At 35.9% G+C, this 57,671-nt stretch carries 58 protein-coding genes (2 of these 58 cut by a window edge); 42 read left to right on the forward strand and 16 right to left on the reverse strand.

Annotated features, from left to right (window positions below; translation table 11 throughout):
• The 5 genes in view from K5Q13_RS04765 to K5Q13_RS04785 are tightly spaced (at most 47 nt apart) and all read left to right on the forward strand, a layout consistent with a single transcriptional unit that may run on beyond the window.
• Positions 1-460 carry the 3' portion of an ECF transporter S component gene (locus K5Q13_RS04765; protein WP_220740485.1) on the forward strand. Its footprint begins 131 nt before the window's first position, so the window shows 460 of its 591 coding nt (coding positions 132-591); the start codon falls outside the window, past its left edge; its stop codon occupies positions 458-460.
• 24 nt (positions 461-484) lie between these two features.
• Complete coding sequence (locus K5Q13_RS04770) at positions 485-1,336, forward strand: energy-coupling factor transporter ATPase (RefSeq protein ID WP_220740487.1); 852 nt, start codon at positions 485-487, stop codon at positions 1,334-1,336.
• A complete protein-coding gene (locus K5Q13_RS04775) occupies positions 1,333-2,196 on the forward strand; it encodes an ATP-binding cassette domain-containing protein (protein ID WP_220740489.1) in 864 nt (287 codons plus the stop codon). The genes K5Q13_RS04770 and K5Q13_RS04775 overlap by 4 nt, the downstream gene beginning before the upstream one ends.
• Positions 2,193-2,984 carry an energy-coupling factor transporter transmembrane component T family protein gene (locus tag K5Q13_RS04780; RefSeq protein ID WP_220740491.1) on the forward strand — a complete coding sequence of 264 codons (792 nt, stop codon included), beginning with the start codon at positions 2,193-2,195 and terminating at the stop codon, positions 2,982-2,984. The genes K5Q13_RS04775 and K5Q13_RS04780 overlap by 4 nt, the downstream gene beginning before the upstream one ends.
• 47 nt (positions 2,985-3,031) lie before the next feature.
• Positions 3,032-3,664: a histidine phosphatase family protein gene (locus K5Q13_RS04785; RefSeq protein ID WP_281420512.1), complete on the forward strand. Its 633-nt coding sequence runs from the start codon at positions 3,032-3,034 to the stop codon at positions 3,662-3,664.
• 177 nt (positions 3,665-3,841) lie between these two features.
• On the opposite strand, the gene K5Q13_RS04790 is transcribed toward K5Q13_RS04785, so the two are convergent.
• Genes K5Q13_RS04790 through ilvD form a run of 3 tightly spaced genes read right to left on the reverse strand, consistent with a single transcriptional unit; the run spans position 3,842 to position 6,930 of the window.
• Entirely contained in the window at positions 3,842-4,804 is a 963-nt protein-coding gene (locus K5Q13_RS04790) for a bile acid:sodium symporter family protein (RefSeq protein ID WP_220740681.1), read from the reverse strand.
• Positions 4,805-4,835: 31 nt separating this feature from the next.
• On the reverse strand, positions 4,836-5,156 hold the full coding sequence (locus K5Q13_RS04795) for a metal-sulfur cluster assembly factor (protein WP_220740495.1): 321 nt from the start codon (positions 5,154-5,156) through the stop codon (positions 4,836-4,838).
• Between the two features lie 31 nt (positions 5,157-5,187).
• Positions 5,188-6,930 carry a dihydroxy-acid dehydratase gene (ilvD, locus tag K5Q13_RS04800; protein ID WP_220740497.1) on the reverse strand — a complete coding sequence of 581 codons (1,743 nt, stop codon included), beginning with the start codon at positions 6,928-6,930 and terminating at the stop codon, positions 5,188-5,190.
• Positions 6,931-7,665: 735 nt separating this feature from the next.
• Here ilvD and K5Q13_RS04805 point away from each other — a divergent pair.
• Together K5Q13_RS04805 and K5Q13_RS04810 are read left to right on the forward strand one after the other, a co-directional pair.
• Complete coding sequence (locus K5Q13_RS04805) at positions 7,666-8,697, forward strand: HoxN/HupN/NixA family nickel/cobalt transporter (RefSeq protein WP_220740499.1); 1,032 nt, start codon at positions 7,666-7,668, stop codon at positions 8,695-8,697.
• Between the two features lie 430 nt (positions 8,698-9,127).
• A complete protein-coding gene (locus K5Q13_RS04810; protein WP_220740501.1) occupies positions 9,128-9,430 on the forward strand; it encodes a bacteriocin immunity family protein in 303 nt (100 codons plus the stop codon).
• Between the two features lie 169 nt (positions 9,431-9,599).
• Here K5Q13_RS04810 and K5Q13_RS04815 read toward each other — a convergent pair whose 3' ends face one another.
• Positions 9,600-10,895: a pectate lyase family protein gene (locus K5Q13_RS04815; protein ID WP_220740503.1), complete on the reverse strand. Its 1,296-nt coding sequence runs from the start codon at positions 10,893-10,895 to the stop codon at positions 9,600-9,602.
• 372 nt (positions 10,896-11,267) lie between these two features.
• On the opposite strand from K5Q13_RS04815, the gene K5Q13_RS04820 reads away from it, so the two are divergent.
• From K5Q13_RS04820 to K5Q13_RS04835, 4 genes are all read left to right on the forward strand, one after another.
• Entirely contained in the window at positions 11,268-11,669 is a 402-nt protein-coding gene (locus K5Q13_RS04820) for a GtrA family protein (protein WP_220740505.1), read from the forward strand.
• 126 nt (positions 11,670-11,795) lie between these two features.
• A complete protein-coding gene (locus K5Q13_RS04825) occupies positions 11,796-12,677 on the forward strand; it encodes an XRE family transcriptional regulator (protein ID WP_220740507.1) in 882 nt (293 codons plus the stop codon).
• A 14-nt stretch (positions 12,678-12,691) separates the two neighbouring features.
• The gene (locus K5Q13_RS04830) at positions 12,692-13,453 is read left to right on the forward strand and encodes a multidrug ABC transporter permease (RefSeq protein ID WP_220740509.1); all 762 of its coding nucleotides are present in this window, start codon (positions 12,692-12,694) and stop codon (positions 13,451-13,453) included.
• Positions 13,450-13,725, forward strand: a complete 276-nt coding sequence (locus K5Q13_RS04835) for a hypothetical protein (RefSeq protein ID WP_220740510.1) — start codon at positions 13,450-13,452, stop codon at positions 13,723-13,725. The genes K5Q13_RS04830 and K5Q13_RS04835 overlap by 4 nt, the downstream gene beginning before the upstream one ends.
• A gap of 116 nt (positions 13,726-13,841) precedes the next feature.
• Here K5Q13_RS04835 and K5Q13_RS04840 read toward each other — a convergent pair whose 3' ends face one another.
• The 3 genes from K5Q13_RS04840 to K5Q13_RS04850 all read right to left on the reverse strand — a co-directional run bounded on the left by K5Q13_RS04840 (position 13,842) and on the right by K5Q13_RS04850 (position 16,517).
• Positions 13,842-14,600: a DUF975 family protein gene (locus tag K5Q13_RS04840; protein WP_220740512.1), complete on the reverse strand. Its 759-nt coding sequence runs from the start codon at positions 14,598-14,600 to the stop codon at positions 13,842-13,844.
• Between the two features lie 80 nt (positions 14,601-14,680).
• Positions 14,681-15,619, reverse strand: coding sequence for a multidrug resistance efflux transporter family protein (locus tag K5Q13_RS04845; RefSeq protein ID WP_220740514.1), 939 nt, complete (start codon positions 15,617-15,619; stop codon positions 14,681-14,683).
• 85 nt (positions 15,620-15,704) lie between these two features.
• Positions 15,705-16,517: a helix-turn-helix domain-containing protein gene (locus K5Q13_RS04850; protein ID WP_246574175.1), complete on the reverse strand. Its 813-nt coding sequence runs from the start codon at positions 16,515-16,517 to the stop codon at positions 15,705-15,707.
• A 257-nt stretch (positions 16,518-16,774) separates the two neighbouring features.
• On the opposite strand from K5Q13_RS04850, the gene K5Q13_RS04855 reads away from it, so the two are divergent.
• The 4 genes from K5Q13_RS04855 (at position 16,775) to tyrS (ending at position 20,084) form a co-directional block, all read left to right on the forward strand.
• Entirely contained in the window at positions 16,775-17,275 is a 501-nt protein-coding gene (locus tag K5Q13_RS04855; RefSeq protein ID WP_246574178.1) for a hypothetical protein, read from the forward strand.
• Between the two features lie 49 nt (positions 17,276-17,324).
• A complete protein-coding gene (locus K5Q13_RS04860; protein WP_246574180.1) occupies positions 17,325-17,834 on the forward strand; it encodes an ATP-binding cassette domain-containing protein in 510 nt (169 codons plus the stop codon).
• Positions 17,827-18,519 carry a hypothetical protein gene (locus K5Q13_RS04865; protein ID WP_220740516.1) on the forward strand — a complete coding sequence of 231 codons (693 nt, stop codon included), beginning with the start codon at positions 17,827-17,829 and terminating at the stop codon, positions 18,517-18,519. Before K5Q13_RS04860 ends, K5Q13_RS04865 begins: the two co-directional genes overlap by 8 nt.
• A gap of 314 nt (positions 18,520-18,833) precedes the next feature.
• Positions 18,834-20,084 carry a tyrosine--tRNA ligase gene (gene tyrS / locus K5Q13_RS04870; protein WP_220740518.1) on the forward strand — a complete coding sequence of 417 codons (1,251 nt, stop codon included), beginning with the start codon at positions 18,834-18,836 and terminating at the stop codon, positions 20,082-20,084.
• A gap of 429 nt (positions 20,085-20,513) precedes the next feature.
• Here the strand turns inward: tyrS and K5Q13_RS04875 are convergent, their stop codons facing one another.
• Positions 20,514-21,383 (reverse strand): Rgg/GadR/MutR family transcriptional regulator, encoded by an 870-nt coding sequence (locus tag K5Q13_RS04875; RefSeq protein ID WP_220740520.1) that lies wholly within the window; start codon positions 21,381-21,383, stop codon positions 20,514-20,516.
• 92 nt (positions 21,384-21,475) lie between these two features.
• On the opposite strand from K5Q13_RS04875, the gene K5Q13_RS04880 reads away from it, so the two are divergent.
• The 4 genes from K5Q13_RS04880 (at position 21,476) to K5Q13_RS04895 (ending at position 25,023) form a co-directional block, all read left to right on the forward strand.
• A complete protein-coding gene (locus K5Q13_RS04880) occupies positions 21,476-21,775 on the forward strand; it encodes a hypothetical protein (protein ID WP_220740523.1) in 300 nt (99 codons plus the stop codon).
• Entirely contained in the window at positions 21,768-22,994 is a 1,227-nt protein-coding gene (locus tag K5Q13_RS04885; protein ID WP_220740525.1) for an MFS transporter, read from the forward strand. The genes K5Q13_RS04880 and K5Q13_RS04885 overlap by 8 nt, the downstream gene beginning before the upstream one ends.
• A gap of 172 nt (positions 22,995-23,166) precedes the next feature.
• On the forward strand, positions 23,167-24,156 hold the full coding sequence (locus K5Q13_RS04890) for a D-2-hydroxyacid dehydrogenase (protein WP_220740527.1): 990 nt from the start codon (positions 23,167-23,169) through the stop codon (positions 24,154-24,156).
• 3 nt (positions 24,157-24,159) lie between these two features.
• The gene (locus K5Q13_RS04895) at positions 24,160-25,023 is read left to right on the forward strand and encodes an NAD(P)-dependent oxidoreductase (RefSeq protein ID WP_220740529.1); all 864 of its coding nucleotides are present in this window, start codon (positions 24,160-24,162) and stop codon (positions 25,021-25,023) included.
• A 122-nt stretch (positions 25,024-25,145) separates the two neighbouring features.
• Here the strand turns inward: K5Q13_RS04895 and K5Q13_RS04900 are convergent, their stop codons facing one another.
• Positions 25,146-26,150: an NAD(P)H-dependent flavin oxidoreductase gene (locus K5Q13_RS04900; RefSeq protein WP_220740532.1), complete on the reverse strand. Its 1,005-nt coding sequence runs from the start codon at positions 26,148-26,150 to the stop codon at positions 25,146-25,148.
• A gap of 128 nt (positions 26,151-26,278) precedes the next feature.
• Here K5Q13_RS04900 and K5Q13_RS04905 point away from each other — a divergent pair, with 128 nt between their 5' ends.
• Positions 26,279-26,866, forward strand: a complete 588-nt coding sequence (locus tag K5Q13_RS04905) for a TetR/AcrR family transcriptional regulator (RefSeq protein WP_220740534.1) — start codon at positions 26,279-26,281, stop codon at positions 26,864-26,866.
• Positions 26,867-27,152: 286 nt separating this feature from the next.
• Here K5Q13_RS04905 and K5Q13_RS04910 read toward each other — a convergent pair whose 3' ends face one another.
• Positions 27,153-27,788: an NAD(P)-dependent oxidoreductase gene (locus K5Q13_RS04910; RefSeq protein ID WP_220740536.1), complete on the reverse strand. Its 636-nt coding sequence runs from the start codon at positions 27,786-27,788 to the stop codon at positions 27,153-27,155.
• Positions 27,789-28,035: 247 nt separating this feature from the next.
• Between K5Q13_RS04910 and K5Q13_RS04915 the strand changes: the two genes are divergently transcribed.
• From K5Q13_RS04915 to K5Q13_RS04925, 3 genes are all read left to right on the forward strand, one after another.
• Positions 28,036-28,590 carry a TetR/AcrR family transcriptional regulator gene (locus K5Q13_RS04915; protein WP_220740538.1) on the forward strand — a complete coding sequence of 185 codons (555 nt, stop codon included), beginning with the start codon at positions 28,036-28,038 and terminating at the stop codon, positions 28,588-28,590.
• Positions 28,591-28,638: 48 nt separating this feature from the next.
• Positions 28,639-29,454: an SDR family NAD(P)-dependent oxidoreductase gene (locus tag K5Q13_RS04920; protein WP_220740540.1), complete on the forward strand. Its 816-nt coding sequence runs from the start codon at positions 28,639-28,641 to the stop codon at positions 29,452-29,454.
• A 111-nt stretch (positions 29,455-29,565) separates the two neighbouring features.
• The gene (locus tag K5Q13_RS04925; RefSeq protein WP_220740542.1) at positions 29,566-30,393 is read left to right on the forward strand and encodes a CHAP domain-containing protein; all 828 of its coding nucleotides are present in this window, start codon (positions 29,566-29,568) and stop codon (positions 30,391-30,393) included.
• A 49-nt stretch (positions 30,394-30,442) separates the two neighbouring features.
• Here K5Q13_RS04925 and K5Q13_RS04930 read toward each other — a convergent pair whose 3' ends face one another.
• The gene (locus K5Q13_RS04930) at positions 30,443-31,900 is read right to left on the reverse strand and encodes a glutamate--cysteine ligase (RefSeq protein ID WP_220740544.1); all 1,458 of its coding nucleotides are present in this window, start codon (positions 31,898-31,900) and stop codon (positions 30,443-30,445) included.
• Positions 31,901-32,165: 265 nt separating this feature from the next.
• Here K5Q13_RS04930 and K5Q13_RS04935 point away from each other — a divergent pair, with 265 nt between their 5' ends.
• From K5Q13_RS04935 to K5Q13_RS04950, 4 genes are all read left to right on the forward strand, one after another.
• Positions 32,166-33,482, forward strand: a complete 1,317-nt coding sequence (locus tag K5Q13_RS04935; protein WP_246574184.1) for a sensor histidine kinase — start codon at positions 32,166-32,168, stop codon at positions 33,480-33,482.
• Entirely contained in the window at positions 33,483-34,202 is a 720-nt protein-coding gene (locus K5Q13_RS04940) for a LytR/AlgR family response regulator transcription factor (RefSeq protein WP_220740546.1), read from the forward strand.
• 102 nt (positions 34,203-34,304) lie between these two features.
• Complete coding sequence (locus K5Q13_RS04945) at positions 34,305-36,161, forward strand: FAD/NAD(P)-binding protein (RefSeq protein ID WP_220740548.1); 1,857 nt, start codon at positions 34,305-34,307, stop codon at positions 36,159-36,161.
• 86 nt (positions 36,162-36,247) lie between these two features.
• Positions 36,248-37,051 carry a Cof-type HAD-IIB family hydrolase gene (locus tag K5Q13_RS04950; RefSeq protein WP_220740550.1) on the forward strand — a complete coding sequence of 268 codons (804 nt, stop codon included), beginning with the start codon at positions 36,248-36,250 and terminating at the stop codon, positions 37,049-37,051.
• A 52-nt stretch (positions 37,052-37,103) separates the two neighbouring features.
• On the opposite strand, the gene K5Q13_RS04955 is transcribed toward K5Q13_RS04950, so the two are convergent.
• A complete protein-coding gene (locus K5Q13_RS04955; protein WP_220740552.1) occupies positions 37,104-38,003 on the reverse strand; it encodes an alpha/beta hydrolase in 900 nt (299 codons plus the stop codon).
• A 226-nt stretch (positions 38,004-38,229) separates the two neighbouring features.
• Here K5Q13_RS04955 and licT point away from each other — a divergent pair, with 226 nt between their 5' ends.
• The 3 genes from licT to K5Q13_RS04970 all read left to right on the forward strand — a co-directional run bounded on the left by licT (position 38,230) and on the right by K5Q13_RS04970 (position 42,540).
• Positions 38,230-39,087 carry a BglG family transcription antiterminator LicT gene (gene licT / locus K5Q13_RS04960; protein ID WP_220740554.1) on the forward strand — a complete coding sequence of 286 codons (858 nt, stop codon included), beginning with the start codon at positions 38,230-38,232 and terminating at the stop codon, positions 39,085-39,087.
• 107 nt (positions 39,088-39,194) lie between these two features.
• Positions 39,195-41,090: a beta-glucoside-specific PTS transporter subunit IIABC gene (locus K5Q13_RS04965; protein WP_220740557.1), complete on the forward strand. Its 1,896-nt coding sequence runs from the start codon at positions 39,195-39,197 to the stop codon at positions 41,088-41,090.
• Positions 41,083-42,540: a glycoside hydrolase family 1 protein gene (locus K5Q13_RS04970; RefSeq protein ID WP_220740559.1), complete on the forward strand. Its 1,458-nt coding sequence runs from the start codon at positions 41,083-41,085 to the stop codon at positions 42,538-42,540. Before K5Q13_RS04965 ends, K5Q13_RS04970 begins: the two co-directional genes overlap by 8 nt.
• A 314-nt stretch (positions 42,541-42,854) precedes the next feature.
• Here K5Q13_RS04970 and K5Q13_RS04975 read toward each other — a convergent pair whose 3' ends face one another.
• Positions 42,855-43,394 (reverse strand): YagU family protein, encoded by a 540-nt coding sequence (locus K5Q13_RS04975; protein WP_220740561.1) that lies wholly within the window; start codon positions 43,392-43,394, stop codon positions 42,855-42,857.
• A 783-nt stretch (positions 43,395-44,177) separates the two neighbouring features.
• Here K5Q13_RS04975 and K5Q13_RS04980 point away from each other — a divergent pair.
• The 5 genes from K5Q13_RS04980 to K5Q13_RS05000 are packed head-to-tail and all read left to right on the forward strand — an operon-like array spanning position 44,178 to position 48,024.
• Positions 44,178-44,579 (forward strand): GntR family transcriptional regulator, encoded by a 402-nt coding sequence (locus tag K5Q13_RS04980; RefSeq protein ID WP_220740563.1) that lies wholly within the window; start codon positions 44,178-44,180, stop codon positions 44,577-44,579.
• Positions 44,563-45,468: an ATP-binding cassette domain-containing protein gene (locus K5Q13_RS04985; protein WP_220740565.1), complete on the forward strand. Its 906-nt coding sequence runs from the start codon at positions 44,563-44,565 to the stop codon at positions 45,466-45,468. Before K5Q13_RS04980 ends, K5Q13_RS04985 begins: the two co-directional genes overlap by 17 nt.
• The gene (locus tag K5Q13_RS04990) at positions 45,465-46,301 is read left to right on the forward strand and encodes a permease (RefSeq protein WP_220740567.1); all 837 of its coding nucleotides are present in this window, start codon (positions 45,465-45,467) and stop codon (positions 46,299-46,301) included. The genes K5Q13_RS04985 and K5Q13_RS04990 overlap by 4 nt, the downstream gene beginning before the upstream one ends.
• Positions 46,302-46,347: 46 nt before the next feature.
• On the forward strand, positions 46,348-47,253 hold the full coding sequence (locus tag K5Q13_RS04995; protein WP_220740569.1) for an ABC transporter ATP-binding protein: 906 nt from the start codon (positions 46,348-46,350) through the stop codon (positions 47,251-47,253).
• 3 nt (positions 47,254-47,256) lie between these two features.
• Complete coding sequence (locus K5Q13_RS05000) at positions 47,257-48,024, forward strand: ABC transporter permease (protein ID WP_220740571.1); 768 nt, start codon at positions 47,257-47,259, stop codon at positions 48,022-48,024.
• A gap of 56 nt (positions 48,025-48,080) precedes the next feature.
• On the opposite strand, the gene K5Q13_RS05005 is transcribed toward K5Q13_RS05000, so the two are convergent.
• From K5Q13_RS05005 to K5Q13_RS05015, 3 genes are all read right to left on the reverse strand, one after another.
• A complete protein-coding gene (locus K5Q13_RS05005) occupies positions 48,081-48,941 on the reverse strand; it encodes an aldo/keto reductase (RefSeq protein WP_220740573.1) in 861 nt (286 codons plus the stop codon).
• 280 nt (positions 48,942-49,221) lie between these two features.
• The gene (locus K5Q13_RS05010; RefSeq protein ID WP_220740575.1) at positions 49,222-50,103 is read right to left on the reverse strand and encodes a metal ABC transporter solute-binding protein; all 882 of its coding nucleotides are present in this window, start codon (positions 50,101-50,103) and stop codon (positions 49,222-49,224) included.
• Positions 50,100-50,540 (reverse strand): MarR family winged helix-turn-helix transcriptional regulator, encoded by a 441-nt coding sequence (locus K5Q13_RS05015; RefSeq protein ID WP_220740577.1) that lies wholly within the window; start codon positions 50,538-50,540, stop codon positions 50,100-50,102. Before K5Q13_RS05015 ends, K5Q13_RS05010 begins: the two co-directional genes overlap by 4 nt.
• 186 nt (positions 50,541-50,726) lie before the next feature.
• Here K5Q13_RS05015 and K5Q13_RS05020 point away from each other — a divergent pair, with 186 nt between their 5' ends.
• The 7 genes from K5Q13_RS05020 to K5Q13_RS05050 all read left to right on the forward strand — a co-directional run.
• Positions 50,727-51,479, forward strand: a complete 753-nt coding sequence (locus K5Q13_RS05020) for an ABC transporter ATP-binding protein (protein ID WP_220740579.1) — start codon at positions 50,727-50,729, stop codon at positions 51,477-51,479.
• A 1-nt stretch (position 51,480) separates the two neighbouring features.
• Positions 51,481-53,469 carry an FtsX-like permease family protein gene (locus tag K5Q13_RS05025; RefSeq protein WP_220740581.1) on the forward strand — a complete coding sequence of 663 codons (1,989 nt, stop codon included), beginning with the start codon at positions 51,481-51,483 and terminating at the stop codon, positions 53,467-53,469.
• 7 nt (positions 53,470-53,476) lie between these two features.
• The gene (locus K5Q13_RS05030; protein WP_220740583.1) at positions 53,477-54,130 is read left to right on the forward strand and encodes a response regulator transcription factor; all 654 of its coding nucleotides are present in this window, start codon (positions 53,477-53,479) and stop codon (positions 54,128-54,130) included.
• On the forward strand, positions 54,117-54,983 hold the full coding sequence (locus tag K5Q13_RS05035) for a sensor histidine kinase (protein WP_220740585.1): 867 nt from the start codon (positions 54,117-54,119) through the stop codon (positions 54,981-54,983). The genes K5Q13_RS05030 and K5Q13_RS05035 overlap by 14 nt, the downstream gene beginning before the upstream one ends.
• A 99-nt stretch (positions 54,984-55,082) precedes the next feature.
• Complete coding sequence (locus tag K5Q13_RS05040) at positions 55,083-55,838, forward strand: hypothetical protein (protein ID WP_220740587.1); 756 nt, start codon at positions 55,083-55,085, stop codon at positions 55,836-55,838.
• Positions 55,839-55,853: 15 nt separating this feature from the next.
• Positions 55,854-56,444, forward strand: a complete 591-nt coding sequence (locus tag K5Q13_RS05045; protein ID WP_220740589.1) for an ATP-binding cassette domain-containing protein — start codon at positions 55,854-55,856, stop codon at positions 56,442-56,444.
• A gap of 228 nt (positions 56,445-56,672) precedes the next feature.
• On the forward strand, positions 56,673-57,671 hold the 5' portion of the coding sequence (locus tag K5Q13_RS05050; RefSeq protein ID WP_220740592.1) for an ABC transporter ATP-binding protein. The gene runs 15 nt beyond the window's last position; the window shows 999 of its 1,014 coding nt (coding positions 1-999); its start codon is at positions 56,673-56,675; its stop codon lies beyond the right edge, outside the window.

Genomic DNA, 57,671 nt, shown 5'->3' on the forward strand with positions numbered 1-57,671 from the left:
TGTGGGCGCACCATTTATTCATTTTGGAAATTCTTTGGTTGTGTTGTCTGTGCTATTTTTAGGTTTCTATAAGGGTGCAATTGCAGGATCAATAGGTTTAGGTATATTTGATATTTTAAATGGTTATGCTGCCGAGGCACCAATCATTATTATAGATGTTTTTGTTATCGCATTTATTGTCACAGAAGTCTTCAAATTGCTGAAATTTAATGATGATAAAATTTTAAACATCACACTAGTTGCTGTAGCTGCTGGATTAACAAAGATTGTACTATCCTTTGTAGAGGGTACGCTTAAATTGACCTTTGCCGGAAGTAATCTCAACTCAGCGGTAACAAGTTCAATTTTGAGTTTGCCAGCTACTGCTATTAATTCTATTTCAACCGTTATTATTGTAAGTTTATTATATGTTCCCGTTAAGAAGGCACTAGAGATATTTTTAAGTGCTTCTGAAAGTTAAGTAAAATACTAGAAGGGAAAATGCATGAACAATATCATTGAAACGAAAGCATTAGGATTTCGTTATCCAAAACAAAAAAAATTCCTTTTTGAAGATTTAAATATTACGATTCAAGAAGGAGAGATGGTTGCAATTCTTGGTTCTAATGGTTCAGGAAAATCCACACTTCTAAGGCATTTTAACGCCTTAAGTAGACCAAAAACAGGCACTGTCATTGTTAATGATCAGTGGGATACTGGAAATTCGGATAATTGGTTGGATATCAGACAAATAATTGGTCTTGTGTTCCAAAATCCTGAGAATCAAATTGTTTCGACAATTGTTGAGGAAGACATTGCATTTGCTCTAGAAAACTTAGGATTTCCACGGGAAGAGATAATTAAAAGAGTGGATGAGTCCTTAAAAAAGGTTGGTATGTACGACTATAAAAAATATCCACCTTATCAGCTTTCAGGAGGACAGAAACAACGCATAGGAATTGCTAGTATATTAGCTATGAGACCTAAAGCTATTATTTTTGATGAAGCAACAAGCATGTTGGATCCTGAAGGAAGAAGTGATGTCTTAAAAATAATTTATGAATTAAATCACACATATGGTGTGACGGTTCTGATGACAACACATTTATTGGATGAAGTCGTTTCTGTGGATAGAGTAATTGTTTTAAACAAAGGACGAATTACGTTTGATGATAAACCTGAAGTGGTATTTAGCAATCGTGAAGAACTTGAAGCCATAGGATTAAGCATACCAACGGTCACTAGGTTAGCAGCAGATTTAAAAGCAGCAGGCTATTTGAAGGACAACGCAAAAACAATTCTAACTAAGGAAGAACTAATAGATGCAATTGAACAAGATATAGGGGTTAAAGGATGAGTTTGCTAAGTATTGAAAATGTCGATTACTCTTATGCTAAAAAGACAACTTTTGAGAAGCATGTTTTAAAAAAGCTGTCTTTGAAAATAGAGCCGGGCAGTTTTATAGGTATAATTGGTCATACTGGAAGTGGTAAATCAACTTTAATCAAAATTTTGAATGGATTGTTAAAACCAGATGCGGGGACAATTTTATATAAGGGAGAAAATATTTGGAGCAAAAATTTTGATTTAAGAAACTTTCATTTAGATGTAGGGGTTTCCTTTCAGTATCCAGAACATCAGTTATTCTGTGACACAGTGAAAAAAGATATTGAATATGGGTTAATTAACAAAGGTGTCCCGAAAGAGGTGTATGAATCAAAAATCAAAAAAACTTTAAATATAGTTGGGCTATCAGAGAGCTATTTGGAAAAATCACCTTTTCAATTATCCGGTGGAGAAATGAGGAAAGTGGCATTAGCTGGCACGATAGTGTTAGATCCTGAAGTATTAATTCTGGATGAACCAACAGCTGGATTGGATCCCAAATCTACACAGCAAATTTATGATAGCTTAAAGACCTATCAGGCTCAAACAAATAGCAGCATTATAGTCGTTTCCCACAGTATGGAAGATGTTTCGGAATATGTGACAGATATTGTAGCACTTGATGATGGCCAAATTTTGTTACAAGGTAAACCGGATCAAGTGTTTGATAATGCTGAAAAGCTCAAAAAAGTAGGTCTAGATGTTCCGATAACTACTAATATTTTACGACTGTTAGCAAAAGATAATCCCTCAGTTAATACTAATATTTATCGTTATGAGGATACAAAACTTGAAATAAGCAGATTATTAAAGGATGCAATTTTAAAATGAATAATACAGTAATTGGACAATTTATTCCGGGTAAATCTGTGATTCATGGATTAGATCCTAGGACAAAGATTATGACAACTGGTTTATGGATTATCATATTAATCCTCACCCATAGTTGGATAGGTTTCTTGTTAGACGCAATATTTTTGGCAGCAGTAATTATTGTTTCGCGCATTTCGCCAATAATTGTTTTACGAAGCATAAAACCAATATTGCCTATTGTGATCTTTACCTCTTTTTTCAACGTTATTTATACATCTGGCGATGTATTATGGTCGGCTTGGATTTTTAAAATCACGCAACAAGGTATTGAAATTTCTGCATTCCTATCATTGAGAATTATATTCATGGTGATGGGTAGCTCGATTTTGACTTTTACAACATCTCTAACAGACATCACAAGTGGGATAGAGAGTTTACTTTCCCCACTTGAAAGGTTTGGCGTAAGAGTAACAGATTTTGCTATGATGGTGACACTTGCTATTCGTTTTATACCAACTTTATCTGAAGAAATTCAAAAAATAAAAGATGCTCAAAAAGCACGTGGCGCATTTTTTGGCAGTAATAAAATCACTAAAAAAATAAAAGAAGTCTTTCCTATCTTGGTACCACTTATTTATTCGTCTTTTAGAAGAGCATTTGATTTAACTAACGCCATTGAGTGTAGATGTTACAATCAAAAAATTAAAAGGACAAAACTAAATCCGTTAATTTACAAAAAGAAGGACTTAGTTTGTGGCGTTATTAGTTCATTATTTGCCCTGATAATTTTAATCATACAGCATTGAAGAAAGGGTAAAACGCAGTGTCATCAGAAAAATGTAGAATATTTATTGTGAGACACGGTGAAACCTTGTTCAATAAATTAGATAGAATCCAGGGATGGGCAGATTCACCTTTAACGGAATTTGGTGAAAGTAAAATACAAACTATTGCTGATACTTTAAGTAGGTATAACTTTTGTTATGCTTACACGAGTGATAGTCGACGCGCAGTTAAGACGTGTGATATTATTCTTGCTAAACAAACCCATCCAGTACAGCAAACGCAAACAAAAATCTTACGAGAATGGTACTACGGTAGTAATGAAGGCATGACAAAAAAAGCGTTCATTGCAAAAATTGCTGCTAAAGTACCACAATATGATAAAAGCAGTCGTTTACAAGAAAATTTTAGTTTTAAAGATTTTTCTAAAGTTGTTCAACAAATAGATGATATGAATTCACCAGACAATTTTTCCACGATACGACGAAAGCTAAATAACTATTTCAGAAAAATTGCTGAAAAACATTCAGAGAATGGTGAAAATAACATTTTGGTTGTTTCACATGGATTGAGTATTTTAACGTTTTTAAGCCGAATTAATGATCAAATTACATTTCAAACACCATTGAAAAATGGCGCAGTTATCGTATTAGAATATTCAAACAATGAATTTAGTTTGGTAAACGATGATTTGTTTTTTTAACTAGTTTATTTTATCGAAAAGTCTTAGTATTATGAAGCATGTATCTCAAACGAAAAGCGCCAATACTAGTAAATCTAGTAATAGGCGCTTTTTCCGTTCTTTTGTTTGTAAAAGTTAAAAGTAATTGACAGAGAGTAATAAATCAAACAATTATTTTGACAAATTTGATTTTAGGTTTTAATGTGGTGTGTTATCTGTGTGATTTTTCCAAACAGAAGCCAATACGGAACCAGAAATGTTGTGCCATACTGAGAACATAACTGCTGCAATGGCCGATGCTGGCTCAAAGAAGGAAATAGCTAGTGTAGAAGCAAGAGCAGAGTCCTGCATTCCAACCTCAAAAGTGATTGCCTTTTGTTGTGGTGTTTTCATTTTTATCAGTTTTGAGAAGCCATATCCTAGCAAGTATCCTAGTAGATTATGTAAAATGATAACAGGTACCAAAATCAAAGTTGAAACTGCCAAAACTGTTTTAGAATTAGCTGACAAAACAGCTAAAATAATAACTAGTATGGCGACTTGTGACAGAAATGGCATGATGTCAATTACTTTTTGCACGTGCTCTTTAAAAACCATGTGGACGAGAACACCTAGTACAATGGGAATGACTACAATTTGAAATGCAGAAAAAAACATTGAGGTAAAGGGGACATGAACCCACTTTCCTGCTAGTAATTTAAGAAGTGTTGGAATCATGATAGGTGCTAACAGGGTTGAAAGTAAACCAATAGAAACATCTAAAGCAACATCACCACCAGACAAAAAGGACATGACATTAGACGAGGTACCTGACGGAGCTGAGCCAACTAGGATAACACCAACCGCTGCTGCGCCGGTTAATCCAAAAAGATGTACTAACAAGAAGGCGATTAACGGCATAATGATATAATGTGCGATTGTTCCTAAAATAATTTGTAATGGGTTACGAGCGACTCGTTTAAAATCAGAAGGTGTTAAAGTAATGCCCATTCCGAACAAAACAACCATTAGTAAAAGTGAAACAGCTGAGAGGGTACCAATTTTTGTTGTAGCAAGTGCAGTGCCTGGACCAGGAATAAGGATAGCTAATACGGCTACTGCAATAACAAAAATTGTAAAAAATTTTGTAATGAATGTTGAAAGTGATTTAATCATAGTTATTCTCCATTAACTTGAAATAAAATTGGTATCTTTAATTATGAATACCCAAAACCATTTTTGCATAACGACTCATTCTATCGGTAGACCATGCTGGTTCCCAAACTAGGTCAATTTTGACACTATTGACAGCATTTATTGCCATTAAAGCGCGGGTAATCATTGTATCGAGCACTGCAGTTAACGGGCATCCCATGGTTGTTAAAGTAAGTTTCACCGTAACATTGCCAGCTTTATCCATAGCTAATTCATAAACTAATCCTAAGCTAACAATATCACAACGTAGTTCAGGATCTATTACTTGTGATAAAGCTTCTAACATTTGGTCCTGTAATTCTTGTGTATTGTTGTCCATATATCAGATATCCTTAATTACGTTTGAAATTTTAGTTAGGGAAAAGTTCATCTGCTCCTTTTAACACGGCACCGGTATTTGCAGAAGTTACTAATGCCTGGTAGCGGGCCATCCAACCTTTTCGAATTTTAGGAACAAATGCCTTTAATTGTTTATGACGTTGTGCGAGTTCAGCATCGTCAACATGTAACTGCATTGTACGGTTAACGAGATCAATGGTAATCTTATCACCATCTTCGACAAGTGCGATTGGGCCATCGTCAGCAGCCTCGGGACTAACGTGCCCAACTGAAATACCGCGAGATGCACCTGAAAAACGTCCATCAGTAACTAATGCAACATCTTTTCCTAAGCCCATCCCTGTGATTGCTGAGGTGGGTCCCAACATTTCAGGCATGCCTGGTCCACCTTTAGGTCCTTCGTAACGAATAACTAGTACTTGGCCTGCGTGGATTTTGTTGGCATCAATGGCATTAACAGCATCTTGTTCAGAGTTGAAAACAATAGCGTCACCTGTAAAAGTTTTAATACTGGGATCAACACCGCCAGCTTTAATGACTGACCCATTTGGAGCTAAGTTCCCGTATAGGATAGATAAACCACCCTGTTTTGTGTATGGATTAACATCAAATTTGCGAATAATTTCATCATCTATGATTTCATGACCAGCAACATTTTCACGTACTGTCTTGCCAGTGACTGTCATGCGATCAGGATGTAAAACACCACCCATGCGGATGAGTTCATTAATAATAGCAGGAACACCACCAGCATTATGGACATCTTCCATAGCCCATTTAGATGATGGTGCAATTTTAGATAGATAAGGAACTTTTTCAGCAATTTTGTTGATATCTGCTTGATTATAGTCAATACCGGCTTCATGAGCGATGGACAAAACATGTAAAACAGTATTCGTCGACCCACCCATTGCCATATCAAGAACCATAGCGTCATCAAGCGCTTCTTTTGTAATCAAATCGCGTGGTTTGACGTTTTCTTTAACCATACGCATTAACTGTTTGGCGCCATCGCGGATTAAATCGCGTCTTTCTTCAGAAATTGCCAGTGCCGTACCGTTGAAAGGTAACGCGATACCCATAACTTCCATTAAAGTATTCATCGAATTAGCTGTGAACATACCAGCACAAGATCCACAAGTAGGGCAAGCATTTTGTTCCAGTTTTAAAAATTCATCTTCTGTCATCAATCCTGATTTAAATGCGCCGACAGCTTCAAACATTGAAGACAATGTTGTTGCTTTCCCTTGTGGATCCAAACCAGCTTTCATTGGCCCACCAGAAACAAATACAGAAGGGACATTACATCGCAATGATGCCATAATCATGCCAGGAGTAATCTTGTCACAGTTTGGTAGGAAAAACACGCCATCAAACCAGTGGGCTGTAATCACAGTTTCAGCTGAGTCGGCTATTAATTCACGAGATGGTAATGAATAACGCATACCCAAATGGCCCATAGCAATACCATCATCAACGCCAATTGTATTAAATTCAAAAGGAATACCGCCAGCATCACGAATTGCTTGTTTTGCAACATCTGCTAATTCACGCAAATGAACATGACCGGGAATAATTTCTACATATGAATTACAGATGGCAATAAAAGGTTTTTTCATGTCTTCTGGGTTGCTGACTTGACCGGTTGCATATAGCAATGAACGTGCGGGTGCTTGATGAATACCCATTTTTATGTGATCAGATCGTTTTTGTAGATCATCACTATTTACATTAAACGAAAAGGCATTTGCCATGAAATATTTCTCCGCAATTTTTTATTTTAGTATAATTTTACTAATATGTATGAGTATAGGGATGTAGAGTAAATTGTCAACGAACTATTCCAAATTTATATGATTTAAAGGTCATTATGTTGTATAGGTAATCAAAAAACTAGAAATATAGTAATTATATTTCTAGTTTTTTGATAACGTTTGACATTTTTAAAGTATAGAGATATAATTATCTCAACAAAAATATGAGATTTTGATTAAAAATATAAGATATGAATAAGACTATAAAAAAATTGAACAACATTCTCATTACCCTTCTTATCAATTAATGATTAGTAGGTTGTTTTGAGTGGATGTCTACTGATTACTTTGTATTTAGTAGACAGTTGGGACATTTTTGTTCAGGCACCTAACTGTGAATTCAGTTAGGTGCCTTTTTCATAGGAATTGGAGGCCAAGGATAAGTATATAAAATTTTATTATTAATGAAAAAGTGATGCAATCTTTCATAAAAAAATACCTATGGATCTGTAGAACTAAATTGATTGAATTGGTAGCATAAATTATGATTGAAAAACTAAAATACGTATTATCGATGCTTTGATAATAATTGTTAATCCTGAACTATGGAAAATTCGTTAATTTAGGAGCAATTAGCAGTGTGGATATCAGGATGTAAAACTTGACATAATAGATATTTACGCAGCAACAGTGCATGTGATAATCTTATTTTACAGAATAAGGGGAGAACAAGTTATGATGTTACAAACTCAGAAACAAACAACAATACAGTCGGATGCAGTACGTTATGGTGCAATAATCATGCTGTTTCTAGTATCAGGAATCGCATTGTTAATGACAAAAGCGTCACAATATCCTGAAATGATTGCCATGGCCTACCTATCATTTACAATGGGATTGCGACATGCATTTGATGTCGATCATATTGCAGCAATTGATAACATGACACGTAAGATGCTCAATGATGGTAAAAATACACGGGGTGTGGGATTTAGTTTTTCATTTGGACATTCTATGGTTGTGGTACTGATGGCTTTGGTGACTGTAATATTTGTAGAATGGGCTAAACATGCTATGCCAGTTTTTGAACATATTGGTGGTGCAATGGGCACGCTGATTGCAGCAACCATGTTGATCATGTTGGCTATTGTAAATAGTTTCATTTTACGTGATATTTGGGTGCAGTTTAGAGCAATGCGTCATCATAATAAGCAAGTGGTAACCGATGATTCAGTTAAGGTTTCTAAAATATATCGTCTTTTTTTAAAATTATTAGGCATGATTAGCCATAATTGGCAAGTAGCGATAGTAGGTTTTTTGTTTGGTCTAGGTTTTGATACTGCCACACAAATTGCGGTCTTGGCAACCTCTGCTACGGCTGCCAATGAAGGGGTAGTATGGTATGCCACGTTAGCATTTCCCTTGTTATTTACTGCCGGGATGTGTTTGATGGATACCATTGATGGTTTTTTCATGAGTACAACATATCATTGGGTATTTTCGTCACCGTATCGAAAAGTGTATTATAATTTGACAATTACAGGTATTTCAATATTAGCGGCAGGATTCATCGGTTTTGTGGATCTGGTACAGTCGTTTGGGGCAATGTTTAAGTGGGATAATGAGTTAACGAAGTGGGCGATGGGTTTGGATTTTAATCAAATGGGTATTATATTAGTGATTTTGTTTATTGTGACATGGGTTGTGGCGATAACGATTTGGCATGTGTTTAAATTAGCCGAAAAAGATAATGAGCAGATGGTTTAAGTCCTGGATGATTTAGTGTATTTTATTTTTTACTATAATTACTTATTTTGGTTATCGGCATTTGCCTCAAAAACTTGGATTTGTGATCATCACGTTAATAATGACGATTATTATTATAGATTATGTGTTGCCTATACTAGTTGGACAAGGTCAAGGCAGTAGCGCGAATCAAAAAGCGATCGAAGAGGCTAAGCCTTTAGGAAATATGTACAATTTATTTGGTTATCGCTGACATTTGCGGCAGTGCATTAACCTGATACGATTGATCGTCAACTGCAGGTGTATCATTAATGTTCATTAAAACTGTGACCAAAAAATTACAGTATGCAATACTTTTTCATAGTTTTCATAATTTGATAGTACTATTTTAGAGTATTCTGCAATATATGGTATATTATAGTAATAATAGATTAAGAGGGGGAAAGTGCTCATGAGGAATAAAAGAGCTGCAGAAATTGAAATATTTGATGATGTGACAAAGTTGTTATTAGAAAACGAACTGACAAATGAAGAACGGGAAATATTTGTTGCTGCTAAAAAGGATTTTGATAAAAAGGTGTACTTTCCGAAAATCATTAATGATATGGCGGGATCTTTGACACCGTTGGCCATCCAACGTGTTTTGACTAAGAACGTTTCTCCATTTTATTTAAAAATAACGAGTCATGAATTTAAAAACAAATATCAAGGATTTGGTTACGGGCTAGGGATGATGTTTGGTGGCGGACATTAATTTGTTGTTGTTAAATAGCTTAAGTTTAAGTGAATATACTTACTAAAATCTGTAACAAGAGTTACCAATATATGTTGGGATGTTGTGTGAAAAATAATTAAAAATAAAAGGCCGCTTAGAATAAGCGGTCTTTTATTAATTCTAATGGTGTGTACTGGAGCAGATTTCGTTATTTAAGTGTGGCACCAGCACTGTTGTTGATATCATTTTTAGCTGTGTTTACATCTTGAAGGGATGTTTTATAGCTTGGTGCCACTGTTGTTGGATTTAATTTATTTAATTTTGCGATATCATTTGCTGGTTTGCCATTCAATACTGTGCCACTATCAGTCAAATTTGTGCCACCAAATACTTTTGCGACATCACTAGTAGAAGCAGTAGGAACGTCAAAAGTATTATTCTGTGCATAAATCTGTGATTGCTTACCTACACCGAAAGCATACATGAATTTGTAAATAGATGAATTACTATTGGAGTAATAGTTATTGTAAATATGAACCTGACCAAAGCGAACGCGTGGCTGGCGCTGGATAAGGTTATCAAAACGGTTATGGTGCATGGTTACGTGTAATTTGCCTAAATCACTAGTCTTACTATCACTATTACCGATGTTCATTGACTTATCATGATTTTGTAGCTTGTTATATGATAGGGTGACATTATTAGCACCGTTTACAATATCTACCAAACCGTCATGGTGCTGGTACTCGCGCCCGTAGTATGAACCATTTTTGTTATCAGTTTGATTACCATCAGAGAATTGATTGTGATCTAACCAGATATTTGCGCCACCAGTAACCGTTAAATTATCATACTGTGAATTCCAGTTACCGCTGCTACCGTCTGTTGGATCCCATTGTGGAAAATAATCATAAGCATTTTCAAAATTAATATTACGTACGATGACATTGCTACCGTTTATAATCATGTTACCACCGGTAATTTTGGCATTATTAGTACCGATAATTGTCGTGTTAGCAGGTACTTTGTATTGTACTTGTTTAGCTTGGTTTTTCTGTGCTTTATCACGTGCCACTTCTTGCGATCCGGATGGCATTTTTTTACCATACTTGCTAGGATCATAGGTATTTAAATAAGTCGTAAAGTTATAACCCGTACCATTGGCATAATCATTAGCAGTTAAAACTTTTCCGTTGCTGTTCATATTCATATCTATTGTGCCAGATATATAAATAATTTTAGCTGTTTGATTACTATCATTTCCTAATGCATTCAGCAAGGCAACTCGGTTAGATACTGTGTAAATGTGCGCATTATCAGCTTTAGATCCGCCACTAGTTCCACTAGCAAATCCTTGTGATGCATTTGCCACTTCACGTGCTACTTTTTGTAGACTGGCTGAAGTCGTAGCTGCATGGATAGTACTTGATATAGTCGTCACAATTAATCCCAAAAGAATGGCAAAAATGTATTTGCACCAAGCATATCTTGTTTGTTTAATCATTATAAATTACCCCCGTAATAAATTTTTTTGAAACACAAGATAAAAGTATACAGCTAATTTGATACAAAGTAAAGTTATTCACAATGTTAAAATAAAGTTTTTAACAGCATACATCATATAAAAAGTCAATAATATATTTTATTCCATGAGAAAAAAATGATAGAAAATTTAGTATATTATTTTTGCTATACTATGGTTGGGAGGCTGTTGAAAATTATAACAGAGTTCTCACTAGGGGTCTCCTATACTAAAGATCTGCCTACATGCCTTTGGGCGTGTAGATCAGATTATAAAGTATAGGTTTTTTTGTTGTCATGGAAAACTCATATCGTTATTTTCTTGGATATTACAGATGGAGAGGAAATCTATCTCATGAATCAAAAAATAGCAGTACATCGTGAATTAATACTTTATATTCTTTTTGGTTTGTTAACCACTATGATTAATGTTACATCGTACACTGTATTTTTAACCTGGCATATTAATATTCAAGTCGCAGTTGTGCTGTCTTGGTTTTTAGCCGTACTTGCGGCATATATTACGAACAAAATTTGGGTCTTTACTACAACAACATCATCTTTTCATGCTGTTTTTCGGGAACTCATTTTATTTTTTTCTGCACGTATTATGACGCTATTTGTTGAAATGGTGATTATTTGGTTTGGGGTGACGTTGTTGCAACAAGATCCATTACTGTGGAAAATAATAGATAATATTGTGGTTGTGCTAGTGAATTATTATTTTAGTAAATTGGTTATTTTCAAAAAAGTATGAGCGCAACTAATAGTTGCAACCACAGCAAACAAGGCGTTACAGTAATATTGATTGTATTGTTTTAAATAATAGTCGTTCATGTATAATCAATTCCAGAACAACAAAAATTTGGAGGAGACACGATACATGAAAAATGTTTTTAGGTCGCAACTGAGTTCACTCAGACAAAAAAAGAATTTGTCACAAGAGGCATTAGCCCAAAAATTGTATGTTTCCAGACAATCTATATCAAAATGGGAGCATGGCGATTCTGAGCCAGACATTGCTAAACTTATCTCTCTTTCAGAGATTTTAGCGGTAAACTTAGATTTTTTGATATCGGGGCAACAAAGTCATGATGATTTGATCGTTCAATTGCAACATATCAGTAAAAAATTCAAACAAGCCGTTTTAAAGGATATTAATTTAACGGTGTATGGACGTGATCGGATTGCTTTATTAGGTGCGAATGGGTCGGGGAAAACGACGATTGTGAATACAATTGTTGGACTAGTTACGCCTGACAGTGGGAAAGTTAGCCGATTTTTAGACCCACATGAAGATTTAAGTGTCTTGACACAAGAAAATATGTTGATTGAATCACTACAAGTGCAAGAACATGTCATGCTATCAGCAAAGATTCAAAACCAATTTTCACCAGCATTTGTGACAGAAATGATCGCAAAATTTGGGCTGGGTGAACAAGCACGTGTGACTATTAGTCAATTATCTGGTGGACAAAGAAGAAAAGTTGCACTTTTAATCAGTTTGCTTAAACCATCGAAGTTATTGATTTTAGATGAACCGACTGTGGGAATGGATTTAGAGTCCATTGATTTCTTTTGGCATTATTTAGATCATGTGGGTGGTAGCGTGATGACTATCACGCACGACTTTAATCAAATCGATCAGTATTTTACACGGGTAGTCTTATTAAAAGATGGTGTCATTGCAGCAGATGAGTCTGTAGCAACGATTCATTCCAATAACCAAACGATTGAGCAGTGGTATCGTTTGGCAAATCAATGATGAGGTAAACGGACATGATTAAACGATTAGATATTAAAGATACGTTTCGGAATAAACGATTTATATTATTTACACTGATTTTCCCACTGGCTTGGTATATTATGATAGTCAATGTGTCGCGTTCAGCAGGAATTTTAAACGAGCAGAATGCCTACTTATGGGTTACGATAGCAAGTATTATTGGCATCGCTGGTAATTCAATTGTTACTTTTTCTAAAAAAATTAGTGATACGCACCAATTTTATCGCTTGCAAGCGCAAACCTCTCACTATAGTATGCGACGATGGTTGATGGATCAAGTTGTTGTGCAGATGGTATTGAATTTGAGTATATGCTTAGTTATTTTGTTGTCAGGATTAGTTATGCACGCGATAACTCCTGCGGTTAACTGGTTAATCTTAGTTACTTTGTTGGTTGTTATGGGATTATATTTAAGTGTTATTGGTTTTTTAATTGGCATTTTTGTTGACGGCAAAACGATTGCAGCACTAAGTATGCCACTTAGTATGGGGTTTGGTGTGCTAATGATACGTTGGGATTCAATGACTTCAAGCACAAGTACCATTATTAATATGCTATCTGGTGTGCAAAAGTTTTTCCCTGGTTACTATTTATTTGATATCGTTCAAAAAATGATACAAAATAAGCAGTTGGGCTTATCGCTTAGTAAATATTTATTGAGTTGTCTGTTGATTTTTTTGCCGTTAATTGGGATATCTGGTTGGCAATTTTGGAAAAACAGGGTTAAGCAAATAGATGAGGATATAAAATTATGATGAATTTACACGATTATGTCAAAAGGCATTATATGGCGGGAGATTATCAGGAGCAAGCATCTGCGTATCGCGAAAATGATAAAAACGTGTTATCTGATTATGAATTAGGGTATCAACAAGCAACTTATGATCATGAAAAAGGCAGAACATTTCGTATTTATCCATATCGTGTCATTTTATTGCTGAATAAGATAAGTGGCGGTCGTTTATTTGAAATTGTCGAATTTATACGAGGATATCAAGATAAAAAACATGATAAGCATTACTTTTAGAACGATACATCTCCAATAAACAGAACATGGCAATATTATTTCAACGATTTAATATCATAAGAAAACCCCGAAAGTCACTACGACTTTCGGGGTTTTGAAATATAAAGTTGATGTTTCTATAAGACGGTTGTTTTTTCAGACAGTGGTTGGTGCTCGCGAAGTGCGATGTAAAATTCAGCAGAAATGGCCAATGTATAAGGTAAAACAAAGATGTTGGCCAAACCAAATGTCAATAAGGTTAATATATACCAACCAATCAGGCTCAGGAACATGATGAAAAATTGTCCTTTAAAACCATACATTAATTTTTGAGATTCAGAAATATAGTGATTAGCTGTTTGAATGTCACGACCAGCACGTAAATCATCGCGATATAAGTAAACAGCTTGAGAATATGAAAAGCTCTTGACGATACCAGGCACAATCAGCAAGAAGGACCAAAGTATTGTATAGATTGAGCGTAGTAATACAATTTGGAAGGTCATGCCTGTGAGTAATTGAAAACCGGCTTTAATCGGTGTTTCCGGGGTTGCACCAGTGTCGTGCCAGTCGATGAAACCACTGATAGAACTTTCTGTAAAGAACTCAGTTACTGTGCTCATTATGGCAGATATGACAATAATAAAAAGACTAACTGAAATAATCACGACAAAAATGACAAACCAATTATCCTGTAGAAAATGCCCAATATTGTGAGGGGTTTTCATATATGGTTCAAGCTCAAAGTCATTACCATTAAAATTAAGTCGATTATGATCTGACATGACGCCAAATACGGTAAAAATCATAGGTACAAGCGATAATAAGAATGCGGATTTAAAATGTTTTGTCACCCGTTCCCAAGCAATATTTTTAATTGTTCTATTATTTACCATGAAATATGTTACTCCCTTATGCTGTAACGCAATTTTAACAATTATATGTCGCAAAATCAAGTGACATTTTTTCTGATGAATTACGCTCGAATAGAAAGCAGAATGATACCACCCACCATCAAAGTTAGTCCAACGAGTTGTATCGGCGAGGGTAATGCATGACCCAAGAAGAGCATACTCAGTATGACTGAAAAAACAACTTCCATTGACTGAGTTGCTTCAACAGCAGCGAGATAACGCATATTGTGAGCTGCCAGTTGTGTCGCACTAAAAAATAAAACAGTTGCAATGACACCTGAGCAAAGAGCAACCAAAAATGTATTAAAAAGTTGCGTCAAATGTGGCAAGCCAACTTGATTGTAGGATAGACCTGCAATGAGTAACCACGCAGGGTAGGAACAAATGAGCATGGCCAAAACTTTTTCAGAAGCAGTCATCGAAGGATCAGCAACAGCTAAGATCTTACGGTTTCCCAGTGGATAAGCCACAGCACCTATCATAATAGCTAAAATGGCAAGTATCATTGGCACAATATTTTTTAAGTGAGATAGATAAACAACCACTGTTAAAAATACACCAAGTAGAATAATGAGCATCCACGGTATTGTGGCAATCGGAATTTTTAGTCGCACTTTTTTGCCTGTGGCTGTTGTTACTTTGATGAATGGTGTTGTTAGTACACCGAAAATAATTGTTAACTGCCAAGTAGCCGAAATTAGCCAACCTGGTAAGTAGTTAACAGCCCAAGATAATGGTACATAGAATAATACAAAACAAACTTGTGACCAGATTAGCCAGTCACTTGGTTGGTGTTTAATAATTGTGAATACATGATGAATATTAGATCCCATGAGATGATTAACAATTATCATCATGGGCAGCATCCATAAGTAGCGCAAGGATGCCGTATAACCCCAATAGCCATTGGCGTCAGCCATGACTTCATTGACAACAAAAGTAATTGAGAAAAAGAAAGCAGACACAATACCAATGCTGATCGTTTTTAAACGAACTGACATATTAATCTCCTAAAAATGATGTGTTCTCATTTAATATATTTACGTTACATTTTATCAGAGAAAAACGTATTTTTCTGAAACTATGTCAGTGTTGCTTGCACAAAAAAAGCCCCAAGCGGGCGGTTATGGTGAAATGAGTTGTATGATCGGTGTTCGTGTGAGATGTAAGAATGTTTGTCGAAATTGATGTGGGTCGCTGGGGATTGGCTGTGTGAGCCAAGTGGATATAATTGCTAGTAGTTTTAACTGTTAATTCAACCGCAAATTTTCGACTGATAGGCGCTGTTTTGAGGTCATAATTGTCGAAGAAAGGGGTGGCCCATTTAATATAGGCATTTTTTAAGAAATATAACCATTCACCATTAGCGTAGTGTCCGGAGTATAGAATTTTGAGGGTATGGCTATTGTCATATAGCACTGGTAAAACATAATCAGCAATCATTTCAAAAGGATCGCCCACTGTATTGGTATCTAAAGCAGCGATTACCTGTGCATCGAGTTGTTTAGCGATGTATTGGAGAATAGCTGATGGCGAGTCAAATAAAGTCATTGCGCGGTGATATGCAATGACTGATTCTTGAATTATTTGTGCCATATCGCAATAAGTACCATTGTGTTGTTGCAGTAACGATAAGAAGGCATCAACAATGAGCTGGCGCTCGGCCGTATGATTATTATCCGGTTGTTCCCCTTCCAATGCAGTCATTAACTCTGTTAGTGGCATATCAAATGTATTAGCAATAATCGTTAGCGCTGTTACCGGTGGTGTACTAATGCTACGTTCCCAATTAGAAACGGTTTGTCGTGAAACAAATATTTTCTCTGCAAAATCGGCTTGTGTGAGGTTATGGCGTGTTCGAATATTTTGTAAAACGTGTTGCATTGTATTAAATTTCATAAAAGATGCCCCCAATTAAAGGTTAATTATAACAATAAATAGCTACTTTGTCATGAAAAAAGTATAAACGTTTAACATATAATCCACCATTTGTCGACATAGAAAAATGGGCAAAGAAAATAGTTGTTGTATGCTACAATATTTGTTTAATGTTTAACGGTAATCAAAGAAAGAATGCGTTTATAGGATGGTGGGATGAGACGACAGAATTTATTGCAACATGCGATTCACGATGCCCGAACTAAGGAGATAATGATATGATTAACAACTTCTTTCTACAGCGAATTATGATCAGCCGTTCCTATAAAGGATTGTTGATCATAATAACGTCTATTATGCTATTAAGTTTTTTAGGGATGTACCCATTTAATTATGGCTTGTATCAGGGCCATGCGATATGGCGTATGACCTTTGTTCTTGTCGGAAACGGTGAAAGTGCATTTAGTTTTCTAAGCACGGCGTTGCATAGTGTTTTACCCTTGTTTATACTGTGGGGTATAACAATTAACCAAATTCGTGATCAAAAATCAGGATTTAATGTCTCTGTTATGGCTAGACTAGGATATAAAAGCTATCTTAAAAGTTTATATATCGGTTCAGGAATTGCAAGTGGTTTATTATTCATAGGACCGTTACTTCTCAATCATTTGGTTGTTTTTCTTAGTAGTTTGTTTGTTGCAAAACATTATGCTGACCCAGTAGGGCCAGAGGTGTTAGCGCCATTAAAGTCAGAGCCAATTTGGCAGTGGGGCGTTTGAATCTGGTAAAATATATGGTCTGCGTGGTCGCAACGGTGCAGGAAAAACAATGTTTTTACGTGCGCTAGCGGGATTAATAAGGGTTAATTCAGGAAGCATAGCAGTTGATGGTCAGATTTTGGGAGAAAAAATTGATTTTCCACCAAGTTTGGGTTTGCTAATTGAAAATAATAATCTGGCACCTGAATTTTCACTAACTAAAAATTTAAAGTTATTATCAAAAATAAAAAACGTGGCAACTGATGATGATATTGCACAAACGATTACACGTGTTGGGCTGGAGTCAACTGATTCACGTAAAGTCGCGAAGTTTTCCTTAGGTATGAAGCAACGTGGCGCTATTGCACAGGCTTTATTTGAAAAACCAAGTTTGATTTTATTGGATGAACCAACCAATGCTATTGATCAAAAAGGTGTGATACAAATACGTGAGATTTTGGCAGAGGAAGCACAACGAGGAGCAACAATTATATTAGCCAGTCACAATCCTGAAGATTTGAATGTATTAGCTGATGAAATCATCGATTTATCAGAGGGAGAGATTGTAACGCATGTATAAGAAATGGGTGATAATCGCTATTGTTATTTTCGGATTTGGTGTTTTTTCTTGGCAGATGGTACCAAGGATCAAGTCTCATATTATGCCTGAACTACCACGGCAAATGTTAGGTCAAACAAAAAATACAGCAGTAACAAAAACTGTTACAAATATTGGCCGTTCAAAGGGTATTACACAACTTGGTTTAAAGCCAGGTGTCTATGACCTCGTTGTTTTATCTGATCAACTGACGAATATGCCGGACTTATCAGGTGCGCAACGTGGCAATCGATATCTTGGTTTTATGTTGGACGAGACAACAGCACTTAACGTTGGGGATGATGAGTCGTTGAAGTTTGAACCAGCCGAATTTAAACCGCTGAAAAAAAATAAAGGCAAGTATGTTATCACGACACCAGGAAATTATGTGGTTAATCGCCAAATTCCGGAAGGACGTTATGAAGTTAAAATTCATGAAGTCAAACGATCAGTAGTGCAACATGAAAAATTTAGGCCGTCAACCATAACCGTTGATAGTAAGTTTCTTAATGGTAATGGTAGTGGTGATGGTCAAGTTGGCGTTATATCATCAACCCTGAAACGTTCAAGTTCGACGATTTTGCTTGAAAAACACCGTTTGTTAAGTATTGGATTTTCTGGTGTTGTGTCGGGAAGCTATGTTGAACTCATGCCTTTGAAAGATTGATAAATGAAGCGAATTAATGTTTCATACTGATTAATATGGGAGAAATCACATTTTATAGTTATTATCTGGTATAATGAAAACATCATTGGTTGATAAAGACACAGATTGGCGCGTCAAAGAAAGTTAGTGGATGCTGTAAACTAATCCGTCACTGTGCTCGAGTTACGCAACATAAAAGTATGACGTATGCCGCGATAAGGCGTAATAAGTGGTAGGTCCGATGACTTACAATTTAGGTGGTACCACGGGTAGAACCGTCCTATATGAATTTATAGGGCGGTTTTTGCTATCTGTGTATAAATAAGGAGAAAAAGATGAATTTTATAGAAGATCTCAAGTGGCGTGGTGCATTAAATCAAGCCACAGACGAAGCTGGGTTACTTGAAGCCATGGCGAATGGTAAAGTTGGCGCGTATGTTGGTGTAGATCCCACAGCAGACTCACTACATTTGGGCCATTTGATTCCTTTTATGGTATTGAAGCGTTTTCAAAATGCTGGTGGTAAGGCAGTTATTATTGTTGGTGGTGCAACTGGGTCTATTGGAGATCCACGTCCTACGACAGAACGCCAACTTTTAACACCAGAACAACTTGCTAAAAATGAAAAAGGAATTACAGCCCAAGTCACTAAGCTTTTTGGTGACAATGATACAACAATTGTCAATAATAATGAGTGGTTAGGTCAGTTATCACTAACCGACTTTTTACGCGATTATGGTAAGTTATTCTCAATTAATGTGATGTTGAAAAAGGATGTTGTGGCATCACGTTTGGAAACAGGTATTTCATTTACAGAATTTACCTACCAAGTGTTGCAAGGCATTGATTTCCATGAATTGTGGCGCCGTGAAGATGTGAAATTACAAATTGGTGGTTCAGATCAATGGGGAAACATTACATCCGGCATTGATTTGATTCATTCATTGGAAGGTAGTTCAGCGAAAGCTTTTGGACTAACGATACCTTTGATGACAGATTCAACAGGCAAAAAGTTCGGTAAATCTGAAGGCAATGCTATCTGGTTAGATGCTAAAAAAACGTCTCCTTATACGTTCTACCAATTCTGGTTGAACCAAAATGATGCGGATGTTGTGAAATATCTGAAGTATTTCACGTTTTTGGGCATTGAAGAGATTGACGACTTGGCTAGGGAAGTTCAGACCAATCCGGGTGCACGTTTAGCACAACGACGTTTAGCACAAGAAGTGACAAAATTTGTCCACGGTTCAGAGGCGGTTGACGAAGCTGAGAAACTATCCAAAGCATTATTTAGTGGGGATGTTGCAGAGCTATCAGCAGATCAAATTGCGGATGCCTTTGGCGGCGTACCAAGTTTTGATATTGCATCTGACACGGTAAATATTATTGATTTCTTGATTGCTGGTGAAGTTGAGCAATCAAAGCGTCAGGCACGTGAAGATGTTAAAAATGGCGCCATCACAATTAATGGTCAAAAGGTGACGGATGCTGCTGTTGAAATTGATCCTTCAGCACATTACGATGGCCAGTTTGTTTTGGTGCGCCGTGGCAAGAAGAAGTATTTCTTAGGAAAAATTAGTAAATAGGCGTAACAATATAAAGATAATATGGCAGAGAAAATATCCGACTAAGCCATAGCGTAAGAAAATTTTTGAGTTGACTGCTGGCATGTGTGCTGGTGGTTTTTTTGTTATTGTGAATATAGCGTGATCAAAAGAAAAGTTGAGTATGTTATTTATGTCTGTTGCTTGTCGTATAGTTAAAAATTTCCAGTACATCATATTAAAAAAGAGCCAAATTATTTCAAAGATTTGACTCTTTTGGAAAAGCTAGATAAGTTTTTATACTAAAAATTATCAACCACAAATAAATGTGATTTTAACGTGGGTAGTGTTTTTTCGTTCACCCCGAGTCTTGGTTTCTAAACGTTGTAAATCCCTAACTGATTTCATATTACGATTTCCTTTCGAATGTCATTACATTGGTATCACGTGATGAGTCAAATATAACACGATTTATTTTTGATTCTTAATATGTGTCATATCTTCCTCGTGCCGAAAAAAAATATCTAATTTCATACTTAATTCGGCAAAGCCTAATTCTTTAGGAATTGCAATCAATTTTTTTGCCTCTAACATGGGATGTTCATTCATCAAGATTGAATTGATGAGCCGATCTATGAATCGCAATTTCAGCACAACTGCCATATCATCTTCTGTAGCCTTTTCAAGTACTGAAGCAATCAATCGTTTTGCCCGGGAATACTCACCTAGTTCAAACAGCCGAGTGATTAAATTATTAATTACAATCATATATTCATGCCGATAATTAAAGTCTGAAAGATATACACCGCCCGCTTCACCGACAATTCTTGACATCGTAATTAGTATATCTTTATCAAAAACATAAATACCGTAGTGTAATAAATACAGCTCGTTAATTCCCCATGGGTCACTTATAAATAGGTAGTCTGCAACTTTTTGCAGTTCTTTTCGCGCAACTGCTTTATTATCTAAAAAATCGGCTATGGCTGAAAATATTGTGAAAATATGATGTTCAATCACATCTTCAAACGTTTGATATTTTTTTAAATGTTTTTGGGCAATTTTTTTGACGTTTTCTGCGCTACTGATTTGCCAAGCTAGTGTAAATTCTTCTAACTCTTTCTCAACTCGTTCTTGTGCATACCCGCTGCGATATAAGTCATATTCTTGCATTGACACATGTAAATTATCTAATAAATCATAGAATCGTGAAAGCGAAATATCACTTTCACCACGTTCAAACTTAGCAACAAAAGATGCTGTCATATCAGTGCTTGCTGCTTGTTTTAAGGAGATGTTTTTTGATAATCGAATTTCACGAATAATATTTCCTTCTTGCATATTTTTCTCCATAGTCATTATATGACAATTTTATCATTTTATTATTTTTTTGTCATATGATTGACGGAAATACTTTTTCAGAGGAGTTTGACATGCAATTCAAATACCATCTTATACAATTAAAACACCTTTCTGTGGTTCAGGATGTGTTTTCGTTGATTATTAGTAATTCAACAAATGTACCACCTTGGGAATGGGAAATACATGTTTCCGGTGTAATTAAACAATTGAATCGGCATGCAGAGCGGTTAATTGGTGGTAAGTTAATAACAATATATCCATATAATGTTAAAGAGGTTGAATCCCTTAATAGCTCAAAAGCTAATGTATATTGGTTTTTATCAATGTATGCTTTTGAAACATCAAAAAATGGGGAGGCATACAATGATTGACATATTCCAAAATAGAAATATCAATAGGTTGTTATGGTCAAATTTTTTTAACGCAATTGGGACGCAAATCTTTAATATCGCGCTATTGGTGTATGCAGCACAACAATCTTACGCAACACTGGCAATCACGCTTGTCACATGGTCCAATTTCATTCCTGAATTATTCGCACCAGTTCAAGGTTACCATGCTGATAAGGTCTCCAATAAGTCAGCTTTGGTTTGGAAAATACATCTTATTCAGTCCATAATTTTCTTGATCTATGCCATGGCGCTATTACACCAACTTTCGATTCTAGCATTTATCGTTTTGTTAAGCCTTGGGATTGTGAGTGACTACTTTGGAGGAATGACTCTTTATCTGTCGCAACCACTAGCCAAACATTTTTTAGATGACAATCTAATTCGCCAATTTGTCAGTTTTAACTCAACTTTAAACCGTGTGATAAGTATCGCTGGACAAAGTATAGGTTTATTATTGTTATCAACCTTTCATCACAACTATGCTGTTTTAGCGTTAATTAACGCTTTCACATTTATCATTGCTGCACTATTTATTCGTAAAATACCTACCTATAAATTTAATGCAAAAGCGCCAACATCAGAAAATAAGCAAGCTAATTTTCTGACATCATTCGTGGCGGCGTTTAAAATTTTAAAACAAGAGAAATTTGTTGGTATTATTCTCGTCTTAGCCGTAGTCAATGCGTTTTTAGATGCCCTGGGATTAGTCATCAATATTGGCTTGCATAACTTTCCACAATTACAGTTTCAAAATTATTCGCTAAGTATATTAATCATTAATATCGTGTCTTCATTTGCAGCTATATTTGGTTCATTCATTATTATCCCGTTTCTTGAGAGGCAAAGTTTCTTCCAACTAAATTTTCTTGTGTTGTTGCTGATGATTATCCAGCTTTCAAATTTTGTGACTTTAAATAATTTTCTAGTTTTAATTACAACTAAATTTTTAGCAACATTGCTAATTGCTTATCAAGGTCCGAAGATTTCTGATATTTTTCTGAAACATTTTCCAATTGAGCAATTGGGAATCATTAGTGGTGTTTTAAATTTCATTTTGACGGCTGGTGGTCCAGTTGCACTTTTACTTAATACAGTCATTGCTAACATTAGTTCCACAGTCGCTGCCGTGAAAGTGACGCTAATGATACTGGTACTATCTCTCATGATTCTTATTTTCAATCGTAAACGAGTGCAGTAAAATAAGTATTAATTACGATACTGTGATTAGAGAAACTGTAATCGGTGCGCGTGTGGTGTTTATTTAGGAACTACTAACAAGGGGAATTTTGTTTGAAAGTTAAAAAAACATGCTTTTAGTGTACTTTTCGTTTACAATGAGTATTAAGATGAATAAAGAAGGTCGATAACGTATGAAAATATTAATGTACAATACTGTTTTGAAAGAATTACCCTTTGTTAAAGATTGGGCTGCCAAAACGGGGCACGAAGTGGTTAATTTATTCGAGCCACTATCTGTCGATAATGCTGCCAAAGCAGAATCGTTTGATGCGATTTCTACGCAACAAACGACTGCCATGCCAGCACCAATTTATAAAATTTTAGCTAATTCTGGTATTAAGCAGATTGCACTGCGTCAAGTGGGTTATGATGTTTTTGATCTACCAGCAGCATTTGCTAACAAGATTCGGTTGTCTAATGTGGCGGCTTATTCCCCTCGCGCAATTGCGGAATATACGCTCACACAACTTTTCAATATTTTACGTAATAGTAAAAAGTTTGACAGAGCGATGGCAACTGGCGATTATACTTGGGATGCTGGCGGCCAAGCAAGAGAAATCTATCAATTAACTGTTGCAGTCATTGGTGTAGGCCGTATTGGCAGTGCATTTGCACAAATGTTACATGCTTTAGGTGCCAAAGTTCTTGGGGTAGATCCGCTTTATCATGCACAAAATGAAGCCTTTTTAGAATACACAACACTAGATGATGCTTTGTCTCGTGCGAATGTGATTAGTTTTCATACACCTTTAAATGATGAAACCAGAGAACTTGCTGATCAGAGTTTCTTTGACAAAATTCAACCAGGCACGATTATGCTTAACATGGCGCGTGGTGAAATTGTTGACATGGCGGCCTTAGAGGCAGCTTTGTCATCTGGTCAGTTATATGGTGCAGCATTTGATGTGACACCAAATGAAAATGAATTCATGAATCAAAAACATGAACTATCGGAATTACCTGAAAATATTCAACGTCTAACAAAGTTAGATAATTTCTATTTGTCACCACACATTGCATTTTATACGAATACAGCTATCAAAAATATGGTAGAAATTGCGTTGAATGATGCTGTGGTTTTGGCAAATGATGGTTTCACGGAAAACGAAATCTTGAGGTGAAATATGAAAATTGGATTTATTGGTACTGGCGTCATGGGAACAGGTATTATCAATAATTTATTAAAATCAGATCATCAAGTGACTGTATATAACCGAACTGCCGCAAAAGCTGAACCGGTGATTGCTAATGGTGCTGTTTGGGCTGATACACCGGCTGAAGTCGCACAAGCTGCAGATATTACTTTTACTATGGTCGGTTATCCAAAAGATGTTGAGGATGTTTGGACAAGAAAAGATGGCCTGTTTTCTGGCGCAAAAACAGGCCATATATTGGTCGATATGACAACCTCAACACCCAAATTAGCTGAAAAGTTAGCACAAAGAGGAAAAAATCTAGGTTTTAAAGTGTTGGATGCACCAGTGTCGGGTGGTGATATAGGTGCTAAAAATGGCACATTATCAATTATGGTTGGTGGTGATGAGGCAGTATTTGACCAAGTTTTGCCAATATTAAAAGATGTGGGTCAACAAATAGTACATGCGGGATCAGCCGGCAAAGGTCAACACATGAAGATGAGTAATAACATTGGTGTTGCAGCAACAGTGATCACAATGGCAGAGTCAATGGTCTATGCTAAAGCAGCAGGTTTGAATATGGATGACGCCTACAATGTTTGGCGTCATGGAGCTGCTGGATCGTGGTCAGTAACTAATTATATGCCGCGCGTGATGGCGGGTGACTTTTCTGCTGGATTTTATGCTAAACATTTATTAAAGGATTTAAGAATCGCACTTGATGCTGCTAATGAAATGGCAATAGATTTGCCAGGAACTAAATTAGCAGAAAAACTCTTTGCACAACTGAGTGAAAATCATGCTGATGAAGGCGTGCAAGCGATTGTAAAATTGTGGTCTGCTTTTCAATAAGTAACAACATGTTTCACGTGAAACATGTTGTTATGATATTTATTCAAAATTTGTAATAGAAAAAGCCACAAAATCTCATGTTTTTGTGGCTTTTATGTATGACAATTTGGATAGCTTGTTAATTATAATTTATAGTCAGCCATAAGTTGTGCGATAACTTCTGCAACGCTTGTAATTTCATGGATGGTGGAAATACCTGTTCCCACTGAAATATAACCATTTTCAAGATCACCATCTAACATGCCGATTCGCATACCACTGGTTCCGTTCATTAACTTGCCGTTTAGTTCATACGCTGTTTCCATGTTTTGTGTTTTATCATTGATTACGAGTTGATCACGTAATTTTGTAGGCAATGACCGATAATAGGCAGGAGCAACTCTAAAGAGCTGCAAATCTTCTGCTGTTGAGTGAACAATTAATTCTTTTACATTTTGAGCAGCAGGATTTTCAATTGTTGGAATTAAACGTGATCCGACAAAAACACCCTCAGCACCAAGCGCAAAGGCAGCATTAACAGTGCGAGAATCGCTGATACCACCCGAAAGACAAACAGGTATATCAACTGAATCAGCAATCATTGGAATGATAGAAAATGAGCCTAGTTCATAGCTAGGTAAGGTGCCACCTTCGTCAAATCCAGTTGCAACATAGACATCAGCACCTTGTGCTTCAGCTGCTTTGGCATCTGCTATAGAAGGTTGCCACGAGCGTACTACAATTTTGATGTTATTATCTTTTAGTGGTTTTAATAGGGCTGGTTCAATACCAAATGTACCATCGAGTGATGCGCCAACTGAGTTGACAAAAGCAACAGGTACTTTTTCCTCAATGACAACATTTAAAACTTTCAAAGTGAATTCAGAAGTAGGTCCACCGTTACCACCAATTAAAGTTACGCCAAAGGGCTTGTTCGTCAAAGCCTTTACTTTTTTGATTTCAGTTCTCATTCTTTCAGCTGTTTCAGTTGCGTCATTTGTAATGCTTGTTTGTCCGGCATTCGGACCTAAAATACCTAGACCACCAGCGTTACTGACTGCAGCGGTGAATTCGGCATTTGTTAACCAAGACATTGGTCCCTGAATAAAGGGATATTTAATGTTTAAAGCTTCTGCTACACGGTTCATCGTTGATACCTCGTTATCTTTTTTTTCTTAAGTGTACTATGCTTGCTGGTGAAAGCAATTGTCAACACTGTGATAATTGCGTATTAACTAACACTTTGTGATATAATGCACTATAAGTAGGTGAAATCATGAATAAAAACGATTTGCGATTTATTAAAACGGAAGAAAACATTGTGGCATCTTTTTTAAAAATTCTAGAAAAGGAAGATTTCTCTGTCATTACCATTACGGAAATTTGTCAGCTTGCTCGTTGTAGTAGAAATACTTTTTATCTCCATTATCAAACCAAAGATGAACTCATGAACAACATTGTTAATGAAGTTTTATTACATTTATCAGATGAACTCGATAATCGGGTGACAAACATCGGACAAATAGATTTTCAGGTAACAGATTTGTATATAAAAGGTATTATTGAGAGTGTTAAAAAAGATCTCAATACCTTAAAAATATTGGTTTTAAAAGATTTAGGTCAATTTAGAAATCAATATGCCGACACTATTAATAAAACATTTATTAAGAATGCAGGTAAGATATCTGAAAAATCAAATACAGAAGAATATTACTTAATTACTGCATATTTATCTCATGCAATTACTGGTTTTATTTTTTATTGGATTCAATCATCCAACCTCACATTAGAAGAGGCGGAAGTTGTGTTATTGAAGCAACATAGCGCAGCTATTGAGGCTAGCTTGTATTTTTTAAAAAATTAAAATCATGTCAACTTGTCAATTAAAAATAGATAAATTGAGAAATATTTCACAATCGATAAATGGAATCGGACTTATGCAAACTTGTTACCCAAAAATTACTTCAATCAATTGACTCCAGCTGATACATTGTAAAAGGGAAGTCATTTATTTCAAACACCACGCACATCATGATAATGACCGAATCTGATAAATCAAGTCGCAGAATTTATAGCGGTGACTACTGACAATTATATTTAAATTAAAAAACGTTAGCCAGTGAACTAACGTTTTTTTAATTTAAATATAATTACTTGTTTGCCAATGTCAGACGCTTATGAATAAGATGCTCACCAGGAGCAATCTTAATTAGTAGATCAGCGAGATCGTAAATACTGATTTTGCTTTCTCCATTAGCATTATAAAGCACATAGTCTCCGCCGACATTATAATTATAGTTGGGTTCATCGGCAGTTAACTCAACTGCTGGACTGACAAAAGTCCAGTCAAAAGAGTGATCAGTTGTTAATTCTGTGTATAAATCATAAGCACCGCGAACCATATTTTGGAATGCTTCATCAGCGTCTACGAATAGCTGACGGTTAGTGCTACGATCGAATAGGCTACCAGCGCCACCAACAATAATGACACGCTTGGATAGTTTTTTGGCTAATTCATTAATCGCATGTGCACCATTAATGAAATCTGTATAAAGATTTGGATTTGTCCATCCTGGATTAAAAGTAGAGATAATTAGGTCAGTATCACTAATTTTAGAAGCTAGACCTTCCCAATCAGTTATATCGTGATTAATGACAGTCAAATTATCATTTGCATCAAAGCTACCATTTCTTGAAACAGCATAAACTTGATGATTATTTTTGAGAGCTTCCTTAACAGTAGCTTTTCCGACAAAACCACTTGCACCAATAATTGTAATTTTCATGTTGATCTCCTATAGCATATTCAGTATAATTACTTATAATAAGTAAGTTACTATAGTGTAAGTATACCTATTTCGCCAACTATTGTAAAGAAAAAGTGGTAAAAGTGTGGATTAGCATAATATTGAAAGTACTATGAAGCTATTAGTGATAGAAGTTTTCATAAAAGTAAGTATCTGTCGATTATATTTGTTGTCTCTTCGGGGTATTTTTCTTGACAATAAATGAACGATCATTTATTATTGGAATATGCGAAAAGTAGATACAAAAAAAATATATGATATTCAGCAAGCTGTTTATAGTTTAGTGGCTGAAGAAGGTCTGATAAATTTGAGCATGAGTAAAATTTCCAAACGTGCTAATGTTAGTCCTGCAACGATCTATATTTATTATGCAGATAAAAAAGAATTACTGTCGCAAATATATATATCTGTTAAGGATTTGTTGGATGATGGTTTAAATCAAGCACTACAAGAAGCTAATAATTTGCCTGACAAATTTAAAATTGGTTTACTACATTTTTCTAAATGTTTCCAACAATACCCTAAACAGATGACTTTTATGTGGGCACTTTTGAACAATTCTCAAGAGTTAACTGAAAAAGCTAAAAACTATGAAATTCAAAGATCAGCATGGATTTTAAATTTGATAGATGAGGCTATTGAGAAAAAAATGTTAATAAGTGACGACCCATTGATAATGCAAGCACTCACCTATGGTACACTGACAAGTTATTTGCAAAATGGTGGACATGATGTCGAACAAATCGTTGATTTAATTGTAAAAAAAATATTTAATGCATAATTTTTTTAAAATATATAAAATGAACGTTCATTTTAAAGGAGAAAAAACATGGGAAAAGTAGTTTTGATTACAGGTGCATCTAATGGTATGGGATTTGAAGCGGCGAAACTTTTTGCAGAGAATCAATGGATAGTCTACGCTGGAGCACGACGCTTAGAAAAAATGGCACCATTAGAACAACTTGGTATAAAAACAATTGCACTTGATGTAACAGATCATGAGTCTAATGTGAATTTTGTACAAACAGCTTTGAATGAGCAACATCATATTGATGTGTTAATTAATAATGCAGGTTACGGTGAATATGGTCCATTAGAGGAAGTATCACTTGAAAAAGCACGTACACAACTGGACACGAATTTACTTGGCGCAGCCGATTTGGCACAATTAGTTTTGCCAGCCATGCGGGCAAAACGTTCTGGTAGAATTGTGAATGTTTCCAGTGTTGCAGGTAATTTGTACACGCCGTTGGGTGGTTGGTATCATGTCACTAAATTTGGCCTAAATGTATGGAGTGATGTGTTAGATTCAGAAGTTAAACAATTTGGTATTCGATCAGTGATTGTGCAACCTGGTGTGACAAAATCATCTTGGGGGAAAATAGCTTTTGAAAATGCACGTAAAAATCTCACCAAAGACTCTGCATATGAAAAACTAGTGACTAGCACGAGTAATTTTCTAGAACGCTCAAGTTCTGGGGCAACATCAGTCGATTTGGCTAAAGTATTTTATCGTGCAGCAACGGACATAAAACCAAAACAACGATATTTTAATTCAACATCAGATCGTTTAGCAGTATATATGGCACGTAATCATCCTAAAATTTGGCGGTCGATTATAGATCGTGCTATTAAAAATAAGTAAACATCATTAAATAGTGTGCCCTAGCTTATATTAACAGAACGCTTAACGGGTTTAAGCGTTTTTTATTGCCTGAACGTATGATTCAACATCATATGAAAGAAGGTATCACACATGAAAAAAATAGTAACAGGTTTACTGACACTGAGCGTTGTTGGGGGCATGGCAATTAATACTGCAAGTGCAGCAGTCATTGGCGACGATTATCCAGCAACATTGAAACACGCAACACCAGATTCGATAGTGGACAGTTGGACAATGTATAATCGTGAATGTGTGTCTTTTGTGGCGTGGCGCTTGCATGCACATAATCAATTTGAATTGCCACGTGGCTTTGGCTCTGCTTTGCAGTGGGGACCACAGGCAAAAGCTAAGGGATATCGCGTTGACAATACGCCAAGTGTTGGTAGTGTGGCTTGGTTTGGTGCGGGACATGTCGCTTGGGTAGCTGAAGTATCAGGAAATAGCGTGGTGATTGAAGAGTATAACTACAATTATAATCATAATTACTACCGACGAACGATTGATAAAAATACAGTGTCTGGTTTTATTCATTTCAAGGACCTTGGCGACAAAGCTGTTGCAAGTAAGACAACAACGCCAAAACCAGCCGCAAAAAATACAGTCATAGCCATAGGAACTCATGTTAAGTTTGCTGGTGTTTATCAAGTTAACGTGGTAAACATCAATAAAAACAGTGTTGCTAGTGATAAATTATCAGGTGGTAAATCAACAACACTAAATCTTATTGATGCGGTTCCGCTGGATGAAACAACAGCAGGCGGGGCTAAATCGGGTAATCAAGTGTTGGCCGTGGGTGAATACTTTAAAGTGAACGGAACGTATCGTGTATTAGCTGTTGATCAGCCTTCTAATGGTATAAAGGTCAAAATTGGATCTTATGAAACATGGTTAGACATGAGCCAAGCTACACCTGTTTAGAAATATATTATCAATTAAAAAGGAGAGGGCAAACGCCCCTCCTTTTTGGTTATTTTGTAAGATATTGTGCTAAGTCTTGCTCATTGTTGATGTTTTGAATTTTACCGTCATACTTTATTTGAAGAGAACCATCCTTTGTCACTGTTAAAACGTTAAGACCGTTTTTATGCGCTTGAATATAGGCTTTTCGCAAGTTTTCTGGTATTGTTGGGAAATCATCTGCTAATGTGTTGTGATGGCGAGAAGCCAAAATTTCTAAGCCGCGTTTTAAGCCAAATGTTATTAATGAGTCGTCTACAATGTAATTACTGAGGTGTGCCCCGATTGTTAATGTTGGGTCTTGAACGGCAGAATGCGCAAAATCAAGGGCTTCTTGGAAGTCAGCTTGTTGTGATACTGGTGCTGATTGTACAATGTCTGCTAATCGTGTTAGTAATTCCTCAGCGTATGTAGCAGCTGAGGTTGGCAATGGCTCATTTGGATGTTGAAGAGATACGACGTGATTGATCGCACGCGCACCATCTAACTTGTGTTTTTGCCAATCAGTGGGATTCAAAATAGCATCTATAATGAGTAAATGTAAGAAGCTCAAAGCAGTTTGTGATATACCATCTTGTGAGAACGGATCAATATCAAACATTCTAAATTCAAGATATTCCGCGCCATTTTGTACAAGATTATCTAAGTCACCGGAAGCTTTTAGACGTACTGGGCCATAAAATTCACTTTTATCATAAAATTCACCGTTAGCGATGTATTGTTTAATTTGTTGAATATGAGTATTAAAATCAGTGTAATCAACCAAAATGTCTGGTCGATTAACAAAACCAAAGTCACTTGAACGCCAAGAACGCACAGGTTGGATTTCATGCCGATTTTCTGGTAAAGCATCTGCTGGGTTTTCGCTGACTGGTGCAGCACCAAATAAATAGGTTAATAGCCAACGATAGCCAGCAACTTGTTGTGCAATCTGAAAGAACAGTTGATTTTTAGCAACAACTGGGGATGTTATAGCATGTTGTTGCGCATACCAATCAATGATGTCTTCACTAGGAGAAAAGTTGACGTGAATACCGGCCATAATATGTTGAAAACTGCCATAACGTGCGAGTAATCGATCACGATAATCTTGATACCATGGACGTTCAAAGTGTGTATTTAAAAAGTTGATATCATCATCTGTGAGCAAAGGGGGCATTGATAAAGGCCAAATGATTTCGTCATCAGCTAGTTCTTCACTGAGCATGACTTGTAGTTCGTGTAGATGAGTGCGCGCTAGTGCGGTAGATAATTCAGGCGCGGTTACGACCTCTTCTTGACTTTCTGAAAAATCTGTTTGGAAATAAGGTTGCGTGCGACGATCGCCAAGTGTTTTTGGATGTGGTTGTCGGGATAACGTCTTACTACCAACTTGAATACGATGCTCTTCAATTTCAATACCAAAACGACCGGCATAGACAGAATCAACTGTATGTTTCGGAATGCGATTGTTGTGTAAGTTAGACATAATTTTCCCTCACAAAATTGTATTTATTATAGTTTACCTCATTTTAGCTAATAAAGGGGAGAATAGATAGTGATAAATGATCATCTAATCTAACGACGATTACTAGCAGTTGATTTAATGTGATGTTTACTTTATTATTAGTATATCGTATATGCTAAACGTTACGCGAAAGCATTGTGATCAGCAAAATTCGCTCTAATTCTTAAGAATTAGAACGAATTTTTGCGTCAACAATCAATTGCAAATGAATAATGGAGAACAACAGGTGAGTATATTTCAACTTTTAAATATATTTAATGCAATAACATGGCCAATATTTGAAAGTTGTGTGATGATTATTTGGTTTAGTACGTTTTTAGGTCATTATCGGTTTTCTCAGCGTACTCTAATCATAACAACGATTGTGTTGTACGTTATTAATATCATTGGGAATAGTTTTGAATCACCTATACTGCGCGCGGTTGTTGCATCAACGTTATCTATTCTTGTGTTGTTTTACATTGGTTGGCGACAACGTATTATCAGAAATAAGCGAGTACTTTTACTTTATACGATCATTAGTTCGCTGTTAACCTATTGGGTTGTTAATTTTGAAATGAGCATGACTTCTCTTATAACTGTCCCACCCGCTGTTAAAACAAGTTTGGATTTATTGGCTAATGTCTTGGCAATGGTTTTTGCGTTTGTGTTTAGCCGACTAAAGTATGAATGGTTAACCGAAACATTTTTAGAACGACATCCGACACAATTGAAGATATTACTCATTTTGAGTCTATTTTTAAGAGGACTAAATGACGTGTTGGCTTATCTGTTTGCCGTGCAACATTTTTTTGGTTCAATTTGGTGGGATTTTTTCCTACTAGTAATTATCTTAGCGATTATAGTTGTACCATTAATCAGTAATCATCACGAATTATTGCTGGATAAAATCAATCAACATGATTCTGAGATAGCCGCTACGCAAAGTTACACACAACAACTAGAATCGAAATATTCAGAATATCGGTTTTTTAAGCACGATTATCAGAACATATTATCTAGCTTAGAATATAGTATTCAGGTAGAAAATATGAGTGATATCAAGCATACATATTATTCAGTCATTCAAAAGAGTAATGCATCTTTGCCTGATCCGAAAATGTTAAATTTAAAGGATATAGCAGATGTTAATTTAAGAAGTGCAATACTTGTGAAGTATCAGATAGCAGTTGAAAAACAAATCAAATTCAATGTGGAAATTGATTTGTTATTTCAAGTGCCAATGCTTCAAGGTGATTTAAATTTTTATCGTGTGGTTGGTATTTTGCTCGATAATGCCATCGATGCAGCAGAGCAAACCGCTGACGCGACTATTACTGTTTTACTGATAAATTCTGAAGAAATAGTTATTATGAATAGTTGCACGGGTATGGTGGACTTGGAAAATGTTTTTAAAGATGGCTATTCATCAAAAGATAATCATAATGGATTTGGCTTATTCTTTGTGAAACAATATGTAGACCAACATAAAAATATGACACTCACAACAATTGCCGAGGAAAACAAGTTTATACAAAAACTCATATTGGAGGCGAATAGCTAAGTGAATTACTATTTATTAGAGGATAATTTGATACAACAGCAGCGAATCAAAAGCATTGTGGAGACATGTCAAATTTTTGACCAACCGGATTCTTTTTTAGCTGCAATACGAGCGGATAAACAACCTAAAATAATTTTAGTAGATTTAGAAATTAAAACAGTTGTTAACGCCGGTTTAACAGTAGCCAAAATGATTAGGGAATTCGACATTTTATCCCCAATCATTATTGTGACAACACATTCAGAAATGGCGATGCTAAGTTATAAATACCAAGTCAGTGTGTTAGACTTTGTTAATAAATTACAAAATGAAATAGAGTTTAAACAACAATTAACCTCAGCGCTAACCACAGCGAGAAAACATATACAAATACAATGTGAAGAGGAAACAGATATTGTCGCTTTGCAAAATGGTAAGAAGGCTGAATATGTTAACTTAAGTGATATTGTTTACGTAACTTGCAGTGATGCAAAAAGCCATCAGTTGACAGTTTATTGTGAACAAAAGGTTATACAGATACGTGCGACAGTTAAAAGCTTACCAATATTACATCAAAATTTGGTACGAATTCACGCGGCATATGTTGTGAATAAAGATAAATTAGTATCATTTGATTCAGAAACAAATATGATAGTACTCAGTAATAAAATAACATTACCTTGCTCAAGGAAATATTTAAAGCACATTCGCAAATTAGTTGAAACAAAAGCCATCAACTAATTCACAATACTTTTGAAAACATGATTGAAAACCCTTATAATGGGTTTTAGTTTAAGTATAGAATATTGGCGTTCATTGGTGTACGCTCTGGAGAATATAAATATGCAAGTTGCAATTATTGGAGCTGGTCCGAGGGGACTTGCGGTTGCTGAACGTCTTATTAATTTAGTAGACGATCAGACACAAATCAATGTTCAAATTTACGATCCATATGCGATTGGTGGGCGTGTATGGGATCCTTTTATCCCTAAAAATAGGTTCTTTTTGATGAATACTGTTGTTGATCAAATTACTTTGTTTAATGACGAGTCGATTGAAAACGGTGGGAAACCTTTACCAGGGCCAAATATGTTGCAATGGTTGGAAAATGAAGCGGAATCATTTATAGTAGCGCATCCAGAATTTGATGAACAATACAAACGTGAGGTTACAGAGTTAAAGCTGTCAAAATCTTTTGCATCACGAGGCATGATGGGAATATATGCTGCCTGGTTTTTTGAATGGCTAACAGGTCGTGTGCGTCACAAACAAACGCTTAATTTTAGTAACCAAAGTGTTAATAACGTACAGCGATTTGGCAAAACGTTTGAACTGGAATTATCTGATGGTACTCGAATATTATCTGAGCATGTTGTTATGGCATTGGGACATTCAGATAATTATTTAACATCTGAAGAGGCCATGTTTGCTTCATTTGCGGAGAATCACCAATTACGTTATATAGGCCCTAAGCACCCATCTGAAACTGACTTATCAGCTTTTGATGAAAATGATAACGTGATTATCCGCGGTCTGGGATTGAGCTTTTTTGATTACTTAATTGCATTATCGGTCAAAAAAGGTGGTAAATTTGAACGGAATAATACAGGTGAATTAGTATATTATCCTTCAGGTCATGAACCACATGTTATAGCCGGCTCACGTGGCGGATTTCCGTTGCATGCACGTGGTGTAAATGAAAAATCAGCAAGTGAATTATATGAGCCGCGCTTTTTTACTTTACCGGCTCTGGATGCGCTACGTGCTGCAGGAAATGGACATCTTGTTTATAGTGATTTTGAGAAATTAATTGTCAAAGAGTTGACGTATAAATACTTATTAAATCGTATTCATGCAAAAGATAGTCAACTGACATATGATCAAGCCGAAACTTTAAAAAGTGCCTTATCAACTAGTGCAGATTTAAATGATACAGTGAAAAAACTGGGTTTGGATAATATACCAAAATTTGACCTCGAGTTAATTCGTAATCCTGCCCGTGATTTACCGGCAGGGACCAATTATAGAGAGTGGTTTTTGCAGTACTTAGAAGATGATATTAAAGATGCTCGTCTTGGTAATAAACATGCACCCTATGCTGGGGCGTTTGATATTTTACGTGATATGAGAGATCGTGTACGTTATGTAGTTGAACATGATTATTTTTCTGCGGATGAATATGAAAAATTCATGAATCAATTTAAGCCCTTAGATACACTTGTTTCAGTTGGTCCTCCCTTGGAGCGTGTTGAACAATTGAGGGCGTTAATAAAAGCTGGTATTTTTGAAGTCACTGGCGCCGATATTAAAGTAACAGTCGAAAATGATATGTTTGTTGCCCGTGACATTTTGGGTCAAGAATTTTATGGGAATGCATTAATTGAAGCTCGTTTGGGAGCCATAGATATTGCGCTGTCTCGTAACCCATTAATTGTTAATTTACGCCAGAACGGCATTTTTGTACAGCCAGTGCGTACAAGAGATGATGGCTCAACATATAAATTAGGTTCAGCGAATGTTGATCGTCGCACTTTTGAAGTAATTGATGCATCAGGCAGCACTGTTTCTCATCTTTATGTTTTTGGCATTACGCTAGAAGGTCTGAAATGGTTCACAACGGTTATTCCAAGACCTGGTGTTAATACACTTATTTTACGTGAAAGTGCTTGGATTGCAGAATGCATTTTGGCTCATGCATAATAATGACACGACATGATAAAATTATAAAGAGATAGCAGGTTTATTAGGTGACACGCTAATTATAACAAAGGAATATAAAACGATTAATGGCAGACATTCGGTTAATTGCAACAGACTTAGATGGGACGTTTTTAGCAAATGATAAGACATTTAATAAGGCGTTATTTCGTACTGTGCTTGAAAAACTCAAAAGCAAAAATATTCAATTTGTTATAGCAACTGGTGTACATCAATCACGCATTGACATACTTTTGGCAGGCTTCTTAAATGAACGAATAGCTTACGTTACGAATAACGGGGCACGTGTTGTTAATGCTAGTGGTAATATTATTTATGAGCGTACGCTTGCTGTTGAAATATTACAAGAAGTACAACAATTGTTAGTGGCATTTCCAGTTAAACCTAACCGTGGCTTGGTTTATTCGACAGATAAAACAGCATATGTTCCTCGAGCATATGCTGATATCATGACACAAGATAGAAGAAGGTATTTTAAAAACATTATCTTTTTTGATGATGTACTTGAAATTAAAGAGCCGATTTTTAAGGTAACGATGAATTGGCAGGATTTTGACGAAAGCCAGTTTTATGAGTCAGCACGCCAGGCGTTAGGTGATCGGGTACATGTAACGGAGACCGGTACAGGCGCAATTGATATTGTACCAAAAGGTGTGAATAAGGCTGTGGCGTTGCGTGTATTGGCTGATGATATGGGCATTAGCATGTCTGATATTGTGGCCTTTGGTGATGGTGAAAATGATCTCGAAATGTTAGCTGCAGTTGGACGACCATTTATTATGCCAACAGCTAGTATTGATGGTCAATTTGATCCAGTCATTGCGGATAATAATCATGCTGGCGTTTTAAAAACAATATTAAATATTATTTGAGAATGACAAAAACCGTAATTTTAATACGCTCAATGAATGCGTATATTTGAAATTACGGTTTTTGATATTTTTGAATAAAGGCTAATTTTGATGCATGAATCGTTGTATTATCATAGTCTTTTGGACCGTGGACACCATTATCTACCCAATGTGTTGTAATCTGATGACCAGTGACTTGACGATAACTATCAGCAAGTTGAACGCTTTGAAGATAAGGAACAACTGGGTCTTTTTTACCAGCAATCAACATTAGCGGAGGCATATCCTTTGAAAAATAGGTTGCGGGATTACTTTGGGCAACTAAATCAGGGACACTGGCTGGCGCATGATCATGTAACATGATGCCTTCAAAAGATTGCGCTGTACCTGTCTCTTGAAACTGAGGTTGAATATTAAGTTCTTGAAATTGCCGTGTAAATTGATCAACCTGATAAGGACCATAAAGACCAATCACACTAGCTATTGCTGGGAAATTTTGATTAGTGAGTGTATCGGCCCATGTACCTAAGGTGTATTTTTTTGAAAAAGTAGCGGCAGCTAGAACGGCTAATTGTGCGCCACTTGATTCACCGATTAGTGTTATATTGTGTGTATCTAGTTGGTATTGTTGTGCGTGTGCTATTAAATACTGCAATGCTGCTCTAATGTCATCGATTTGATTAGGAAATTGGCTCTCATACTGTCTATTGAGTCGATAATCAAGACTAATAACAGCAAATCCATCAGATAAGAAACGTAGACTTGGATTCAGTTTTTCTGATGATTTTTGACCACGTAATAGGCCACCGCCGTAAATATCTACAATGACTGGAAAACGTTTTTTTCCAGCTGGCAAATAAATGTCTAAGCGTTGTCTCGTATCAGAGGCATAAGCAATATTTAAAAAGGTTTTTTCAGCTGTTATGGGTATAATGGCTGGATGAAAGTCGTATAGCTTGTCTTTAAATAACATATAAATTCCTCCAAACGGTATATCATTAAACTCATTATACAAAAAAATTCGTCATAATATTGTTGAAACCGCTTACATTTTGTTGTATACTGAATACATAAAGGATTGTTACCATGCAAGTGGGCAAAACCTGGCGTTGAATTGTTGTAAGCTTTTGGAGCTTTGTACAATTTTTGTCAGGTTTTTCTCTTATAACAAGATATAATTGAAAGTCTGGAAGTGATAAATGAACATCAAAAAAATTTTTAATAATAACGTTCTACTAGCAGACAATAATGGTCATGAAGTTGTTTTAATAGGTAAAGGACTAGGCTTTCAAAAGAAATCTGGGCAAAGTATCGATGAGTCAGCAGTTGATAAAATGTATACACCAACCGAGGACCGCTGGTTAACACTCTTTGATGAATTGATTAATGATATTTCACCACAGTATTTTGAAGTAGCGTCACAAATTATCAAAAAAGCTGAAAAAACGTTAAATACAAAATTTAATGCTTACATGCTGATTGCATTAACTGACCACATACATTTTGCTATTCAAAGAACGAAGGACAAAGTAGTTATCCGTAATGAATTGTTGTGGGAGATACAACATTTCTACCCAACAGAGTATGCAGTTGGTAAGGAAGCATTGCAACTCATTAATCAGATATTTGGTGTTAATTTAGTTGATGATGAAGCTGGCTTCATTGCATTAAAATTTGTTGAAAATCGGGCATCTTCTCAATATCAGACAGATAAAGGCGTCCAGATGACCAATCTGATAGGAGATATCTTAACAATTGTACAATATCAATTACAGGTTCATCTTGATGAAGAATCCATTAGTTATCAAAGATTTATGGTACATCTGAGATTTTTTGTGGAAAAAATGACAAGTAATAAAAAAAATATTTCAGTAGAGGAGACAGACGATGTATTGTACGCGCACATTTTTAAAAAGTATCCAGTAGCCTTTAATTGTACGAAAAAGATTACGCAATTTATCAAGAGTACTTTAAATAAAAATGTTTCTTTAAATGAACAGGTCTATGTCACAATTCATATTCAAAGAATTATCAATGATATGAATCAAAACGTTTGACGGGATTGTAACTATTGAATTAGGCAAAACCCAAGTTAATTATGGTAATCGCTTATTAGCGTTTGTCATAATTAACTTGGGTTTTATTGTCAAAAAAAGGAGATATAATGGATTATAATGCAACAGCAAAACAAATTTTAGCTGGGATTGGTGGGAAAGAAAACATCAACACAGCTTGGCATTGCGCAACGCGACTACGTTTTAAACTAAAAGATGACAAACTAGCCGACGGTGAGAAGATAGAAGCACTAGACGGTGTGATAACAGTAGTCAATTCTGCCGGTCAGTATCAAGTAGTGATTGGTAATACGGTTGAAAAGGTGTTTGCACCGCTAGCCGAATTAGCTGGTTTAGAAAATCCTGATAATCAAGAAGCTGACGTGGCTGATGATGGCAAAAAAGAAAGTATCATAAACAAACTAATTGGTTTTATCTCAGGTGTCTTTACGCCGTTCTTAGGTGCAATGGCAGGTGCAGGTATTCTAAAAGGTTTGTTAGCATTGTTTTTGTCACTGGGTTGGTTGACTGAAAAAAGTGGTGCTTATCAAATTTGGTATGCTGCAGGAGATGGCTTCTTTTACTTTTTACCAATACTACTAGCGTTCACAGCAGCTAAAAAATTAAAGGTTAATCAATTTGTGGCTGTTGCTTTAGCCACAGCATTGGTTTATCCGGCATTAGTTGCAATAACAAGCAGTTCGCAAACAATCAACTTCTTTGGTATACCAGTTATTCCAACAACTTACACGTCAAGTGTGATTCCTATCTTGTTGGCAGTGTGGGTCATGTCCTTCATTGAACCAGTACTGGATAAAGTATTTCCTGAAGCAGTTCGCAATATTTTCACCCCACTGTTCTTATTGCTGATTATGGCACCATTAACGTTGATTGTTGTTGGACCACTGGGTGCAGGTATTGGTACACTCCTGTCGTCAGGTGTTTCAGCTATTTATAATTTTGCACCAGCACTCGCAGGTGCATTGATGGGTGCCTTTTGGCAAGTATTTGTTATCTTCGGTGTTCATTGGACATTTGTACCTGTTATGATGAACAATATTGGTAAATTAGGTTATGATCCACTTTTGCCAATATTAAGTGTCGCTGTAATTTCTCAAGCAGGTGCTGCATTGGGCGTGTTCTTGAAATCAAAAGATTCTAAAATGAAATCATTAGCTGGTTCTTCAGTTGCTACAGCGTTATTAGGGATTACTGAACCAACAATCTATGGTGTCACTTTGAAACTCAAGCGACCATTTATTATGGCAGCAATTGCCGGTGCGATTGGTGGTGCAATTGCCGGTGGTGGACAAGCACATGCGAGTTCATTCACATTACCAAGTTTACTAGCATTGCCAACGTATTTGGGTAATGGCTTTACAAGTGTTGTAATCGGATTAGTAGTCGCCTTTGTTCTAGGCGCTGTGTTGACCTATTTATTTGGATTTAGTAAGCAACAATTAAAAAATGACGAAACAATCAATGCAACTGTGGTTGATCAAGATGGGCAAGAATCTATCATATCACCAGTTTCTGGTACGATTATTCCTCTGAAGAATGTTAAGGATGAAGTGTTTGCCTCAGAAGCTATGGGGCAGGGTATTGCAATTGTACCAACAAGTAATATTATTAAAGCACCAGTTTCTGGTACCGTTAGTGCCGTATATCCAACAGGGCATGCAATTGGTATCATTTCAGAAAATGGGGCAGAGGTATTGATTCACATTGGTATTGATACAGTTGAATTAAATGGTCAGCATTTTAAAACATTAGTTAAACAAAATCAAAAGATAACACTTGGAGAACCATTAGTCGAGTTTGATCGTGAAGCGCTTCGTTCGGCTGGCTATGATAACACGGTGATGTTAATCATTACAAATACAGCTGCTTATCGAATAGAGGATACAGAAGAGACAATGGCAACAGATAGTAATTGGGTGTTAAAATTGACTCAAAGAAACACAGAAAATCAAAATGAATATAGAGGAGAAGTAAAACATGTATAAACAGACATATCCAAAGTCATTTCCTAAAGGGTTTTTGTGGGGTGGTGCTACTGCTGCTAATCAAGTAGAAGGTGCCTGGAACGTTGATGGTAAAGGTTTAAGCACGGCTGAAGTGGTTCAAAAAGTAGATGATCGCCACCAAGTATCTATGGGAGACGTCACGCAAGAGACATTGGATATTGCGATAGCAGATAAAACAGACACACGTTATCCTAAGCGTCGGGGTGTAGATTTTTACCATCATTATAAGGAGGATATTGCACTTTTTGCAGAAATGGGCTTCAAAGTATATCGTTTCTCAATAGCTTGGTCAAGAATCTTTCCACAAGGTGAGGATCAAACACCAAATGAGGCAGGATTGGTATTTTATGATCATGTCTTAGAAGAATTAGCCAAATATGACATGGTGCCGTTAGTGACCTTGTCGCATTATGAAATGCCGATTGCTCTAACTCAGAAATATAACGGTTGGGCAGGTCGTGAAACAATTGCCGCGTTTAACAAATTTACGGAAACGGTGTTTAATCGCTATCGAGGAAAAGTACCTTATTGGCTAACATTTAATGAAATAAACACAGGGACATGGGGATTTCATGAAACTGGTGCCATTGATAAGGGGCTTTCTGAAAAAGAACAACTGCAAATTCGTTATCAAGCCCTACATCATCAGTTTGTAGCCAGTGCTATTGCAACAAAACAGTTACATCGTATTGATGCAAGCGCTCAAATTGGTTCGATGTTAGCAAGAATGCAAACATATCCGGCGACACCGAATCCAGAAGATGTCCGTGCTGCACAATTAGAAGATGAAAAGAATTTGTTTTTCACAGATGTGCAAGCTCGCGGTGAATATCCTGAATATATGAATCGTTTTTTCAAGGAAAATGATGTTGTCATTCATATGGCCGAATCTGATCAAGATATTTTACTTGAAAATCCTGTTGATTTTATTAGCTTTAGTTACTATATGACTAATGTGACGCAACATGACCAAGATGGTGATAGCGTGGGTAATATGGTTATTGGTGGGCGTAACCCATACTTAAAAGAATCGGACTGGGGATGGCAAATCGATCCTGTAGGATTGCGTATTACTTTAAATGCTATGTGGGATAGGTATCGTAAACCACTCTTCATTGTAGAAAATGGGTTAGGTGCTCTTGATAAACTTGAAGATAATCAAGTACATGATCAATATCGTATTGATTATTTGAGATCACATATCGAACAAATGAAGGAAGCGATTATGGATGGTGTTAACCTTTTGGGCTATACTATGTGGGGACCAATTGATTTAATTAGTTTCTCGACATCAGAAATGTCTAAACGTTATGGCTTTATCTATATCGATCAAGATGATGATGGTAATGGGACATTGAATCGTATCAAAAAAGATTCCTTTGCATGGTATCAAAAGGTTATTGCCTCTAATGGTGAAGATTTAGGTTAGACATTGATTGATATGTAAGCGTTTGCAATATTGAATTTTTTACGATATAATATTGTTGTAGATTAGGCGAAACGTTAAAAATATTTAAGCTTGTTTAGGCCATCTTCATTGGTGAGTAGGATAATATTCACCCAATTAAAATAGTTTATTCTCTACAAAGTTGTTAGAAAGTCTCGTAAGTGGCCGAGAACGCATATGAGACCAGATAGCGCTAGTGTGAAGTTGATTCACTGATAGAGGGTAGGCTGTTTTTTTGATAAAACTAAAAATAATTGCCATCAAAAAAGGATCCGCAAGGATCCTTTTTGTTTTTGTTAAATGTTTGTTAAATGTCCCTTTTTGTCTTTAGCAATAAGGTAATATACGGTAGCGGCAATAGCCCAGGCCCAAACAATATGTCCAAAGAATTCTGAGAAATGTTCAGCGAATGGTTGGTTCCAAGGTGCAGGAACTGTACCAAATGCTGGCATGAGTATAACATGCCAGATAATCCAGAGTACAATACCATAAGCGGCGCCTTGCCACAAACCAATTTTTGACCAGTATTGTGAGATAAAGACGTACAGAATTGAGAAAGCGATGGCGAACGAGAAATGTAGAATTAACGTAAACCAGAATACTTTTTGATCTTGTGAATAGTAGACAAATGAATGAACAAGTTTGTCTGAGAACCCAAGTTGCTCTGCCATGTGTTGTGGTGGATTGGTCATATTACGAGCAATTGTACGGGGTGGTAATATAGACTCCCAGCCGATTTTAACCATACCTGATATCATACCCGCTAGGAAGCCAAACCAGATACTTTTGATAATAATTTCTTTTAAGCCAGCCTGTGGCTTTTGTAGATTAAACATGAATCTTATCCTTTCAAAGTAAGTTCTAGCAATAATGATTGATAATATGAATGTTATACTATATTGTTGTATCCGAACGCGATTAGCTTTTATTGAAACTAGATGGCCTCATGAAATTTATTGGCTACATAGCTAATATATTCACGGACGAGCTCGGATAATACAGTAACGAGTTATCTTTATTATGCTTGACTTTCCTTGTTGTGTTTTTATTATTTCTTATTACAAATAGTAAGTTTAAACGTTTATTTGTGAATTGTCAAACATAATTTTATTTTCTTTAATAATTGTTAATCTTAAGGTTGTATAGATTTTTTTAATTGAAAATACTATTATGGCGTCTTTTTAACATGTATTTAATGTTGTCGGGATATTATAAATATATTGATAGATTAGCTATCCTATCAATATAGTGGAACTCCGGTAGATAATATGAAATTTTCATTTCATTCTCTCCTAATCTTCTCTTCTCTTTCTCAAATAAATTCCCTCTCCATTTCTATTATCTAGTTGATACGGGGTTCCAGTTTTAAAATATCAAAAAATTGCCGGCCAAAAAATTGGTTGGCAATTTTTTGATGCTTAAAAACCTGTTCTCAGGTCCTGAGATATAAAAAGGTTAAGTATATCAGGTTGATAGGGGAGCTTGTTGACAAGATTAACTGTACCGCGTAAGATAGTACACGTAATGCATTAGACACATATCTTTTGTAATATGCCAGTTAAAGTCATTAAAGATACGCATACAACGAACATGTACAAAAATTAAAGGGAAATACATAAATGGCGCAAATTCAAAGGAATAGACCATTATATGAGCAACTCATGTGGCGTATTAAGTCCCAGATTGTTTCAGGTGTACTAATAATCGGTGAAAAATTACCATCGGTCAGAGAGATGGCTTTAATTGAAAAATTGAATCCAAATACCGTTGCTAAAGCTTACAAGGCTTTAGAAAATCAAAACGTTATTGAAACAGTGTCAGGCAAGGGAACGTTTGTTAGAGCAACTGATGGATTTGTCATAGATGAACAACTTGTTGCAAGCCTGCAACAACAACTTGGAGAAATTATTATTGAGGCAAGACGTGCCTCAATTTCGGCTGAAGAGTTACATCGATGGCTTGATACTGGTTACAGTGGTTATTTAAACCTGCAAAGGAGAACACATGACACTAGTCATTGAGAACATCTCTAAAAAGATTCAAAATAAACCAGTCCTAGATAATGTCAGTTTTGAATTAAAAAATGGCGAAATTGTTGGATTAGTTGGTCGTAATGGTGCAGGGAAAACTACCTTATTTGGTACAATTTCTGGGAAGTTATTACCAGATTTTGGTCGCGTTGGGTTAGATGATCTAGACTATGCTAAAACAACATGGCTACATGATCAACTATTTTATATTGATATGCCTGAAAATTGGTTTCGTTACTATTCGCCCAAAAAAATCAAGTCCATACTAAAGGTTTCTTACGAAAATTTTGATGAGAGTTGGTATGATTCTGAGATTAAGCGTTTTGGATTAAATAACAGTAAACGTATCCGAAATTATTCAAAGGGTATGAGAGCGTTATTTACTATTATTGCTAGTTTTGCTAGTCGTGCGCAATATGTGTTACTTGATGAACCACTTGATGGGTTAGACGTTTTAATTCGTGACCAAGTGAAACAATTAATTGTTAGTCAAGTCACACAACATAATACAACGATTCTGATTGCATCACATAATTTAGTTGAACTAGATACATTAGTAGATCGTATTTTGCTGTTAAAGGATCAAACGATTGATCGGACATTTACCATTGAAGATAATAAAACAATTAAAAAGTACCAATTAGCTTTTGTAGGTGAAGAACTACCTGCTTTTTTGCGAGACAGTGGCACAATTATCACACAGACTGGTCACGTTGTGACAATTGTGTTTAATGATTTTTCAGAAGAGTTGGGCATTAAGTTGGCTGGGCCAGAATTTAAGTTTGTTGAAGAATTGCCAATTAGTAGTGAAGATGTATTCCGCGCTAGTTTTGCAGAAGAGGCATTTGCATGGCAACAAGAGTTAGAGGTTGAGTCATGAAACAAGCAATTAAATTATATACAACAATTCGAAAAAATCAGTTCATCATGGCTAGTTTACTTGGTATTTTTCTAATTGTGTTTGCTGTAGGCTCAAATTTGTTGTTCCGAAATATTCCAAACCAAGAAACGGATTATGAACTTGGTCCGGTTTTGATGGTAGTCTGGTTAATTGTCACAGTTATTGTACTCTTAAATGACCAATCGAGGCACTTAGATACTTGGCTTTACACACAAAACATTTCACGCGGTCAGCTTTTCTTAACACGTGTTATTTTAATGGTTGTGGGGCCTATTATTGCAGCTTCAGTAATTGATATTTGTCTAACTGCAATGTTAGAATATCACAATATTAGCCGTGTATTAATGGTTGATATAACCGCCGCTGCTAATTTGTTTTTTATATCGAGTGTGTTTATTGGCATTTTTATCGTTATTGGTCCTAACTGGATGAAAGCGGCAGGAACTGTTTTCACTTTTGGCGCAGGCATAATGGTTGGACCTATATTTAATAATGTTTTAGGGTCGAGAGTCAACACAGATACACGTATATTAATGGTGACAATTATAGCTGCTCTAGTAATATTTATTGCTGGGTATTATTGTGCAATCAATATTAGCGATGATACGCTGGATGAAGCCGTACGTATACGTTACTTGAAATGGCCAGTAGTTATTTTTGTTTTTGTTTCGACATTAACGGTAACAATGTCTAACCCAAATCGTAACACCGTAGGCACTTTCTTGGCTGGATTTATTTTGCCATTGATATGTGCGGCTGTTACTTTCGGTTTTATTTTTAAGCCAACCTTAAAAGTAACTTGGGATAAATAATGATCAGCAAGCAACTAAAATAGTAGTAAAAAATGGGGGAATAATCATGGCATTATTAGAAGTGAAAAATATCAATAAGAGTTTTGGTAAAAAGAAAGCAATGACAAATGTTAGTTTCAATGTTGAAGCTGGACATATTGTTGGTTTAATTGGTCGTAATGGCGCGGGAAAGTCGACAACAATGCGTGCTGTTACTGGTTTGATGAGTTATTCATCTGGCAGTATTACATTTGATGGCAATCCAGTAACATTTAGTAATCATAAGGCACTGGATAAAGTGGGGAATTTGATTGAATATCCATCAATATATCCAAACTTGACGGCTTTGGAACACTTGAAATTGTATGCCATGGACACAGAGAATGCCGCTGATTTTAAGAGCTTAATGCATAAGACACAAATTGACGGTGATAATTTTGGTAAGCGCAAGGCGAAAAACTTTTCTCTTGGTATGAAGCAACGTTTAGGTATTGCCATTGCGCTCATTCGTAATCCTAAATTAGTTATTTTAGATGAACCCATGAATGGTTTGGATCCACAGTCTGTTCATGATTTGCGTGAGTTAATTCGTGAACTAGCTAACGAAGGTGTGGCATTTTTGATTTCTAGTCATCTATTAGACGAGTTACAAAAATTAGTTGATGATGTGGTTATTATTAACCATGGTAAAATCATTGAAACAGCTACGATGGCAGAGTTCTTTAGTCATGACAAAGTACGATGGGTTATGGATACATCAGACAAAGATGCAACAGTTAAATTAGCACAAGAACATCAATGGATAGTAACTGTTGATGATGGACATGTACAAATTTCTGGTGCAGAGAGTTTACAGCAAGTGATCACAGCTATTAATGCTGCTGGTATAGATATTCAAACTGTAAATACTGTCACTGGTAATTTGGAAAAGTCATTACTTGATATGTTAGCAAATGATGACAAGGGGGAGTAACAAATGTTAACTTTAATGAAACAAGAGTATTATAAAGCACTTAAACAAAATAAATTGTACATTTGGTTGGGATTGGGTGTCCTAGTTCCGATATTAGTTATGGGGGTATTTAAGTCGCAACGAGGTGTTGGATCAGTTTCAGATTTAGGACATGCTACTTTTTATGTTTACCTAGCTGGTATTATTATTACTGCGTTAAGTGTTTCTCAAGAATTTGGTTTTGGTACAATCAGGCCGCTACTGTCACGTCGTTTTAGCCGCGGTATGATATTTACTAGTAAATTACTACTCAACTTGAGCGTGTATATTGCATTATTTATTGCAGCGTTAGTGGGGACACTAATAGGGCAATTAATTTTTGCGCCAAATCTTGATTTTTCAACTCGAGCTAGTTATGCTGGCAATGTTTGGCAGACAATTGGAATTACAATTCTTGGCACGATGTTTCAAATGATTTTTGTTGCAGCGTTGGTACTACTGATTACAAACTTAGTTAAAAGCTCAGGGGCAGCTATTGGATTAGGTGTTGTTATGATTGTTGGTACACCAATTTTGAGTAGTATCTCAATGATGTTGATTGAATTAGCACCTGTATTAAAGTGGAATCCATTTAACATTTTCATTGGTATGGCTATGTATGGCCAAGTTGCACCTAGTAGTTTTAAAGACATTGTGCATATGTCTCAGGGAACAGTTATAATCGCATACTTAGTATACGTTATCGTAATGTATGGCATCGCTTATTTGATTTTTAAGAAGCGTTCTGTCTAAGCATAAGCATATAAAAAGCGATCGCTTCATTTGAAAACGATCGCTTTTTATTGTCATTAGAATGATGCTTCGTCAGCATTAAGGTGTAATTCAGCAACACCTTGTAGTTTATCTAGAGATACAATATCTTCAGCCGTTAGAGAGAAGTCAAACACATCAGCATTAGCCTGAATGTATGACTCATGTGTTGATTTTGGCAAAGGTAAAAATCCTTTGTCTAATGACCAACGAATTAATATTTGAGGAATTGATTTGCTATATTTTTTAGCTAAATCATTCACTTGTGGCAAGTTAATTAATTTACCAGTACCAAGTGGTGAGTAAGCCTCATTCAAAATATTGTGTGCGTTGTTGTACGTAACAAGGTCAACTTGTTGATCAGAAGGGTTAAGAAAGTTTTGATTCACCATGGGCGCTATATTTTGCGTTTTAGCTAGTTCTTCCAGATGATGAATTTGGAAGTTGGAAACGCCAATTGCCTTAGCTTTTCCAGCAGTGTAAGCCTCTTCGAACGCACGCCAAGTATCCGCGTTTGCAGATTTCCAAGTATCTTCACCTTGGCTTTTGAGACTTGCTGGATTAGGCCAGTGAATTAAGTACAAATCAAGGTAATCAAGACCTAATTTGTCGAGTGACACATCAAGCGCCTTGCGTGCTGCTTCATAGCTGTGTGAATCGTTCCAAAGTTTGGATGTTACAAACAACTCTTCTCTTGGTATGCCTGAGTCTTTAATTGCTCGACCAACTGAAGATTCGTTACCATAAATAGCGGCTGTATCAATGTGTCGATAACCAGCCTCAAGTGCCCATTTGACAGCTTGATAAGCCACATCACCATCGGCTGATTGCCAAGTACCAAAACCAAGGACTGGTATTTTAACGCCATTGACCAACGTATAAGTATCTGTAAGGGACATAGATGTTACCTCCATTGTTATATTATTCAGAGAACCAATAAATCACTGTTTCTCCTCATGAGTATCAGATAAATCTGATACTTTTCAAGAGTAGTATAACATATTTCAAACAATTGATGGTGTCGTGTGATTATGGCTAAAATTTTTTTATTTGTGTGGAACTGTATACATTTTATGATTTATGACATCGAAATAAAAAAGCATGCGCTTAATGAGGTGAGTTTTAAAAGTTAGATAGTTAATCCAATTTTTGAGATCCTCTACAAAACGCGTGCTTTTATTATTGCGTAATTTTTTGTATCTGTTTCAGTTCAGATAGTTTCCAACTGACGTAATGTTCGCCATTTGGAATTGTCTCGGTCACATTAATAACAGGGACGTTATGACTTTTTGCTAATGCAACAATGTTTGAGACAGTTGAGCTTGTGGTTTGTTTATTGTTAACCAAGAATGCAATTTTGTGATCAGTGATTGCAGAACGCAGGCTTGTCAAGGTTGCAGGAGATGGATCATTACCTTCTTCAATAGCTTCAGAGAAATCTGAGTCCATTACTTTGTAGCCTAATGCTGTTAACATATATTCAAATACTGGTTCGGTTTGTGCAACTGACTGATTATGAGATGTCTTCTTAAGATCACTGACAAGTGTTGTAATTGGTTTGAGATTTTTAATGTATTTTTTAGCGTTTGCTTGATATTCTGTTTTATGGCTAGGATCTTTTTTTGATAAAGTGTCAGCTAAATATTGTGCTGTTTTAACCATTGTGTCTGGATTGTTCCAAAGATGCGGGTTAATACCAGCTTTTTCTTTCAAAACATTTTCACCAATACGAATTAATTGTGTATGATTAGATGTTTTAGCGAGCTTATTGAGCCACGAATCGTATCCCAAACCATTAGCAAGTGCAATGTCAGCACCACTAACTTTTTTGGCGACAGTGGTTGTTGGCTCATAGTCTTCAGGTGAAACGTTAGCATTTTTAATGATAGCCGTGGCTGTACCGTGGCTACCGACAACCGTTTGTGCAAGCTCCGCGTAAAAATCGGTAGACGCGACAATTGTTATTTTATTTGTATTTTGTTTTGGTGCATTGCCCTTAAACGCGGCAAATCCTACGACTGCAATAATGATGACGGCCATAATAGCAATAAGTTTTTTCATGAGTGATCACTTTCTAAATGATTAATTTGTATTAAAAATTGAATAATTGTTTCTTGTTGTGTTGGTGTGAAGTTAGCAATAGTTGTACTAATATCATGTTGTAAGTTTTGGTGCGATTGTTCGTGTTGTTTAGCAAGGAGAACACCTTCGGACGTCAAAGAATAATTAATACTACGCTTATCGATAGGGTCCTGGTTTGCAGTGACATAACCATGTAAAGTTAAGTTTTTGATAGCCTTGGTGATAGCTGGCTTAGTGAGGTTCATTTTATCAGCTAACATAGTGTTGGTTGCATGCTGCGACTGTAAAAGCATCAATAAATGAGCCTGGGTCGCATTTATTTTCTGTGCGGATGTTGTACGAATAAATTCAGAGTTTGCCGCGTAGGTTTGGATGAATGTGTTGAGTTCTTGAATAATGTTATCAGATTCTGACATAAGTTGGCCTCGATAGTTTACTAGTTAATTAACCAGTAAACTATAACAGAAAAAGATCCAACTTGTCAACTAAACTTTGAAAAAAAATTAATCTGACGTTTTTGTCAGGTTAAAACCATATTTGTTAGTGAAGGTAGAACCAGATTATTAGATAATAGATATGGATCATGAATTGGAGGGAATAGTATGTTATTAGAAGTAAATCATTTAGCGAAAATTTTTAAAACACGTTTTTCAAAGGAAACGACTACAGCATTGCGAGACGTTGATTTTAGTGTTGAGAATGGCGAATATATTGCTATCATGGGTGAATCAGGTAGTGGTAAAACAACTTTATTAAATATTTTGGCGACATTGGAACGTCCGACTAACGGTGTTGTATCCTTAAATGGCATGAATATCACGAGAATTAAAGACAATGAGTTGGCAAAGTTTCGTCGTGAACATCTAGGATTTGTCTTTCAAGACTTTAATTTATTAGACACACTAAATGTTAGAGATAATATTTACTTGCCATTGGTTTTAAACAGGCAGCCAATAGAGATAATGAAAGAACGGATTGAAAAATTAGCACCATTGCTGCATATATCGGAATTATTAAATAAACAACCATTCGAACTATCTGGTGGTCAAAAGCAACGTGTGGCTGTTGCGCGCGCTTTAATGACGCAACCTGACTTGATTTTAGGGGATGAACCAACTGCCGCGTTAGATTCAAAAAATTCGGATCGCTTATTAGATCTATTTGAACAAATCAATAACGAAGGACAAACTATCCTAATGGTGACACATTCTAGTGTCGTTGCTAGCCATGCTAAACGTGTATTATTTATTAAAGATGGCATGATTTATCATCAATTATATCGTGCGGAGCGTAGTGCGACAGAGTTTAACAAGGAAATCAATCTAGCCATGAGTAATGTTTTAGGAGGCAATTGATATGTTTTATCTAAAATTGGCGCAACGTAATATTCGAAAATCATTTAAAAATTTCGCACCATTTTTGCTTGCAACGGTCATGATGTTTGTCTTGAATTTTATTTTGGCCTCGATTGTTTTTTCACCAGAACTTGATAAATTAGAAGTTGGGTCAGTATCTATTGTCTTAATGATTGGGCAAGTGATTCTGGTACCCTTTTCAATTGGTATCGAGATTTATGCCTATCGTTTTTTGTTAAAGAAACGATCTCGAGAATTTGGGTTATATGATGTTTTAGGACTTGGTAAAAATCAGATTATTCTTGTCGCGTTCTTTGAACTCATATTCTTATTTTTAATCACGTTAATATTGGGGACAATTGTTGGTATTGTTTTGTCCAAATTTTTATTCTTGGTTTTTATTGCCTTAATTGGCGGCAATTATTTTAATTTAACATTCTTACTGTTGGCTTTTATCGTGCCAACGCTTATTGCTGTCGCTGCGTTTGTGTTATTAGCAGTTATCAGCGCATGGACAATTCGTCGTAATTCTAGTTTGACATTATTACGTTCGGAAAGTCATGGGGAACGTGAACCAAAATCACGTAGACTATTAGCATTGCTAGCTATCTTACTACTAGGTGTCGGTTACTATCTAGCGATAACCATTAAAATAGGATCCTTGATTTTTTTAATGTTTGCAGGGGCAGTTACTTTGGTGATTGTCGGAACTTATTTGTTCTATGTGGCGTTTACTATTTGGTATTTAAAACGCCAAAAACTTGGTCGTCATTACTATCGACCGGAAAAATTTATTACAATTAATTCAATGTTGTATCGTATGAAACAAAACGCTATTGGATTAGGAAATATTACCATACTAGTTACAATGGCTATTGTGACAATCGTTACGACGGTCATGTTGCAAGTTGGTGTGAAGCAAAGCATGATGGCAAATATGCCATTCACGACAGAACTTACTGCCATGAATAGGGGAAATACTAGTCACGAAAATGTGTCGGAAGCACAATTTAAAAATCTATTATCACGAACTGAAAAGCAGACAAACATTGATTTGAAAGCTGGTATTCAATATGTTGATTATGACACAATATTGATACAAGTACCAAGTGGTAAACATGTCACTATTAATCATGTAACATATGATTATAATAAAGCGGGAACTACTACTGTACAGATTGTTTCCCGCGATACATTAATTGCGTTGGGTAATAAGATACCGCATATGGCGCCAAATGACGTATTGATTCATAATTATGCTGGTCATTTCAATGCAAAGACAATCAATTGGTTTGGTCAATCTTTGCGTGTTAAAGGACAAACGTCAAATGTTAAAAATTATGCAACTCAAAGCACGATGGGAAACAACATGATGCTCGTGACACAAAATGATAAGCAAGCTGAGCAATTATCTCAACGTATTCAGTCGAATTTAAATAGTTACACGATGTCACAAAGAAAGTTAGTGATTAATCTAAGCAAGAAAGATAGTCAGCGCGTTGTTGAGGCGTATACACAAGTAGATAAAAATAATACTTCAGCAATATTGGCATCCGGGGTTGATCGTTCTGCATTATTGCAAGAAGGACGGGCTTATACAGGTGGTTTCCTGTTTATTGGCTTTATATTAGGTTTAACCTTTATCATTGGTGCTGCGCTGATTATTTATTATAAACAGATTGCTGAGGGTGAACAGGATAAGGAAGCCTTTCGTATCTTGCAAGAAGTTGGTTTGTCTAAAAAAGAAGTATCACAAACAATTAATAGTCAGATACGTTTGCTATTCTTCATGCCAATTGTGGTAGCTGTTGTTCACTTTGCAGGTGCCTACATGATGATCTCTAAGATCATTAATGCCTTTGGCATTACAAATGAAACACTCATGTTATCTGTTAGTGGTGGTGTGATTTCATTAATTGTCGTTTTGTATTACGTCATTTATAAAGTGACATCACGTAGTTATGTTAACATTGTGCAACGTCACGTATAATGAAGCTATGCAGAAAATATTTATTGTTGAAGACGATCTCAGTATTGTCAATAGTCTAAAAAATGTATTATCACCAGAATTCAGCGTTGTTACAACGCTGAATTTTCGTGCTGTCGTGCAAGAAATAACTGAATCTCACGCCGATTTAGTGTTGATGGATATCACGTTACCTTATTTTAATGGCTTCTACTGGACAACGGCATTACGCCAAGTGAGCAAAATTCCAATTATTTTCATTTCAAGTGCTAATGATGAAATGAATCAAGTGATGGCACTGAGTATGGGGGCCGATGATTTTGTTGCTAAACCATTTAATTTAGCTGTTTTGCATGCCAAAGTGCAGGCTTTATTGCGGCGAAGTTATCATTTTAGTGCTTCAGAGTTGGTATTTGCTGATTATCATTTAGTGGATCATGCTCTGATTGGTAGTACCGCTAAAGTTGAGCTGACGAGTACGGAAACTAAAATAGTACAGACGTTGTTTGAATATGGCACAACTGTTGTCCCTAAAGATGTTTTATTAGCAAAATTATGGGAGAATGACGATTTCATTGACACGAATACATTACATGTCAATATGGCACGACTAAGGAAAAAGGTAGCTGTTATCGGTTTTGATAAAATTCACACTGTGCGAGGAATTGGTTATGTATTGGGGTAAGTATTTAAGGCAACGACTAGGTTTGATTGTCACATTTGTTGTGGGAATGTGCCTGTTTTTGTGCACCTTTTTTTTGTGGCAATTACCAATGACATCTTTTTTAAATGCCAGTTTATTGTTTTTGTTAATGTTGATAATTTATGGCGTAATTGATTACCAAAAGTTTCGGAACCATCAACGATATATCACTGATCTACGGTTAGAAAACGAACAACTACAGACAGAGTTGGCAGAAAAAACCCAGCGAGACAAGGACTTCATGGATATCATACGTGTTTGGACGCACCAGATGAAAGTGCCCTTAGCCAGTTTAGATCTTGTTGCGCAAACACGTTTACCAGAACTGCAAAAGCAAACCTTTGAATTAGAAAACTACTTAACGATTTTGCTTGAATATCTTCGTGTGCAGAACACGATGACTGATTTTCGTTTTGAATTAGCTAATGTCCGTAAATTAGCTAATACGGTGATTAAAAAATATGCTACGCAATTTATTCATAAGAACCTCAAGGTAACAATTATTGGTGATGCTACAATCAAATCGGATGCCAAATGGTTAGCAGTAGCAGTTGAACAAATCATTAATAACGCTGTGAAATATACGGAAACAGGTGGAATTACTATTGAAATAACCGATGAGCAGTTGTGCATTATGGATAGTGGGATTGGCATTTTAGCCTCAGACTTACCACGATTATTTTCACATGGATTTACTGGTTATAATGGTCGTCTGGACAAAAATTCAAGTGGTCTAGGATTGTACTTAGCAAAGTTAGTATTGGATAAATTGTCATGTGATATTGTTGTGACTTCTGAAATTGATGTTGGTACGACAGTGAAAATCATTTTTTGAAAGTAAAAGTAGGTAATCTTGGATTGTTTATTGTGATATGATGATATAAATAAATAAGCTATAATAAAAATACTTATCAACTAGGGGAAACTGGAAAGTATGAATGATATAAAGGCGTTATCTAAAGTATATTTAATTAATATGTTGAGTAACAAGTTTGTTTTTATATTTAACTTGCTGCTACCGACCGTTTACTTTTTATATCTAAATGGCAAGTACTGGTCCCGATCTCAAGTGACGTTTAATCAGTCAACGAATCTTGTCATGAGTAATTTTTGGGCCTACATTATCATAGTTACCATTTTAAATAATGTAATTATTGCCATTATTTCACAACGAGAAAACGGATCTTATAAGCAGCTATTCTTTATTGTTGGCTCTAAATGGAAAATATTAATTGCCAATTTTTTGGTACAATTAGCTGTCCTAAACGGTGAATTAATTATCTTTAATATAATGGCTATGATCGTGTTTCATAATTTTCATATTAGCCTGATTGTCGCTGGCATACTTTCAGCTACGATTATTACTCTACCTGTAGCAGGTATCAGTAGTATATTATTTTTGTGGAAAGTGAAAATTGAATCGATTAATCTTTTAGTGTCCGTGCTGTTGTTTGGCTTATTTGCACTGAGCAGTGTACCAGAAAGTGGATCAATTATTAATGTATTTTCATTATTGAACCCAGTGACCTATACGGTAGAGATGGCCTTTCAAATATTATCACTGTTTGCCAATCATATATTCAGTAACCAAACTATCTTGATATGGTTCCTTGTCACTATAACCTATGGTTTCATCGGATGGTTTAGTGTTTCAAAACTATCAGTGCATTCTGTTATTGATCGGGCGTAGTTTGAGAGGGAGAACATGAAAATAAAAAATTACGGATTACGCTATGGTGATCGCATATTGGCTAATCATCTTGATATCGAATTTTCTAATGATTTAGTGAATGTCATTGTAGGTGCGAACGGTGCTGGTAAAACAACGCTATTAGATTTTATTGCTGGTGTGGGTCCAGCAGCGGCCAGTGGTGAAAAAATTGATGTGCCAGATCAACGAGACGTGACCTATCAGTTACAACATATTCATTTTTTTACAACATTACGTGTTGGGCAAATCATTGCAATGTATCGTCAACTGGGAAATAGTGACGTAGAAAACCAAATTAGTGGCTTTGAAGCCATAAAAAATGATGTATTAGCTAAAATCTGGCAGGTTGAAATCGGGCAACTCTCAGGAGGCGAACGACAAATGGTCCTAACATATGGTCAATGTTTACTAGAAAGAAATTTGTACATCTTTGACGAACCAACCAGTGGTGTTGATGTGGACAATACAAAGATTATTTTAAATATGATTGCTTCCTTGGTAAAGGAACGTCATAAACAAGTGATTATGACAACGCACCATCTAGAACAATTGTCTGATTTTCCGGTGCATATGATTAAAATATAAGCCTTACTCAAGAAGCATGCTATATATTATTATTTCAAACTTTTTCGATACATTAAGAAATCGTTTGAGGTAATAGTATGTAGTTTTTTATTTAGCTTTAATTTTTTCATCAAAACAATAATTTAAAAATAATTTTTTAATTTTTTGTGTTAATAATTAAGACATAAATTCTTTTAATATTAAAATTAAATGATATAATGCTATTTATAAGAAAAAGAAGGTTACAAAATGAATGAAAAAATATTAGATTCTAAAAACGTTTCTGTGAGTTTTAGAATAAACGGTGAGTTACAAACAGCTTTACACAAAATTAGTGTATCAATCAAACGAGGGGAAGTATTAGCCTTAGTTGGTGAATCTGGATCTGGAAAATCAACGCTTGCGATGAGTATTATGGGACTACATAATGCTGAACAAACAGAGGTAACTGGATCAATCACACTTGATGGACATGAATTGATTGGTTTAACAGAACGTCAGTTTGATCAATATCGTGGTGTTAGAGTGGGAATGATATTCCAAGATCCCTTATCTAGTTTGAATCCTTTGATGAAAATAGGTGAACAAATTTCTGAAGCTATTGTTGTTCATGATAAGAATGCACCAAATCTTAAAGGTCATGTACAACGTTTATTGACAGATGTTGGTATTATTAACCCAAAACGTGTTGCGCAACAGTATCCGCATGAGTTATCAGGTGGTATGAGGCAACGTGTCATGATAGCTATTGCCTTATCTAATGAACCAGACCTCATTATTGCAGATGAACCAACCACTGCTTTGGATGCAACTATTCAGGCACAAATATTAGATTTAATTAAGGAAATTCAATTAAAAAAGAATGCGGGTATATTACTAATTACACACGATTTAGGCGTAGTTGCTGAAACTGCGGATACGGTCGCTGTGATGTACGCAGGACAAATTGTGGAACAAGCAGATGTTGAGGAATTATTTGCCAATCCTAAGCATCCCTATACACGATCTCTACTACGCGCAGATCCTTCAAATGTTAGTCCTGGTGAAGAGCTCTATGCAATTTCTGGTACAGTACCGGCACTAAAAGATATGGATCATAGTAAGGATCTATTCTTACAACGCATACCATGGTTATCAGATGACGTGGTGAATGCAACAATTGATGAAGAATTAGAAGTGGTCGGTGACAATCACTTTGTACGTGGCAATGCTTGGAAAACTTTTGAATTTTTAGATGTTACGGAGAAA

The sequence above is a fragment of the Leuconostoc miyukkimchii genome, from assembly GCF_019656055.1.
Taxonomy (GTDB): domain Bacteria; phylum Bacillota; class Bacilli; order Lactobacillales; family Lactobacillaceae; genus Leuconostoc; species Leuconostoc miyukkimchii.

Bases quoted from the DNA above. Each gene is read 5' to 3' on its own strand.
- K5Q13_RS04770 (WP_220740487.1), top strand. From the start codon at position 485: ATGAACAATATCATTGAAACGAAAGCATTAGGATTTCGTTATCCAAAA.
- K5Q13_RS04775 (WP_220740489.1), top strand. From the start codon at position 1,333: ATGAGTTTGCTAAGTATTGAAAATGTCGATTACTCTTATGCTAAAAAG.
- K5Q13_RS04780 (WP_220740491.1), top strand. From the start codon at position 2,193: ATGAATAATACAGTAATTGGACAATTTATTCCGGGTAAATCTGTGATT.
- K5Q13_RS04795 (WP_220740495.1), bottom strand. From the start codon at position 5,156: ATGGACAACAATACACAAGAATTACAGGACCAAATGTTAGAAGCTTTA.
- ilvD (WP_220740497.1), bottom strand. From the start codon at position 6,930: ATGGCAAATGCCTTTTCGTTTAATGTAAATAGTGATGATCTACAAAAA.
- K5Q13_RS04805 (WP_220740499.1), top strand. From the start codon at position 7,666: ATGATGTTACAAACTCAGAAACAAACAACAATACAGTCGGATGCAGTA.
- K5Q13_RS04810 (WP_220740501.1), top strand. From the start codon at position 9,128: ATGAGGAATAAAAGAGCTGCAGAAATTGAAATATTTGATGATGTGACA.
- K5Q13_RS04815 (WP_220740503.1), bottom strand. From the start codon at position 10,895: ATGATTAAACAAACAAGATATGCTTGGTGCAAATACATTTTTGCCATT.
- K5Q13_RS04820 (WP_220740505.1), top strand. From the start codon at position 11,268: ATGAATCAAAAAATAGCAGTACATCGTGAATTAATACTTTATATTCTT.
- K5Q13_RS04825 (WP_220740507.1), top strand. From the start codon at position 11,796: ATGAAAAATGTTTTTAGGTCGCAACTGAGTTCACTCAGACAAAAAAAG.
- K5Q13_RS04830 (WP_220740509.1), top strand. From the start codon at position 12,692: ATGATTAAACGATTAGATATTAAAGATACGTTTCGGAATAAACGATTT.
- K5Q13_RS04835 (WP_220740510.1), top strand. From the start codon at position 13,450: ATGATGAATTTACACGATTATGTCAAAAGGCATTATATGGCGGGAGAT.
- K5Q13_RS04840 (WP_220740512.1), bottom strand. From the start codon at position 14,600: ATGGTAAATAATAGAACAATTAAAAATATTGCTTGGGAACGGGTGACA.
- K5Q13_RS04845 (WP_220740514.1), bottom strand. From the start codon at position 15,619: ATGTCAGTTCGTTTAAAAACGATCAGCATTGGTATTGTGTCTGCTTTC.
- K5Q13_RS04850 (WP_246574175.1), bottom strand. From the start codon at position 16,517: ATGAAATTTAATACAATGCAACACGTTTTACAAAATATTCGAACACGC.
- K5Q13_RS04855 (WP_246574178.1), top strand. From the start codon at position 16,775: ATGATTAACAACTTCTTTCTACAGCGAATTATGATCAGCCGTTCCTAT.
- K5Q13_RS04860 (WP_246574180.1), top strand. From the start codon at position 17,325: ATGTTTTTACGTGCGCTAGCGGGATTAATAAGGGTTAATTCAGGAAGC.
- K5Q13_RS04865 (WP_220740516.1), top strand. From the start codon at position 17,827: ATGTATAAGAAATGGGTGATAATCGCTATTGTTATTTTCGGATTTGGT.
- tyrS (WP_220740518.1), top strand. From the start codon at position 18,834: ATGAATTTTATAGAAGATCTCAAGTGGCGTGGTGCATTAAATCAAGCC.
- K5Q13_RS04875 (WP_220740520.1), bottom strand. From the start codon at position 21,383: ATGCAAGAAGGAAATATTATTCGTGAAATTCGATTATCAAAAAACATC.
- K5Q13_RS04880 (WP_220740523.1), top strand. From the start codon at position 21,476: ATGCAATTCAAATACCATCTTATACAATTAAAACACCTTTCTGTGGTT.
- K5Q13_RS04885 (WP_220740525.1), top strand. From the start codon at position 21,768: ATGATTGACATATTCCAAAATAGAAATATCAATAGGTTGTTATGGTCA.
- K5Q13_RS04890 (WP_220740527.1), top strand. From the start codon at position 23,167: ATGAAAATATTAATGTACAATACTGTTTTGAAAGAATTACCCTTTGTT.
- K5Q13_RS04895 (WP_220740529.1), top strand. From the start codon at position 24,160: ATGAAAATTGGATTTATTGGTACTGGCGTCATGGGAACAGGTATTATC.
- K5Q13_RS04900 (WP_220740532.1), bottom strand. From the start codon at position 26,150: ATGAACCGTGTAGCAGAAGCTTTAAACATTAAATATCCCTTTATTCAG.
- K5Q13_RS04905 (WP_220740534.1), top strand. From the start codon at position 26,279: ATGAATAAAAACGATTTGCGATTTATTAAAACGGAAGAAAACATTGTG.
- K5Q13_RS04910 (WP_220740536.1), bottom strand. From the start codon at position 27,788: ATGAAAATTACAATTATTGGTGCAAGTGGTTTTGTCGGAAAAGCTACT.
- K5Q13_RS04915 (WP_220740538.1), top strand. From the start codon at position 28,036: ATGCGAAAAGTAGATACAAAAAAAATATATGATATTCAGCAAGCTGTT.
- K5Q13_RS04920 (WP_220740540.1), top strand. From the start codon at position 28,639: ATGGGAAAAGTAGTTTTGATTACAGGTGCATCTAATGGTATGGGATTT.
- K5Q13_RS04925 (WP_220740542.1), top strand. From the start codon at position 29,566: ATGAAAAAAATAGTAACAGGTTTACTGACACTGAGCGTTGTTGGGGGC.
- K5Q13_RS04930 (WP_220740544.1), bottom strand. From the start codon at position 31,900: ATGTCTAACTTACACAACAATCGCATTCCGAAACATACAGTTGATTCT.
- K5Q13_RS04945 (WP_220740548.1), top strand. From the start codon at position 34,305: ATGCAAGTTGCAATTATTGGAGCTGGTCCGAGGGGACTTGCGGTTGCT.
- K5Q13_RS04950 (WP_220740550.1), top strand. From the start codon at position 36,248: ATGGCAGACATTCGGTTAATTGCAACAGACTTAGATGGGACGTTTTTA.
- K5Q13_RS04955 (WP_220740552.1), bottom strand. From the start codon at position 38,003: ATGTTATTTAAAGACAAGCTATACGACTTTCATCCAGCCATTATACCC.
- licT (WP_220740554.1), top strand. From the start codon at position 38,230: ATGAACATCAAAAAAATTTTTAATAATAACGTTCTACTAGCAGACAAT.
- K5Q13_RS04965 (WP_220740557.1), top strand. From the start codon at position 39,195: ATGGATTATAATGCAACAGCAAAACAAATTTTAGCTGGGATTGGTGGG.
- K5Q13_RS04970 (WP_220740559.1), top strand. From the start codon at position 41,083: ATGTATAAACAGACATATCCAAAGTCATTTCCTAAAGGGTTTTTGTGG.
- K5Q13_RS04975 (WP_220740561.1), bottom strand. From the start codon at position 43,394: ATGTTTAATCTACAAAAGCCACAGGCTGGCTTAAAAGAAATTATTATC.
- K5Q13_RS04980 (WP_220740563.1), top strand. From the start codon at position 44,178: ATGGCGCAAATTCAAAGGAATAGACCATTATATGAGCAACTCATGTGG.
- K5Q13_RS04985 (WP_220740565.1), top strand. From the start codon at position 44,563: ATGACACTAGTCATTGAGAACATCTCTAAAAAGATTCAAAATAAACCA.
- K5Q13_RS04990 (WP_220740567.1), top strand. From the start codon at position 45,465: ATGAAACAAGCAATTAAATTATATACAACAATTCGAAAAAATCAGTTC.
- K5Q13_RS04995 (WP_220740569.1), top strand. From the start codon at position 46,348: ATGGCATTATTAGAAGTGAAAAATATCAATAAGAGTTTTGGTAAAAAG.
- K5Q13_RS05000 (WP_220740571.1), top strand. From the start codon at position 47,257: ATGTTAACTTTAATGAAACAAGAGTATTATAAAGCACTTAAACAAAAT.
- K5Q13_RS05005 (WP_220740573.1), bottom strand. From the start codon at position 48,941: ATGTCCCTTACAGATACTTATACGTTGGTCAATGGCGTTAAAATACCA.
- K5Q13_RS05010 (WP_220740575.1), bottom strand. From the start codon at position 50,103: ATGAAAAAACTTATTGCTATTATGGCCGTCATCATTATTGCAGTCGTA.
- K5Q13_RS05015 (WP_220740577.1), bottom strand. From the start codon at position 50,540: ATGTCAGAATCTGATAACATTATTCAAGAACTCAACACATTCATCCAA.
- K5Q13_RS05020 (WP_220740579.1), top strand. From the start codon at position 50,727: ATGTTATTAGAAGTAAATCATTTAGCGAAAATTTTTAAAACACGTTTT.
- K5Q13_RS05025 (WP_220740581.1), top strand. From the start codon at position 51,481: ATGTTTTATCTAAAATTGGCGCAACGTAATATTCGAAAATCATTTAAA.
- K5Q13_RS05030 (WP_220740583.1), top strand. From the start codon at position 53,477: ATGCAGAAAATATTTATTGTTGAAGACGATCTCAGTATTGTCAATAGT.
- K5Q13_RS05035 (WP_220740585.1), top strand. From the start codon at position 54,117: ATGTATTGGGGTAAGTATTTAAGGCAACGACTAGGTTTGATTGTCACA.
- K5Q13_RS05040 (WP_220740587.1), top strand. From the start codon at position 55,083: ATGAATGATATAAAGGCGTTATCTAAAGTATATTTAATTAATATGTTG.
- K5Q13_RS05045 (WP_220740589.1), top strand. From the start codon at position 55,854: ATGAAAATAAAAAATTACGGATTACGCTATGGTGATCGCATATTGGCT.